Below are 53,778 nucleotides of genomic sequence, written 5' to 3' on the forward strand. Positions count from 1 at the left end.
CGGGCATCCCGGCCCAGACCCTCCCCTCCTCTGACTGGATGGTCCGCCGCTGCTTCCTCGCCGACGAGGACGAAGTCTCCGGCTCCATCGACTACCAGGCCCAAGAGCTGCGCATGGCCGCCGCGCTGTCCGGCGACGAGCGCATGCACAGGGCCTTCAAGAACGGCGAAGACCTCCACCAGATCACCGCCGACGCCGCAGGCGTCAGCCGCAAGGTCGGCAAGATGGCCAACTTCCTGGTCTGCTACGGCGGCGGCTGGAAGGCCCTTGTCGAGCAGGCCAAGGTCGATCCGGCCACCGCCAAGAAGACCATCGAGGGCTTCAACGCCGCCTACCCCGGCGTCGCCAAGCTGGCCAAGGAGATGACCCGCACCGCAGGCAAGCAGGGCTACATCGAGACCATCACCGGCCGCCGCCTGTACGTGGACCCCAACCGGGCCTACAGCGCCATTAACTACGCCATCCAGTCCGCCAGCCGCGACGTGACCGCCCGAGGGCTCATCAAGTCCGACAAGGCCGGACTTACTTCTTTCCTTCGCCTGCCCATCCATGACGAGGTCGTAGGCAGCCTGCCCAGGGCCCAGGCCAACGACCTGGCCAAGGAGATCGGCGAATGCCTCCGGACTCAGATCCGAGGCGTGGACTTCGTCACCGAACCCGAGGTGGCGAAGCGTTCCTGGGGCTCCCTGTACGGGGCCGACTACTAACCCGAGGAGAACCTTGCTCGTCGAGCTGATCGCCAGCACTCGATTCGACGCCGTCACCTTCCAGGAAGCCACCGGCTTCCAGAGCGAGCCCTGGACTCCCTCGGCTGACCTCCTGGCCGAGGCCGCCGGCCGCCAGTGCTACGAAGCCTGGGAGCGGAAGAACCCCGCCACCGCGACGAACCGCGGCTACCTCGCGAACATCATCGACCACCAGCACTTCTCGGTGCTGGAGCATGCGAGTGCGACCTTCCTCGTCCATGGTGTCAGCCGGTCCTTGCTGGCCGAGCTGACGAGGCACAGGCACCTGTCCTTCTCCGTCGAGTCCCAGCGCTACGTGGACCAGACCGGCCGAGAGCCGGCCGTCCCGCCCGCCCTGCGGGGGACCGACATGGAGGGGGACCTGCACGCCTTCCACGCCGAGGCGGTCGATCTGTACGTACAGGTCCGGAACGCACTGGCCGAGCAGGGCGTACCTCGCAAGCAGGCTCGCGAGGCAGCGCGGGCGTTCCTTCTCAACGCCCAGCCCGTGAACCTCATCGTCACCGGCAACCTGCGCGCCTGGCGCGAGGTGCTGACGAAGAGGTACCACGTCGCTGCCGACGCTGAGATCCGCGAGCTGGCGGACGAAATCCTCACGCACCTTCGCTGCATCGCCCCCAGCACTTTCCAGGACTTCGGCGACGTCATCGGCAACGAGGAGATTCGCCGTGCGGCCTGAACACCTCGACAAGCTCCGAAAGGACCCCATGGACAACTTCATCAAGATGGCCGCCAACGTCTTCGTCCTCCTGCTCATCCTCCTGGGCTACTCGCTGATGCTGGCCGGCATCGCCGCTCTCATCCGGACGGTCTTCTCATGAACTTCTACTTCTTCAGCCCCACCTGCGGCCCATGCAAGCAGATCTCCCCGAAGGTCGACGCCGCGATCAAGGCCGGGGCCCACATCCAGAAGGTCGACGCCAGCACCGACCACGGGCGTTACCTCGCCCGGCTGTTCGGCGTGAGCGCCACGCCGGCCTACGTGAAGCACGACTTCAGTGTCCTCGTCGGTAACGAGGTGGCGAAGGAGTTCGAGTGAGGCAGCTCAACGACATCATCCAGCTCCTCTACTGCGCGGTGATCGTCGCCGCCGCATGGGGCCTCGCGAAGTTCCTCGGCCTTGCCTAGCCCCGACTACTGCTACTCCTGCGGGCGGGACGAACCGGTCCCGCCCTCGGGGGTCTACATCATCTGCATCGAGTGCGGCCACGTCTACGAGACCGCCGACGATCTCCTCCACCTCTACAACGAGCAGATCATCGCCGAGAACAGGGCCCACCCCGAGTGGGCCATGCCCCTGGCGATCGACCCGGACAACATCGGCTGCTGCGCCCTCTGCCTGCACGACCTCTAGGACGGCTCATGAAGATTCGCACCATCCACCTGGACGACGAGGGACTGCCGAGCAGCCTCAAGCTGACCATGACCGTCGCCGAGGCAGCCTTCCTCACCAGGGTCATCGGCCGGATGAACGTCAACGAGATCACGCACGTCGGGATGACTCAGGAGTCGTACGGCGAGCTGGCGGGCCTGTTCAACCGCTTCTACGACGGCGGGGTCCACGACTTCCCGACCCCGGCCCCGCACGAGGGGATCTAGGTGACCTGGACCTGGCAGGACTGCATGCCGCCCTGGACCGACCTGGACGACCCGGACTACCCCGGCTCGCCCTGCATGCCAGAGGAGCTGGCCTGGGACGAGAAGCCGATCTACGGCTGCGAGGTCATGTGTCTCACCTGCGGCGCCAAGGACCGCACCCGCCCCTGGTGGATGTGGCTCGACCAACCGAAGGCCCTGTTGGCGTGAACACGCCAGCCCCGACGTCTGGAGACCCTGCTGGACGACTACATAGAGGTCTGCAAGATCAGTGACAAGTTCCCCCGACTCGTCTACACCGGCCGAGGTCGTCCCGGCTGGGACACCTACTTCCTCGGAATCACTAGAGCAGTATCTCTCCGTGGTGACTGCTCACGTCGCCGAGTTGGAGCTGTCCTGGTTCGGTGGGACAGGCGTATTGCCTCCACCGGGTACAACGGCGTCCCTCCTGGCGCCCTCGGATGCCTGGAAGGCCCGTGTGAGCGCGTATCAAGAGCGCTACAGGGCGATGTTCTCTGCCCTGGCTACAGCGATTGCCGAAGCGTCCACGCTGAGGCCAACGCCCTGCTCTACGCCTCCAAGGACGACTGCGCCGGCTCAACCCTCTACATCACCGACGAACCCTGCACGAGCTGCCTGAAGCTGATCCGCGGTGCCGGTGTGGCCCGCATCGTCACCCCGAACGGAGAGCTGTCTTGAGCGATACCAAGACCCCCACCTTCCGCCCCATCCCGGAGCTGCCCGAGCCGTCCCCGGGCTCGGTCGTGCTCGACAGCGTTGGCGATGCGTGGCAGCACCGCTGGGACGGCTGGCACTGCGCGATCGACGGGGACGAGTTCAGCGAGTTCACCTGGGAGCGCCTTCAGAGCTTCTGCGGCCCGACCACCCTCATCCACGAGGCCAGCGACGAGGAGACCGAATGAGCAACTGCCCGACCTGCGGCCAGGACGTCCTCGACCCCGAGCCGGCCGAGGGCACCGTCCTCATCGACCGGGACGACGACGCCTGGCAGCACCGCGAAGGTCTGGGATGGTACTGCGTCGAGCGCGGAACCGACCTGGAGAAGGTCACCTGGAAGTCGCTGAACGAGGAGTACGGACCCCTGAGGGTCGTTTACAGGCCCTAATGACGAGAGAAGCCCCCGCCCCCACGGCGGGGGCTTTTCGTCGTTTCAGGGGCAATGCAGAGCCCCCGGCGCGGAGACGACCGGGGGCCTTGTGCTGTGACCTATCTCTATGCCTATGAGTCACATGCCGGACTGCATCGCTCGATAGACCACCTTCTTTCTTCTAAGTCGGGGGGACGGGAGGATTTGAACCTCCGAGGCCCCCCAGCCGAACGGCTATAGGCTCCCAACTCCTCGGTCCTGAGAAGTGGTGTGAACGATGGGTGCCAGCCGACCGGCCGGAGTTGACGACCCTTCTTCCGGTTATTCGTCCCCCATGGGTGGGAAAGAGCGACGGCGCAGGTAGTGGGGAATCTCCCCCGCCCCGATGCGAGGGAAGTACATCCACGCCGCCGCCCGCTCATGGGGCCGGCCTACTGGGGCCGGCGCTGCGCGCGATCCTGCGTGACGCTCTCCCTGAGCGTCCGCCTAGCTCGCTGAACTGTCTCCCGCATGGCGCTCCCGTAGGAGAATCCAGCGTCCGGCGAGGGCCGCTGCCGAGGGCAGGCGAGCGTCCGCTGCGGGAGCCGCTTGTAGGGCACCTCGAACCAGATCGTCCGCTCAGTGCGGGCATCACAGATGCCCCACTGCTGAGCGGTGCTCCTCACGATCCTGAGCCCTCGGCCGCTCTCGGCCAGAGGGTCGTTGAACATCCGGGGAAAGTTCTCGCCGCCCGCGTCCGTGACATCCACGTGAATCAGATCTCCACAATCAGCGAGAGCGAGTGTGATCCGGCCGCCAGCGCGCGAATCGGAGTGCAGCGAAGAGTTCGTCACAAGCTCGGAAGCCAACAACGTCACATCATCCAGGGCTGGGTGGTCCTTTCCGAGCGTCGCCCTGACATAGTCACGAGCGGCCTTCGGCGCTTCTCTGGACCCGACTAGATGAGTTACGCCTAATAGGCTTCCTGTCCGCATGCGCTCGCCTTTTCGCTCGGCCGCAGGGCTGCGTGTCCCTGGGGGATTCGCCTTTCTAGATTGGCGACAGCGGTCTACCATCGGTAGCAGAATCGACGCACTACCTCACGACAGTTCGGTGAGGATCTTGTGAGGTGGGCGGAAACTCCCCTAAGGACCGGATGGTGGGGCTTTGTCCCGAAGCAACGAGATAGATCCACATGAGTCCCCACGTGCGCTTTTCGCCTTCGAGCTGCGCAGGCACCGGACCTCCGCACACCTCACACAAAGGCAGCTCGCCCAGCGAATAGGGTTCTCCGAGTCCATGGTCGCCATGGTTGAGTCCATGAAGCGCGTCCCCACCGAGCGCTTCGCCCAGCTCTGCGACGAGGCCCTTGGGCTTGACGGGGCCATGGCCCGTCTGTTCATGGCCACGAAGTGGCAGACGGCGCCGGAGTACTTCCGGCCGTGGCTGGAGGAGGAGCAGGACGCCACGGGCCTTCGCAGTTGGGAACCGAACCTCATCCCCGGCCTGCTCCAGACGGAACCGTACGCCCGAGAGATGTTCGCCACGGCACCCGGCATCACCACCGAAGAGGTCGAGGAACGACTGGCCGGCCGGATGCGGCGACAGTCCATACTCAACCGGGACAAGCCCCCCATGATCGGCATCGTCATGGATGAGGCCGTGCTTCATCGGCGGATTGGTGGGGCGGAAGTCATGCGGGCACAGCTACAGTTCATGCTCGAAGTCGCCCAGCACCCCAAAGTGACTCTTCAGATCGTTCCCTACGAGGCTGAGGCACACTGCGGGTTGATCGGCGGATTCATCATTGCGGAGAAGAACGGGGCGCCGTATGCCGCCTACGCGGACGCGCAGCCCGTTGGGCGCACGCTGGATGACCGCGAGGTAATCACGCAGCTAGCAGCCCGGTATGACGTGATCAGGGCCGAGGCCCTACCGTTCAAGCAATCGGTCAAGCTCATCAAGGAAGTGGTGAACCAACGTGACTGGTGACCTTCGGAGCGCCTGCTGGCGCAAGAGCACCTTCAGTGGTGACACAGGTAACTGTGTGGAGGTCGCGTCCAACCTGCCCGGCCTTCGCGCCGTTCGGGACAGCAAGGTCCCGGCCGGCCCCGCCCTGGCCGTCTCGCCGGCCGAGTGGTCGGCCTTCGTGACCGGCCTCAAGGACGGCACGCTCAACGCCTGATCCCAGCCCCTCCGACAGCACCACAGCCCCCGCCCCCGTGGCGGGGGCTTTTTGATCTTCCTCGAAATAGGTTGGTACGATCGAAATTCGGCTTGACCGGCTTCTTTCTTCCTGAGGCCCCGAGGGAGTGGACATGGCAACGAGAACCATTACCGTATGCGACTGGCACAAGGGAGGGAAGGTCGAGGCGGTCCACCACAACACGTGGACCAACCTCCGCGGCGAGCCGAAGCAGAACGACCTGTGCGACGAGCACCAGCAAGAGTTCGTGCGGGCCTGGGACTGCATCGAGCAGGGCTCATCCTCGCTCGCCACCGTCTCCGGGTCGTCCAGGCGTGCTGGCAACTCCCGCAAGGCGAACCCTGCCCGCACCAGTGGGCCGAGCGAGTCCGCTCTGATCCGGGCGTGGGCCCGGTCGGTGGGGGAGGAGGTGAGCGAGCACGGCCGAGTGTCCTTCACGGTGGAGCGCAAGTGGAAACAGGCCGGTCGCCCGAACGTCCTAGCGAACTCACAAGTTACGGACCAGGGAAAACGGGGACGATTGTGACAGAATCGGGGGATTGGACACAGATGGTGTAAGAGGGACACAGAGGACGCGATGGAAGTCGAGACTCGGAGAGTGGTTACGCCGTCACACGTGGGCCCCCGGGACCCGTTCCACCCCACCACGGAGGTGGAGGTGATCTTGACACACTCTTCGGGAGTTGAAGTCGTCAGACAGGGCTACGAGGGCGGCTACCTCTACGAATACAAGATCCCGGACGGGGTCCCCCTGGACAAGGAGGTGTCCTACTACCTGCTCCCGCCCTTCCGAGGGCAGTTCGCACGCTCCTGGTACGAGGAAGGAGCCAACTTTTTCTCTGTTTGGCTCCAAACGGAAGACATAGACGCCGTCGTTCGAGCCAAGAGCCTCCTGCCGGAGGTCGGAATCGCGTTTTCCGAGTGTGAGCTGGTCATCGAGGGCGACCGTTACCGGGTCGAACGTCAGAAATACCACGGCGGATGGTGCTACTACGTCACCATCGAGTTCGGCCGGCCGTGGCCGAGCCTGTACTTCTACCCCGAGATGGCTCCCACGAGGGAGGCTCCGGTCATCGGGGTAGAGGTCGACGAGACCTGGTTCACCTCGACCTTCTGGGTGACCGACGACAAGGTCCCTTGACCCCTTCATGGGGACCGTTCCACCTGTGGGCCGGCGGCCAGAGCTTCCCCCCGCCGGCCCGGACGCCGACTCAGGCGCCCAAGTTTCGGGGTCGCCGGCTAGGCCGCGCCCAACCCCCGTGAAGCAGCCCGCGGACTGGCCTCGATAGGCCGTCTGAGCGGGCATTTTGCCGTTCCGGGGACTTCTTTCTTCTCTCTGCGCCGCGGCGCAGTTGGCCGATCACAGCGAGTTCCCAGACTTGTACTTCGGCGGAGGAGGCAGGACCCTCGGGCTTGCGCGCAGGCGTATGTATGCACCCCCCCACCCCCGCCTGACCAGGCGCAACGCGCCGCCTCGCGCCGCCCGCTCAGCGAGAAGAAAGAACTCACATCTGCGCAGGTCAGCGCCTTCTTTCTTCTTTCTCGCGCCCGCCTCATCACGCCCTCACTCTCTGTAGTTCGCGCAGCTCACGCCCCCTTTCGCCCGCCTCACCTCGCCCGCTCTGCCCCGCCCTGTCCCGCTGTGCGCGCCTCGCCCCGCTGTGCGCGCTGTGCCCTGTCTTGCCCCGCTCTGTCCGCTTTGCCCCGCTCCGCCCCGCTCGCCCCCCTCGACCTGGGGGGAACGCGCGCGCGAGGGAGGCGGCGTTCCCGCAGGTCAGCCGCGAGTTTCCGCTCCCCGCTTGCCAACTGCCAACCTCCTGTGCCAAGCTACTGCCACGCCGCAGGGCGGCCCGCCCACCAGGGCGGACGCCAGCGGCACCCCGGCCCCACAGCCGGGGGGTTGCGGAAGCTGCCAACCTCCTGTACGGTGGGGACCACGCCGAACCGGGCGGCCAGCGACGAACCTGCCAGAGCGCGGGGGAGCTGGCCGAACGCCCGACCAGGCGAGGCCCCTGCCGAGACGCAAGAGCTTGGCAAGGGACGCAAGAGCTTGGTAACATCGCTCCACAAGCCCGCCCCACTGGGGGCGGCAGGGCGGGACCTCCCGCCCGGTGACTCTCCGAGCCTCCCGAGTGTGACGGGGGGCGACGGTAGGCCCGCGACTCAAGCGGGCCGCTCGGAAGCGCCACTTGAGAACTTAAGAGCCCGGACCACCGGGCGGGACGCTGCGCCCAAGGCGCGCGACGGAGCACTCCCCGTGCTAGCTGGCTCGACCAGCCGGGAAGGGAGCCAGCCGAGTCGTGCCACCTGGGAGGCGGCTAACGCACCGGGGGACGGGCCGGAGATTGAGCCTGACTCAACGGTTTGTATCGGAAGTCGGCAATCCCGGGAGCACGACACGCGCCCCCCATTGCGGGAAATGCGGTCACTCTGAGGGCTGAACTCGATTTAGGTCTGCGGCTACGTGCCACCTGCGCAGCGAGTGAAGTCCGGGCCCGGGGGCGTCTGCAACGCGGTCCGAAAGGTGGCCGCCTGCCCGCTCTGCGGACAAGAGGGGAAACGGGCCTCGCGAGGGGCCTGTGGTAACGGCAAGAGATCTCGCACCGCTTCGGCGGTGGCCACGGGGCCCGCACATGGGGTGCGGACCCTCTGGTCACAACCGGGAGGTAGACATGCTGCGCAAGCTGGCAGCGGGGATCGGCCTGGCGGCCGTCACCGTGATGGGTCTGGCAGCCACCACGGGCACCGCGAACGCGGTTCCCACCAAGCCCGCCAAGCCGAAGGTCGCCTACGCGGCCCACGGCAAGGTCAAGCAGGAAGCCTACTGGGCACTCAGCTACAACCACCCCGGCGTGATCCTCTGCGTCACGAAGGGGGACAAGGCCGAGGCCGTCTACAAGGTCCAGAAGTACGCGAAGGCCCACCGGAAGCTGGGCTACTACTGGGGCGGCCGGGCCGCGAAGAAGTACGACCGGCTCTGCAAGGGGTGAACGCCCCCCACCGCTTCGGCGGTGGCCTCGGGATCGCATCTCCGGATGCGGTCCTCAGGCCACAACCAGGAGTGACGGACTCGCCGGCCGCGGCCCCAAGGGGGGAGTGGGTCGGCAGGCAGGGAGCATCAGGTGATCGACTTCAGCTACGGCGCCTACCCCTCGGGGTTGACCGACCTGGCCATGATCGACGGCAGCGGAGAAGTCCGGGGCAGGACCGTCTGGATGGGCAGCTACCACGCTGCCTTCGCGGTCTACGGCGACAAGATGCGCTTCGTCGGCACGGCCGAGGGCAAGCACACCGCCTTCGCCAAGATCGAGCTGTGGTACGCGGCTCAGGAGAACTACCACGCGGCCTTCGCCGCCTAGGAGGATTCGATGTCCAGCTTCTACGTCACCGGGGTCAACTGGTTCCCCGAGAAGTACGTCGAGGTCGCCGGGTTTGAGTACGTGCTGAAGTGGAGCGACGGGGGAGAGCGTGGGCTTTCCCGCAAGGAGGCCGCCCGCTACTTCCGGATGGCGCGGGAGATATCCGGATACACGGACGTGTTCTCGATCGAGCGTCGCTGGGTTTCGGAAGTGCTCCCCGTCTGCACCTGGTGCGGTTCGCGTCCCCAGGTGCTCGATTGGGACATCGACGGCCCCTACTACTCGTCGAGCTGCGACTCTGACCAGTGCAGAGGTGCGTACGGGGTTTAGCCCGGCCCCTTTTTTAGCCGGATACAAGAGGTTGGTAGAAAGAAGGTTGGAAACCATGTGCAAGCAGGTCGAGCGGAAATGCGGCTGCAAGCTCAAGGTCAATGACTACAGGGATTTCCAGACCGTGGCCGAGGTCGATAAGTGGTGCTACGTCGCCACGCAAATGGTGTCCAAGCTGGCTCGGGTGCGCGGAAAGCGCAGGCTCGCAGCGGAAGTCATGGACGAGATCAACGCGCACGTTCTGTTCGCCTGAAAAGGCGGTCCCTGGCCCGCATATGCGGGGGCAGCGCTTCAAACGCGACTGGGGACACTTCTTTCTTCTCGCACACAACCCAAGGAGTGACGTTTGAAACCACGCTGTTCCGCGTGTGGCGTGATGTCCGTGAAGAACACGGGTGACATGTGCTCCGACTGTCGGAAGCAGGTTCAAAAGGGAACCGGCAACCTGCTCAAGGACCTGGGAAAGGGTCGGAAGTGAAGAACGAGGCGTTCGCGATCCTGATTGACGGCGGGATCATCACCGAGGATGTGCTGTTCAAGGCGCTCTGGGATGGCAGCACGATCGGGCTACACGGCCCTTGGGAGGGCTCGGATTACTCGGGCGACGACCTCAACGAGTCCAACCAGCGTTCACTCGCTCGGGACTACCCGGATTTGCTACGCGGGTACAGCCGGAGTTTCGGGCACTGCGAATACGGGCTCGAAATCGACCCCCGCGAGTTCGGCAAGTGGGCAAACCGTGAGGCCGCCGTGGATCTGGCGAAACTGCTCTCGGGCCTCAAGAACGACTGGCCGGTGTACGACGAGCAGGACAACTCGGCCTTGATCCAAGAGCGGGCCGAGGAGGCGTGGGGGAACTACCTGCGCATGGACCTCACGCGAGAGGTGGGGGACCAGCTCGGGGCTGGCGTCTGCCTTGATGATCTCGAAGAGAAGTTCTGGGAACTGCTCTCGGATCACGAGATCTGGCCTGAGGCCGAGGGACACCGCGACGTCATCTTTCCAGGCATCCGAGATGAGCCGTTCATTCGGGACCTAGCCAAGGCCGCGATCGAGGACGGCGGGCTAGACCCCTGGACTATCCGCGAACTGACGGATACGGGCTACGCGATCGTCGGCGAATGGATGGCTCAGGACTTCCGCGTCCCCGATAACCAGCTCGCTCTCTTCTAGCAGTCGGCCCTAGGCATGCCCGTTGAGGGCATGAGTAAGCGCTTCAAATGCGACCTAGGGCACCTACTCCGGATTCAATCCCCCGTGCAAGAAAGGCTTTGTCGTGCCCATCGACATACGGCCTGACGCGGTTAATCGCGACGGCTACGTGCGAAATGTGATGACGGTTTGGTCGCAGGCTACGCCTGACCAACTGGGTCGCGGAATGAACTGGTACCGCACCGCTAACCAGCTCGCCGAGATGATTTCCGGCGGGAATGTGGCTGCGGGTGCAGGCGTTCTCGCTGCCCTGTCCGCGAATAAGTCGTGGGGCGAGAATGTGAAACTCGCTACCCGCGCATTCACCTCCGGTGAGCCGTCCGGGCACGTCGGGGACGCGATTCGGAAGGCTGCCCGAATTATGTCGGGCGAGGCTCCGGAATCGGTTCTGCCCATGGATTCCAAGACCGGGCATTTCTACCGGTGCATTCTCGACCCCACCGACCCGCATGCAATTTGCATCGACCGGCACGCACACGACATTGCCGTGGGTGTGCGATTCGGGAATCAGGATCGCGGTCTTGGGGCCGCAGGTCGATACGCGCTTCTGGCAGGCATCTACCGCGAGGCTGCATTCCTCCTCGGGACCATTCCTCAGATTGTCCAGGCCGTGACCTGGGTCGTCTGGATCGAAAGTAAGGGGAACTGAAATGACCTGCGAGATATTCCTGTGCCAGGAAGACGCGACGCACAAGGTTCGGGTGAAAGTCCCCGGTCTGCCCATTTCGCTCTCATGTCTGCTCTGCGAGGGACACGCGACCGGCGGACTCAACGTCGAAGGACGAATCATCGAATGTGAGGCGATGGCGTGAATCCCGTCGATGTTCTGAGGATCGTCCTCGAACGGCTGAAGGACTTCGTCTTCGTGGACGTGGACTTCGGAATGCAGGCGAAGTGCGCAACCTGTGGAGCCGTGATCTACGGCCTTGAAGATGGCGACTGGCTCGAATGCGTCGTCTCTAAGGCATTCGAGCACAACTGCAAGCAATCGGAGAGCGCGTGAAGGTTTGGCGAGTAGCGCACGAGTCGGCCACGTGCGCCGGATTCCCCTCCGGACCTTATGTATCCCGAGGGCTTCCCTACGAGATTCAGGAAAGCCTCTTCAAGATGACGGTCGCCCATTCGTGGGTTGACTCGCATCCGACGCCGAGCCTTGACCCCCTGCTGAATGGGGTTGACCACGCCGAGCGCTGCGGCTTCGGCTCGCGGGAGGCGCTTTACCAGTGGTTCGACGGCTACACCAGCCTCCTACATGAATGCGGATTCCGCGAATACGTCTACGAAGTGCCCGACGCAGATGTCCGAGTTGGCCAGGTCGGGCAGGCAGTCTTCTCCTCGCTCTCGGCCTCGGAGGTTTCCGTCACCGAGCTGGCGCACGCGAACTGATCGGAAGGTTGGGCCTGGCGGCCTTCGGGCCGCCTTACCGAGCACTTCCGCTCACATCCAGAAAGGTTCGGCAATGCTTCTTACTGCTACCGCTGGCCGGTCCACCATCAGCATTCACTTCTGGAACCTGGCCGAGTACGTCGGCGGGAACCTGGTCGGCGACTGGGTTGACCTTGACGAGTGCGTGGACTTCGAGGACTTCCAGCGCAAGGTGATGGAGGCCACCAAGAACGCCGAGGAACTGATCCTCGGTGACTACGAAAGCGAGTTCGGGGTGGACCTCGGATTCGGCGAGTACCCGAATCTCGACACGGTGTGGGAGCTGCACACCAAGCTCTCTGAGATCGACGAGGACGACCGCGACGCGTTCGCTGACTATCTCGCCTACCACGGCGGCGTTTCGTACCTGGAAAGCGCTCTGAGCGAGTGGCAGGACCGCTACTGCGGCCGGTGGAACTCACTTGAGGACTACGCCCTCGACTTCGCGTCGGACGTGTACTCCGAGTTCTTCAAGAACGTCCCGCCCGGGTTCATGGTCGAGGTGGACACGGCGGCCTGGGAATGCGACCACTGGATCTCGGACAACGGCCACGTGTTCCGCTGCTTCTGAAAGGACCGGCGCATGTGCCTGCTGTGCGGTGACGACTTCTGCGACTTGTGCCGCCACCCACTTGAGGACTGGGTGCAGAAAGAGGGCGGCACGATCTGCGGGATGTGCCAGCTATTCATCCTGCTGAACTTCTCGGGCTTGCGTAGGCCCTGAGGCCATCTGGGAGTGGGGGCAGGCCCCGGCCGGCGTCTGCCCTCTCTCCGAGACTACCTCGGCTCTTACTCAACGAAAGGACTCGCCGCCATGTGCAAGAACAGCGGTGGGGAAGTGGCGTCGGACATCGATTCGGCGCTCTCCGGTCTGTGTCGCCTATTCGCCCGGCTTGGGCTGGCCTGACATGGACGGATTCGACTGCTGCGACAAGCGGAGCTGTCCCGGCACCTGCGACTACTGCGGATTCAGCCTGTGCCCCGAAGCGATGGACGTCGATCGGTGCGACTGCCCAGAGAGGAAGTACGAAATGAGCATGTCTGAGAACGAGCAGGGATTCGACGAGCACAACTTCGCCGCGATTGATCGCGGCATCCAGTTTCGCGGCCTCTACACCGCCGAGGGTCACGGAGACCCCGACTGCCAGGTCACCACGGCCACCGATCTGATCGCCGACCAGCTTCGGTCCTTGCCCGAGGACGAATGGCTTCGCATCCTCAAGTCCGCGCTGACGCACGCACACGAGGAAATCCACGGATGGGGGACGGCCGAGGGTCTGTCCCTGTACGTCGAGGGTCTGGTGACGGCCGATGTCTGAGATCCGACACGTCATCAAGCTCACGGTTCGCGAGGTCGTCGAGTACGAAATCCGCCTGGACGTGGACGACCTGGAGGACTTCCCCGAGGAAATCCTGAAGAACCGTCAGGAACTCCAGGGCTGGTTGATCGACAACGAAGACGTCTACGTGGACGAGATCTGCGATGACAACTTCGTCGGGTGCGAAGACCGGGAAATCACCGAGATCAAGGTTCTGCGGTACAAGAGGAAGAAGGCGGCGTGAAGAACCCCCACGCGAAGACTTACACCGTCACCATCTCGGGTCGAGAGCGCGAGGACGGCGAGAAGCCGTTCACGTGGGTCGTGGACGCGGGCAGCGAGTTCCTGGCCGGATGCAAGGCGCTGGGATTCCATTCGGACGACCAGGACGAGGACTTCGAGAACCTGGAGATCGAAGAGATCTTCGAGGGCGTTCCGGACCCGAATTGTGGCTACTACTGGAACGACATGCGGAATGGAGCTGTGCGGCGATGAAGGTCCACTCCTACGTCTGCGACTGGTTCGCGCCCTACGAAGACGGCACTCCGGTGATCCTCGTCATCACCCTTCCCGAGGGTGTGGCGCTGAAGGGCTTCGACAATCACCCGGAACTCTGGAAGGCGTTCTACGACGAGTACGCCGATGGTTGGGAGATCGATGAAGACGGCTACGTGAGCGACTACATCTACGAGGTCTGCTGCCTGGAAGTGGACGTCACGCCGTTCCTGGCGGAAGGCTCCGCGCATCCGGTTTACGTCACCATCGGCGAATAGCGGCTGGGCCTGGGGCCCTTCGGGGCCCCTTACCGAACCTCTATCCCCGCTTCAATCCCCATCCAACGAGAGGCGATGCATGCTGCCCATTTCCGACGAGGACCGCAAGGACTACCCCTACATCATCGGCTACTGCCACTTCATCGGATCGCTCGACACCTGGACGGCTTACCAGGTGCAGCTCGCCCGCCAGTTCGGCGCACCGCGTACGGCCTTCCGGATCTGGATTGAGCCGGTGAACGGCGCGCTGCGCGTCCGTACCCCTGACGTCTGCTCGGCCGAGTTCCGGGAGCGGCTGGCCGCGCACATGCGCAGGCACGGCCTGGACTGCCACGAGCTGGACAACGCCGCCGCGTAGCGGCTGGGGAGGGGGCATCCGGCCGGCCGCTGGGTGCCCTCTACCGAGCTTCTACGCCCCACTTTCTTCTTACTGCTCTGGAGGAGCTTGGCGTGAGCATGCCCACGAACAAGATGCCCGAGCCGGATGTGGCGATGTTCACCGGCCCGATCGGCAAGATGGTCAACGAGCTGGACCCCTACACCGAGGGATCGAAGGTCGGTGTCCTGGCCACTCTGCTGGCCGGGTTCAGCGCCGCCGTGGGCAATCTGCCCGGTGTCGGCACGGGCAAGGGGTCGATGCCCCTGAGCTTCTGGCCGGTCCTGGTCGGGCCCACGGGTGTGGGCCGCAAGGGCACGGCGACCGGCATTGCCATGAAGGTGCTGGTCGAGGGGCTGGCCACCTTCGGGGTCAACAACGTGGTCTACGGCTGCCCCGCGACGGGCCTCGGCTTCGCCGGGGAGCTGTCCGAGCGTGCGATCCGCAACGTTGCCGCCCCGGTGCTGTTCATCGAGGAGGAGATGGACACGTTCATCTCGAACTCGAAGCGGGATACGAAGGTCGGCACCTACCTGCGCAAGGCGTGGGACGGGGCCACGATCACCCACAAGACCAGCCAGTTGGACCTGGTCATCATGAAGCCCCACGTCGCGATCGTCGGCCACATCCAGCCGAAGAACTGGGGTGCGATCAGCGGGTCCAAGGACGCGACCGGTGGCACCTACAACCGGTTCTTCCCGGTCTGGGTCATGCAGAGCAAGAAGCTCCCGGTGTTCGCCACGCCGAACCCCGAGGAGCTGATCAAGAAGCTCGGGAACCGCTTCCGGTCGATGGTGAACTTCGCGCAGGAGGTCACCGAACTCACCGTCCCGGACGACGTGGCGCTCGTCTTCGAGAACAAGCACCGCGAGATCTGCGACGCGCTCACGACCGGCAACGAGGAGCTTGGCCAGTACACCGAGCGGGCCATGGCGTACATGATCCGGATCGCCGGTCTGTACTGCCTGGCCGACAAGCGCACCGAGCTGGCGCTTACGGACTTCGACGCGGCCTTGGCCCTGGTTCAGTACATGGTCGAGACGGTCACGTACACGCTGCCCGAGGCCGAGGCGGACGGGAACGACATCCCGGCTCGGATCGTGGCCTTCATCCGCGAGGCCGGGGAGCAGGGTGTGACCTCCACCGAGGTTGCCCGCAAGTTCCAGCGGGTCCGTGCGGCCGAGATCCGCGCGATCGTGGACGGCTCCGAGCGGATCAAGACGACCAAGCTGCGGTCCGAGGGCGGACGTCCCGCAACCCTCTTCACCTGGCTTGAGGACTCGGAACAGACCGCTGACGGGCTGGCCGTCGTCGCCTGAGGTACCCGAACACCCCTGATCGTGCGCGGGCCTGCGGGCTCGTGCGCGGTCAAGGCCGTTCGGCCGCCTACTCACACCGCTGGCGTGGACACGCCAAGAGAGGAGACAGCCATGCCCGACGCCGGGAGCCGGATCATCGCGGCTCTGGAGGCCATGTGGAAGGACGTCCAGGCACGGCATGACGAAGTGCCGAACGTCGTCCTCATCACCGGCACGGCCACCCAGGGCAAGCGGATGCGCTGGGGCCACCACTGGCCCGAGCGTTGGCAGCTCGCCGAGAGCACGGGTGCGACCGCTGAGATGTTCATCGCCGGGGAACTGCTGGCGCAGGGCGCGGCCCGGGTGCTCCAGACGATGCTCCACGAGGGCTCGCATTCGCTGGCGGACATCCGGGGGATCAAGGACACCTCCCGCTCGGGCAACCGGTACCACAACGCGAAGTTCGCGGCCCTGGCCAGGGAGATGGGCCTGGAGCCCCCGGAGACGCCGTCCTCGGCGCTCGGGTACTCGGCTTGCACCATCACCGAGGCGACGGTCCAGGAGTACGCCGAGACCATCCGGGCCCTGGACGAGGCCAAGGTTGGCCACCTCCGGGCGGTGCTCCCGGAGCCCGCAGTGAAGGGGGCCGCCCGCGCCGGCCAGCGGGTGCCGGTGGCATGCGGCTGTGTCCCCGCTCGGAAGATCCAGATCACTCCCAAGCAGATCGAGCAAGGCGCGCTCATGTGCGGCGTGTGCGGCGACGTTTTCTCGCCGGTCAACCAGTAAGAGGAGGAAGTAGATGGGTGGCTGCGGCACGTCCCTTGAGGGGACGGCGATCTTCGAGGTGTACGAGAACGGCGTCCAGGTCCACGAGTACGACTGGTGGGTCCGGAACTACATCACGGTCCAGCAGGGTGTGGCCGAGAGGCGGTACACGCCTGAGCAGGCCGACTGGTCCGGGGCGAACTTCCACATCAAGCGGGCCGGGGCCCCGTTCCTGGATCAGGTCGAGATGGAGCGGGAGGAGTTGGCGGACGGCAAGGTCCGCGTGTCCTGGACCACGTGGGACTACTACGAGGACGGGGAGGTGGCCTACACGATCGAGGGCAAGCCGCTGGAGTTCACCTACGACCCGTACGGGGGTCTGACCCGCTACACGCTCACGCTCGTCCATCGCGAGTCCGCTGACGACCCGATTCCGGAGAGCTGGAACGGGGTGTTTTTCGGCCTTCCGGATTGCCCGCTGGGATGGCGAGAGCTGACCAATGAGCTGGTGGACTGGATCAACAAGCACACCCTAGACGCGGGGGTCAGTGGGGATCTGCTGGTGACGCCGTACGGCGCGGACCCTGGCGTGTCGGACCCCATCGCCACGCGAGAGTTCGCGGTTCGGAAGACCAGCTAGTGCCGGTTCTAGTGGCCGCGACAGGCTTGCGTCCTGCCGCGGCCCTGCTAGATCAAATGAGAGGGCGGGCCCTCCCACTCACCGGCCCGATTCGTCGTTCAACGAGTCGGCCCCTTCGGCAACGAAGCATAGCCGTTAGGCGCTGATCAAAATGCTGATCCGGAAAGATAGCTCGGCTCACACCTACGAGGCAGACGGGCTCGCCTGGAAGCGGGACATCCCCGTCGATCGCAAGGGGGCCCGGGTTCGCTTCTTCGAGAGCGAAGACCGGGACATCGAGGGGGCCGGGACGGTCACCTTCACCCTTGCCGGAGGCTCGGGCCGCTGGTTCGTCCAGCGGTCCCACTTCGGCAACAGCCCGGACCCGCACCGCACCCGCTACTTCCAGAATCGGAAGCTCGCCATGAAGTGCTTCGAGCACCTGGCGTACGATTAATCCCCAAGGCCGGGTTGCGGCCGGTATGAGTTCTTCATTCCGCCTGCGCACCTAATGCGAGGGTTGTAACCTCGTGTCGCACTTAGCGACACGGAGGAAACGTCTTGAAGCTGCTCACCAAAGTCCTCATCGTCACGCAAACCGTGACCCTCGCCGTCCTCGTCTTCGCTCTGATGAAGGCGTATGGGCCGCCCAGCGAGGAGGAGATGAAAAAGAGCAGGTTCTACGCAGAGGGCAAGAGCTACGGACTCCTGATTCGCAACCCGGCCAACAGCGCCGCCTTCAAGACCTGCACGGAAGCGCTGGAGTACGCGCCCAAGCACGACTGGAAGGGGGATCTGACGAACGTCACCGACGACGACAAGGAAGCCTTCCTCGCAGGTTGTAAGGCCCAGTTGGTGGGCTCATAGCCCCCACTGCACGACAAGCCCCGAGCCAGCCGGCCGGCCGGGGCTTTTTCATGCCCAGAAGGAGGACTCATTCTCTGTGACTTCTGCGGGCTGAAGGGCCACCCGCCCGTGTGGTCCTTCGCCCAGCGAAGAGGGTTCACCGTCATCACCCCGTTGGGTGCCCACCGCTTCGAGGAGCCCTGGGCCTGCTGCGAGGTGTGCAAGCCGATGGTGGTCAAGCGGCAGCTCCACATGCTCCTCCAGCGCGCCCAGCGGCGGCTGGTCCACGAGGAGCTGCTGAACGGGCCCGAGCTGAGGTACCAGCGGGCCTTCCTCAAGAAGGTGTTCAAGACCGCGTTCGAGGCGGGTCTGAAGCCCCCCGTGCCCCTCAACGACAGCAAGCAGGAGGAGACCGCTGATGGTGAGTAAGAAGGCCGAGGAGCTGGCCCCGGGCGACGACATCGTTCTGTGGGCCAGCCTCGGGGGTGAGATCACCGCCGTGGTGAAGGAGGTCCACGTCTACGACAAGCTCGGCGTGGTCGAGTTCACGGTGGAAGAGATCGAGTGGGCCGACCTGTCGGCGCCCATCGGCACGGAAGTCGATCTGGCGAGCGAGTGACCCTCTGAAACGACGAAAGGCCCCCGGTCCGAAGACCGGGGGCTCGTTGTTCAGCCGGGCACAGCGCCCGTGATGGATTCGGCCTCCCAGTAGAAGGGGTAGGCCGCCTCGGAGAAGATGGTGCCAGCGGTGGCTCCGGCGCAGACGATGACGAAACGCACCCTGCCGTTGTCGAGGTCTCCCGCCGTCACCCAGAAGCCCTTGCTGTAGCCCGTGGTCCGGAAGGTGCCGGCCGATGGGTACAACGTCGGGTCGCCTTCGGCGGCCGGGGTCGGTTCCCCGTTGGACAGGTAGCGGACAGGCGTCGACCCGACGATGACGGCCAGGTCGAGGTAGGTTCCGCCGCTGGCCAGGTTCAGCATCGCCGAGAGGTCGATGGACACCCAGTCGCCCTCTTGGGCGGCGATGGAGATCTCGTAGTTCGGGACGACGGTCCAGTTCCCCGCGCCCGCCCCTGGGATAGGGCTGGCACTACCGGAAGTGATGTAGGCGCTCGTCTTGCGAACGACGACGCTGCCGCCACCTCCGCTGCCCGGATCGCCCGGGTCGCCCTTGGGTCCCTGCGGGCCGACGAGGGAGGCCAGCCACTCGGTCTCGGTGCCCTCGAAGCCGTGGGCCACGGCCAGCTCATACGCGGTTGCGCCGTCAACGCCGTCCACGCCGTCAGCCCCGGTGAAGCCCCGAGGCCCCTGCTCTCCGGGCTCGCCGAGGTCTCCCTTCGGGCCCTGAGCGCCATCGGCCCCGGGCGGTCCCTGGATTCCCTGGGCTCCCGGCTCTCCGGGGTCGCCCTTCGGACCCTGGATGCCTTGCGGGCCGGGGTCTCCGTCCGCGCCGGGCTGCCCAGGTGCCCCATCAGCTCCAGCCGGACCGGGCAGCCCATCGGCGCCTGCGGGGCCCTGCGGTCCTTCGGGTCCCCGGGGGCCTTCGGGTCCACGCTCCCCGGCTGGACCGCGCTCGCCAGCGGGCCCGGGTTCACCGGGTGCGCCGGCCGGGCCCTTGAGGGACGCGAGCCATTGAGCTTCGGTCCCGGTGAAGCCTCCCTGCACGGCGACCTCGTAGGCGCTGTAGCCTCGGTCGCCCTTCGGGCCGGCACCTACGCCCACGGGCAGGTATCCGACCTCCACGGTCTCGATGTCGTCGGCGAACTCGAAGCTCAGCGCTCCATCGCTGGCGATCTCGATGACGTCACTCACCGGTCGTCACCTCCGCAGAGACGGAGAAGTTGCCCTGGAGGAGCCGGGTGACGTCCTCGTTGGGGAAGACCACTTCGAGGTCGTAGACACCCTGGAGGACCGTCCAGGCCGAGGAGACGGCAGCGGGTATGTAGATCAGAATCGTCCCGGCCGTACCGCCGAGCGTGATGCCGCCGTTGGTGGTGTCGAGCCGGTGCAGTAGCGCGCCTCCGGCAGCCGTGCGGATCTCCATGCGGGCCGTGGCCCCGGTGAGGTCCATAGGTTCGCCGTTGCGGAGCCAGCGCAGGGGCCGACGCACGGTCGAGCCCTGGTCCATCTTGAAGCGGTAGGTTCCCGCCACTCTCAACCCTTCCTATGAATGAAGAAAGACCCTCGCCCCGAAGGGCGAGGGTCGAGTTCTTTCTTCTTGCTGCGGGTCACTCGGCGGTGTTGGACTCCGCGGTCTTGTCGTTGTGGAGGAACGAGATGACGGCGGTGAGGACGGCCTGGCCGAGGGCCAGGGCCAGAAGCTTCCAGTCGATCTCGGCGTTGAGCTGGACGGCGGCGAGCACCGTGCCGACCGAGACCAGGACAGAGGCCAGGAGCCCCTGGAAACCGGTCCGCTTGGCCCGGTAGATGGCGTTCGCAACGTTGGTGATCTTCACGTCTCCTGCTTCCTCGTTCTCTTCGAGAAGGTGGTCGTCGAACTCGTATGGCTGGTAGGCGGGCTGGTTGGCGGTGGTGTCCGCAGGCGCGTACAGGTGGTCGTAGGGGCCGGGGGTCGCGCTGGCGACCAGCACGTCCGCCGGTACGGGGACCGGCTCTGGGGCGGGCCCGGCCTTCTGCCGGTCCATGAGGGCCTGCAAGCTGGCCTGAAGCTCGTTCACATCCACGAGGGGATCTCCTTACAGGCTGAGGGCCTTGCGGGTCTGGGGTCCGATCTGGCCGGTGAGGTCGAGCTGGCGCCGGGCCTGGAGGTCCATGACCGCCACCTGCGTGGGGGCGTCGAAGTACGTGCCGGGCGTGATGTAGGTGTAGCCAGCGGCGATGAGCTTGGCCTTGGCCGCCTTCACGTCGTCGCCGACGTCCTTGAGCTTGAGGGTGCGAGGCTCGGGAGCCTTCGCCGGAGGCTTGGCGGGAGCCTTGGCGGGCTCCTTCTTCAGGGGGCCTGCCGCGAGCGCCTTCCAGGTGTCGGGGCCCACGACGCCGTCAGGCATGAGCTTGTGATTGCTCTGGAAGACCTGCACCGCGTGCTCGGTGGAGGGGCCGAAGTCGGCATCGACGTCGAGCTTCCAGTCGAAGGCGTTCAGCATGTTCTGGACGGCCTTGACCTCGGCTCCGCGGTCGCCTCGGCGCACCAGGTGTCCCGGGTAGGACTTGCCGTCCCAGGGCTTTTCAGGGGCCTCTGAGGCGTCCGCGTAGCGGGGTCGGACGTAGCCGATGATCCGGGCGTTGCCTCGGGTGATGGTCTTGCGGTAGCAGCCGTCCCCATTGCCCTCGATGCCGTCGCCGGCCGATCCGGAGGTGTTGCCTCCGATGGTCGTGATCGAGGAGGTCGAGACCTTCTCCACCAGCTCGACGTGGTAGATGCCGGCCCGCGTGCCGTTGGACGAGTACAGCACCAGGTCTCCGACCTTCGGGGTGGAGTACCAGCGCTTGTTCGTCTTGGCCCAGTCGTACTGAGCGAGGGTCGACGGGGTGTGCGGGTAGTCGGTGCCTGCCTTCAGCCCGGCGGCCTTGCACCATATCGAGGTCGCGGCGGCGCACCACGGGTAGCCGTAGCCCCCGCCCGGGTAGCCGGGGATCTTCCCGAACTCGCGGGTGATGGGCACGAGGTTGGAGCCGGCCGGGTTCTCCCGCATGCCCAGGTCCGCCCGAGCTTCCGCGATCACCTTGGCTGCGGTGGTCATTGAGCCTCCAAACGAAGAGGCCCCGCCGAGTGGCAGGGCCCTTCTTCTTTCTTCTCTCTCACCGGTCTATGGGCCGGACTTGCGGAGCTGGCCGCGATCAGGAGGTGAACAGTTGGATGGCGCCGAAGATCGCGCCGACGATGCTGACCAGGACGGTCACGAAGGTGAGGATCAGCCGGGTACGGTCCTTGAGCTGGTCGTTGGTCACGGCGTTCTTGTCCACCTCGACGAGCCGGCCTTCCAGCTCGTCCACCCGGCCGACGAGCTTGACGTGCTCGCCGTCCTGCTGGTCGAGACGCAGCAGGATCAAGGCGTTCTGGCCGTTGGTCTTCTCGAACCCCACCTCGACTAACCGCTGAAGCTTCTCCAGGGAGAGCGCGAGGTAGGGATCGGTGTTGTCGCTCATGGGATCTCGTCCTCAGAACAGGGGGACGGGGCCCCAGCCGTTGACCTTGGTGGGGATCGTGAACACGATGTTGTCCACCCAGACCAGGTTTCGCCCGGCGTCCTGCGAGACGTCCTTGCGGTAGACGATGCGGAGCTGGGTTTGCCCCGTCACATCGATCGCGGGTGACTGGGCCCAGGGGGTGAATCCGCTTCGAGTGAAGCTGGAGGAGCTGCTGGAGCCCACGAAGACCATCAGGTTGTCTGCTGTCTCGCAGTCGGTCATGCCCCAGAGCCGGACGGATGTGGCACCCGGCGGGATGGTGATGGTGCAGGTGAAGTCCTGGTTGTTGATGCCAGAGGTGTTCGGAGCCTGCAACGAGTAGTTCCCGCTCTGGCTCTCCGTCGTCGAGCGGAACCAGGTCTTGCCCGAGGCTCCGAAGTTGATGGGGAAGGCGTAGTTGCTGTCCTCGAAGTCCTCGACGATGTCTGCCATCAGCGGACCACCACCTGGACGACGAGGTTGGAGCCCGAGACGGTCGCGCCGATGGTGTCCACATCGACCGTCAGGTATTCGCCATCCGCGACCGTGGACGTGGCGAACGTGGTCGTCTTGATGGTGTTGGTGCTCACCGCGATGGCGGGCTGGGCGCCCGAGCTGGCGAAGATGGACGTGCCGTTCTTATTCACGTCGATCCGGATGCCGTTGGTCCCGCCCGTGGGCGCGGTGCCCACCGTGGCGCGTACGGCCAAGACCGTCCAGGCGTTGCCCGAGTCGTTGTAGATGCGGAACGTCCCGGCCCCGACCGTCACCGAACCCGAGATCGAGTAGGTCAGCGTGATGGGCCCGGCGGCCGGCTCAGCCTCGATGTCGGTCACACGGGTCTGGAGGTCGGCCACGGCGGCGGCTAGCGCCCCGTCGTTGTTGAAGACCTGCGAGGCGGGCACCCACTCACCGGCCTGGCCCACGACGATGAAGTTGTTTGTCGTGTCCACGCCAAGTTCCCCGTCTCGGGGAGCCGGGTCCAGGAACGGGACATCGCCCCGGATCGGACGGACGTGCATACCGGCGAACCAGCGGCGGTCGATCGGGGCGGCCGTCAGGCCGGTGCCGTTGGTGATGCCGAGCTGGACGAGCGGGATCTCCTCGCCCGGGGTCTCCAGGGCGAGGGTCTGGCCCGTCATGTCGATGGCGTTCTTGAGCTGGACGAACTGGAAGCCGGCCCCGTTGCGGTCCAGGCGCAGCGTCACCACGTCCTGGCGGGTGTTGTCCCCGGCCCAGACCGAACCGGTGATGTCCAGGTCGAACGTCTTGGGGAACTTCAGCTCGTAGAAGTGACCGGCGATGCTCGCGACGCCGGGCTGGATCTCGATCTGAGTTGCGCTGATCCGCGTGGCGTACAGGCCGCGGTTGCCCGTGGACGGGACAGAGCCCGTCTCGGGGTAGCCGACGACGCCGGAGACCTGCCACGTGCTGGCCATCGTCTCCCAGGAGTGCTCATCGACGACCTGGCCTGGACCGGTGGCGAAGGGCCAGCCGTGCTCGGTGGTGGAGGGGATAGGCGTGGTCAAGGGGACTCCTTAGCGAAGGGGGCGGTGCCAGGTGACTTCACGGGGTTCAGACCACTCGGAGGTCTGGCCGTTGAGACTGCTCCGGGCCCGATAGGAGATCACCTTGTAGTCGTGCTCCGGGTCCTGCTGCTTGTCGTAGACGCGGGTGTGCCACTGCCCGGTGGGGCCGGTCGAGACGGCCAAGGGCAGGTAGTAGGTGGTTCCCCACTCGGTGACGTGTTCGACGTCGAAGTGCATGACGCTGCCTGGCCAGCCGGTGCCCCACAGGTCCATCCAGGACGAGCCGGGCTGGTTGTGGTTGACCGGGCCGGTGATGACGGGCGGTTCGTAGGTGCCCGGCACGGGCGGCACAGGGCCGGCCACCATGTCGAAGTACGCCAGCTTGGCCAGCGACTCCTGGTAGTTGCGGAATCGCCGGACCCGGATGGCCCACTGCGATCCCACGGGGAAGTCCTGGGCGTTGGTCTCGATGGAGACGTACCAGGCGCCGTCATCGTCGGGGCTGATCAGGCCGCCCTCGACACCCGCCGGCTCCCACTGGTCTGTGGTCCCTCGGGGAGAGATCTCCACCAGCACCCACTCGCTGCCATCGGTGGCAAGCGGGGTGCTGAGCGTGTTGCTCTGGACGTACACGGTCTCGCCGGGGACGAACTGGGAAGCCGGTCCAGTGGGCGGAATCCCTCCACCGCCGCCGGGCGACATGGCCTGCACCACGTACCAGAGGAACGGGACCTCCGACGCCCAGTACCCCGCCCACAGCTCGGCCTTGATGAGGTGCTTGCTGCCGTCGCCGGGGATGGTGATGCGCCGGGTCAGCGTCTCACCCGAGTTCACCACGATGTCGGCACCGGCCGGCTTGCCGTCCACCACCAGGCGGCAGGTGTACGGCGAGGACGCCGTGTTGCCCCGGGTGATCTCCACGTCCACGAACGTCTCGCGGCTCTGGCTGTTCTGTGTCTGCCCGAGCACGCGGGCCTTGAGCACCCCTGGGCAGTTGGAGGCCAGCTCGACCGGAACGGTCGATCCCTCAGGCGTTCCGAGGAGGCCGCGGTCCACGTACTGGACCTCATGGGAACGGCCATCATTGGGGATGTGGACCCACGACTCGGGGAAGCTGTCGTCGCCCTGCGGCCATACCCCCAGGGTCGCGGCGGTGTAGCCGTCGATCAGGATCTCGACGTTGTGCCGGCTCTCCACCCCGGCGAACGTCCAATACCTGGTGGAGGCGATGGCGTAGGCGCCTGCGACGTCGCACGTCGTCTCAGGTACGACAGTGATGTGGCCGAAGCTCACGAGCTACACCGCCTTCCGGATGTCGAAGTCAGAGATCGGGACGTCGGTCAAGGTGTGCTTGAGGTCTTCTCGGCCCTCCACGTTGTGGACCCGGTCCCACAGGGCGCGGATCGCGCCGTACAGGTAGGGGGTCTCACCTGAGCCGAAGGTGCCGAGTGTCGGCTTGACCCGGGGCCCGTCCTGGGCGCTGGAGCTGAGACGCGCTTCACGCACGATCTCGTCTCGGACCTCGCCGTCGATGACGACCCGGATGAGGTCGCCCAGGCCGTAGTGGACGCCGAACATGGTCGAGTCGGTCTCCAGCGGGTCGATGGAGATCGAGGCGGTAGGACCGGAGTCGAGGTAGAAGGACTCTGCTTCGTCCTGGATGGCCCGGTACTGCGAGGACCAGGGGGGAGGGTCTTGTGCCCAGCCGGTCGGCTTGGTGGGGTCCTGGACCCACTGCCAGGGGATGTCTCGCCGGTCCTTGTAGCGCTCGGCCGTGATGCCCCACTCGGTTTCGGTGGCGGTGAAACCGGCCTCGGCCCATGCGAGGGTGTGCTGCTTGTCGGCCGGCGTGGCGTCGGGGTTGCCCCACCACTCGGGGTCGTACACGTCGTTGGCGAAGTATCCGTGCCACCGCTCGGGGCCCGACTTCTCCACCGAGACCTCGGTGTATCCGGTCGCGACGTCGTTGCCGTCGTAGGTCGGGGTCTGGGTGACCTCGCGCCAGGTCCGGTTCTGGGTGGCGATGACCAGGCGGGTCGCCTTGGGGGCCTTGGTCAGGTACTTGAAGCCCCGCAGGTTCCCCAGCTCGGCTCCGAAGCGGATGTCGTTGGTGAGGTTGGAGATGGGTTCGAGCTTGAGCAGGATGCCCGGACCGGTGGCCTCGGGGTCGCCGTTGGAGGCGACCGTAGAAGGGTTGGGGTGCCAGATGAAGCGGATACGGAATCCGTAGATGGCGCTCAGCAGCGACACGAGCTGGTCGGGCTGGTCGAACCTGATCCGCGCGGCTCGGGCGGTGTCGTCGTTGAAGAAGGCGGCGGTGGACCCCGGGCCGGGGATGAACACCCGATCCAGGCGGCGCTGCGCAAGGCCCTGGGTGTTGGCCAGGAACAGTTGGCGCAGCAGCTCTCCCGTGTTGGGCCAGTCCTTGTTGACCTGCCAGTACTGGAAGGCCGAGGCCATGTGGATGTCGGCGGCCGGGTTGGTCCAGGCGAGCCGTTCGGCCATCAGGTAGTTGTCGTCCACTCCGGTGGCGACCACCGAGCCGGCGCCCGCGTTGTCGCTGTCCCAGACCTTCTCGATCTGCGTGATGGGCCCGGAGAACAGGGGCTCGCTCTCGCCCTCCTGGAAGACGACGATCCCTCGGCCGGGCTGGATCATCCGGGACTGCGGATGCCCGGCGGGGATGGTCAGGCTCCACGAGCCGACCGCGTTGTGCCGGGGGATGGCGTCGAAGGTGGTGTAGGCGTCGGCGAGGCCGACGATGGCAAGGGGGGCCAGGCCGTCGCCGCCCTCCGCCTTGGTGCGGGGGAACAGCGACTCCCTGACGTAGATCCGGAAGTTGCGCATCAGATTCCCATGAAGGAGGGCAGGAAGGACACCGAGGCGTTGGGCTGGTTGCCCGCCATCCAGATGGCTTCCTGCTCGGGGGTCATGTCGGCCGGCTTGTCGATGACGAGGGAGACGTGGTTCACACCGGGCTCGATCGGCCACATCGTGGATGCGGCGTCCAAGGCCCACCACATCGAGTCGCCCCCGGCCGGGTCGAACTCGCTGCCGGTGTCAGCGGCCTGGTAGCGGCGCACGAACTGTGAGCCCTTGGTGGTCTCGATGACCAGCACCTCGGTAGGGGAGATGGTGACGGCCTGGTCCAGGCGCAGCTCGGACACGATGTTGCCTTCGTCGTCCTTGCGGACGATCGACATGCGCGAGTTCAGGGGGCCGCGGATCTCCCAGCGGGGCTGGGACTCCACATCGCCCGGGTTGTCCAGGTCCAGGGAGTCCACCCACACTGCGTTGGAGGACAACTGGAGCCCCTTGCCCGGGGTGTCGCCGTCCACGCTGAGGAACGGGTTGGCGCCCTCGGGCGGGTCGATGAAGGGCCGCAGCAGCGGGTAGGTGAGGAAGCTGGCGAAGCTGCGGGTCGGGTGCTGGAAGTAGGGGTTGGTCGCCCGCAGCACCACGCCGTACTTGGCCCAGTGAACGCCGTCGTCACTACCTTCCCCGCCCTCCATGCCGCTGGCGTAGAAGCAGGTGAGAACGCGCGGAGTCTCGGCGACCAGGAGCCCTCCCACCTCGGCGTACTCGGTGGTCTGGAGGGTGACCAGCCCCCGCTTGGGGTTGAGGCTGGCGATGAAGCGGCGCTTGAGCGCCATCATCTGGGCCCGGGTGGAGCCGGTGATGGTGAGCGGCAGGAAGATCTCGCGGATGCCGGCTCGGGCGAAGCGCAGGAAGCCGCCGTCGATCGCCGGGTACTCGTCGGCCTTCACATCGAAACTCGGAGCGTCCAGGCCCTTGGCCCCGCGCCGGAGCATGATGGTGGCCCCGGAGGACTTCTCGTCGGTGAGGGTGTAGAGCGCCCCGTCCACTCCTCGTACTTGCACGACGGTGGGCTTGAACAGCACGGGCTGACCTCCTGAGCAAGAAGAAAGAAGGGCCCCGGCCGGGAGGGTGGCCAGGGCCCTGCTGAGGGGTGGGGTTACTCGTAGAGCGCGTCGGCGTAGGAGAGCTGCTTGCGCAGCGACTCCTCGGTGGGGATGTCCGGGGCGGCGTAGATCTTGATGTCGTAGACCTTCGTCACTCCTGCTGCCTGCTGCTGCTGGCCGGCCGAGTTGAGCGAACCGACGTAGGAGGCGACCCCGGCCGCCAGCGAACCGAGGGGATCACTGTTCGGCGTCGGGGCGGTCTTCAGCGCCAGCGGCTCGAAGGCGGCCATCTTCAGCAGCGGCGGGTCATCGCCGCCGGAGAAGGACGACCGCTCGGTGTCGCCACCGCCGCCCTCCTGCTTGGGGGCTTCGATGGTCGGGCCCTTGAAGGTGCGGTTCAGGCTCTCCAGCTCGGCGACGATCGCCGCCACAGCATCGGCGACGACCTTCTTGGCGGTGTTCATCGCGTTGGTGATCGCCGAGACGAAGGAGGTCAGCTTGCCCTGCTCGGCTGCCTGGGTGGCCAGGCTCTTGAACTGCGCCACCGAGTCCGAGACGGCCTTGGTGATGTAGTCGACAACCTTCTTCATGTTCGCCTGGACCGTGGCCGGCGTCTGGTCGGCCGCCGTGGCGGTGTTCATCTGGACCGGTAGCGTGCGCCAGACGGCGATCGTGTCCGAGACACCCTTGGTGATCGCGGCCCGGACCATGTTCATCTGGCCTGCCATCGCGACCACCACCGAGGCGTCGGCCACGACCGTGTTGGACATCGCCTTGGGCAGCTCGGCGAAGGCCGCCATGGCTTCGGAGACGCCCTTGTTCACAGCGGCCGTGACCTTGGCCATAACCCCGGTGACCTGCGTGGTCACGGTGTCGTTGGCGACGGCCTTGGCCATGCCCTCCGGGAGCTTGGCGAACTGCTGGGCCCCTGCGGTGGCCTTCTCGCCGATGACGGCGTTCATCGCGTCGAGCTTGGCCGCCAGCTCCTCCGGGGTCTTGGAGGAGTTGATCAGCTCTCGCATGACCTCGGGGAGCTTGGAGAAGTTCTGCTGCGCCTGGGTGACCCCGTCCTGGACCTTCTTGGCCGCGCCGTCCATCTCGATGCCCATAAGCTCGGCGATCTGGCTGGCCTGGGTCTGGTCTTCCATCCCCTTGAGCATGGCCTTGACCTGCTCGACGGCCTGCGGCCCGGCGGTCTGGAGGACCGTCAAGATCTTCTGCATGTTCTGGCCCATGGACACGGCCAGCGGGTCCCCGGACTTCTGCGTCTCGGTGATCAACGCCTGCATCTTCTGGGCCCAGGTGGTGCTGAGCTGGGTGCCGGTGAACTCGACGTGTTCGAGCAGTTCGCGGAAGCGCTGCCGGAACCCCTCGTTGAGCTGGGCCGAGCCGGTGTTCCCCTTCTCCACCAGGTCGGCGATGGCCTCGTCCCAGCTCTTGCGCAGCTCACGCATCTTGTTGACCGAATCGGCAACGACCAGGCCGAAGGACAGGTTGATCTGCTTGGCCAGGTTGGAGGCTGCCTCGTTGGTCGAGTCGGCCTGCGTCACGAGGTTCTTGAGATCTTGGATGCTGACCGAGGTCGTGTTCTTGATGACCCCGGAGATGGTGTCCCAGGAGGTGGCGACGTCGCTCATCACCGTGCCCACGTTGGCGGCCACGGTGGTGGCGGCCTCGGCCGCTGCCGCCCCGATGTTGATCAGGGTCGTGGCCAGGGTGGTGAGGCCCTGGATGGTGTTGGGGTCTGATATCGCCTGGGCCAGGGTGTTGACCGCTACGGCCAGGGCGGCGAGCACGGCGGGGGCCATCTTGGCGAAGGCCGCGGCGACGGCCTCCAGCCCGGGAGCCATGTCCCGCAGCGCTCGGGCGAAGGCTACGGCGGCCACGCCGTAGACGTCCTTGTTGGCGCTGAAGGCGTCGAACAGCCGAGTGAAGGCGTCAGTCAGACCTTCCAGGACGGCAGGCGCAAAAGAGGCGAAAGCACCCGCGAGGTTCGCAATCGACGGCAGCAGTTCGGCCATCGAGTCGCCGATCGCGTTGAACCCCTCGGCGAACTGCGGCCCGTAGTCGGCCAGGACGCTGAAGAAGTTCCCGAACGCCTCGCCGAGGGTGGCGAACCCGGTCTGGATCTGCTCGTAGAAGCCGCTCTGGTTGAGCTTGGCCAGAGCGTCTGCCATGCCCTGTAGCGCGCCAGTGGCAAACTCGGCCATGCCCTTGGCCAGGGGCTCGATCGCCTTCATGGCCTCGCCCAGGGCCTTGACCCAGGCGTCGTAGAAGGGCTGGCCCTTCTGCATCGCGTCGGCGGCCCGGTCCGCCAGGTCGGTGAAGGTCTCCAGAGCTGGAGTGATCGACTCCTTGAACGCGGCGGAGAAGTTCTCCAGGACCCCGGCCCACTCCTCCTCCAAGTCCTTGGAGGACTGCATGAAGCTGTAGACCACGCCCGCCAGCAGCAAGGGCAGCGCCACCAGGGCGGCAGCACCGATCAGCACCCCGCCGATGGCCAGGGCGGCAGCGCCGGCCGCTACGACGATTGACCCGAGCAGGCCCACAACGGCACCAAGCAGGACGGTCGCCCCGCCGAGCTGGGCCAGGCCGGTGACGATGCTGAGCACCGCCCCCTGCACGTTGCCCAGCGACTCCATGGACAGGCTTCCGCCCGTGATCAGGGACTTGAAGGCGGTGGCCGCTGTCGAGCCGAGTTCCTTGAGCCCGCTGAGGATGCCGCTGACGGCGTCGGTCAGGCCGGAGAACATGCCGCTGGAGTTCTTGACGGTGGTGTTGATGACGTTGGCGGCCCGGTTGAGGGAGTCGCCGTCAACATCGACCTGGACCTTCTTGGTCTCGGTCCGGGTGATCTGCTTGATCTTCACCTCGGCCGCGAGCGCGTCCACGTCGATGTTGATCGTCTTGGATTCGGCCTTGGTGAGGTCCGCCAGCCGGGCGCTCGCCGCTGAGGTGTTCAGGTTGAGGTCGATGCTGATGTTGCGGTCGCGCAGGAACGTCTGAAGCTCTGCCTCGGCCTTGGCCGTCTGAAGCTCGATCTCCACCTGGACCTTGCGGTCGGTGATCGCCTTCTTCAGCTCGGCCTCGAACTGGGCGAGGTCGGCCTCAACCTCGATTTCGATCTTCTCGTTGGACCAGCGGGCAAGCTCGGCCTTCAGCTCCTTACCGAAGTCCGAAGTGTCCGGGACGACCTTGACCCCGACGCGCGCGACTTCCTTGCGCGCAGGACTCCCTGCCATGTGTCTCCTCCATCCGGCTCACGGGCGAGGAGGAGGAAGGGGCACCTTCGAGCCGGGCCCGATCACGGGCGCAGGGGCGTCCTCGCCCCGCAAACGGGCAAGCAGTGGGTTGGGCTTGGTGGGCTTCTCCGCTTCCTGCGCGCCGGGGCGCGGGTACGGCGGGAAGGGCTTGACCTTCTTCGGCTTGTCGCTGTGCGCGGCCTGGTAGAGCCAGGTCAGAGCGTTGAAGGCGTCATAAACGTCGGCCAGCATGTAGGCGTGCCGGTCCCAGCCGGCGTACTCCGGGCCGCGCAACGCGGAGACGTATGCGGAGTCGAGGGGGAGATGCCTGATGAGTGCCAGAACGAGCACGGGGGAGAGCAGTCCGCGGCGAAGGTCCCGCAGGTCCATTCGGTAGAACCGCAGGAAGTCGGCGAACAGCTCGTCCCCGTGGCTGTCCAGTAGCTCGATCAGGCTGAGGCTTCCCCCGACTTGGCCGCCTTCATCCAGTCGTCGAAGATGCGGGTGTGGAAGTGCGGCGGCAGGTCGGCCAGTGACTTCTTCAGCGAGTCCTTCTTGTCGGAGGCGGCCACGAGAATCCGGCCGATCGCGTCGATCCGGTCGAAGGGGTCGGCCTCGTTGTTGGTGACGGTCGGCAGGAGGCCCCGCACGACGGCCAGCTCGTCCTTGCTCAGCAGCAGGATCGGGCGCAGCAGGACGGTCTTGCCGTCCTTGGCGACGAACTCCAGGCCCTTCTCGACCTGCTCACGCTCGACATCGGCAACCAGGTCTTCGTACTTCAGAACAGCCACGATGGCTCCTTGGGACATGGGGATGCGGGGATGGCGAAGCCCCGCTGCGCGGCCATCCCCAGCGCACGCAACGGGGCTTGGTGCCCGGACGGGTTGTGAGGCCCGGCCGGGCTGGGATCAGGACTGGTCGATGGTGAAAGAGGTGCCGGCCGACTCGCCGAAGTTGGTCTCGACCTTGAGCTGAACCGGCAGGTCGCCGGTTTCCACCGGGTCGGGAACCGTGACGGTGAGCTGGGTGCCGGTCGGCGTGTAGACGGGGTTGACGCCCTCGTAGACGCCGAACCAGACGGTCGCCGGGGCCGTCAGGTTGGTGCCGGTGATGACCACCTGCGAACCGGGGGCGCCGGTGGCCGGGGTCACCTCGGTCACGGTCGGCGGGTTGATCTCGACCGCCTTGCCCCACATGACCGGGGAGATCTGGCCCAGGCCGTTGGCGCCGCTCAGGATGGTCGCGACGACCTGCATCTCCGTCAGGGCGGCCGGGTCGTAGGTGACGCCCTCAGCGCCGATCAGGCTGACCCGCTCGTAGTACTCGACCACGTGGCGGTCACCGTCCACCGCGACCACCAGCAGCGCCTTGGTCTGCGCGGCCGGCACCGAGGGGATGACGAACGAGCCGTCAGCGGCCACATCGCCGCCGCCGTAGTACAGGCGGTAGGTGTCGATGGTGAAGTCGGCCAGGGCCAGCGTCACCGTGAAGACCTTGGGCGGGTTGGTGGTGCGCAGGGCGGGCTTCTGCCAGGTGCCCAGCACCTCGGGGTCATCGCCCTCGGAGTCGTGCGTCAGGCCGTTCTCCAGCGAGGTGTTGCCGATGGAGGCCCAGGAGGTGCCCACGCTGTCGCGCAGGGTGCGCTCGGTGCGGATGTCGTACGGCAGGACCGGCTTCGGGGTGCCCTCAGGGGCGACGAAGATGTAGCCGGTGTTCGGAACGAGGACCGGGTCCTTCGTCAGGTAGGTGGGTGCCATTACTACCAATCTCCTGTATGCAGGCATGGAGGAAGAAGAAAGAAGAGGAGGGGGTTACCGCAGCGGCCGGATGGAGATCTGGTAGGTCCCCTGGAACATGAAGGTGTCGCCGTGCTTGCTGCTCAGGCCGTCGTAGATCAGCGACGGAGCGTTGACCTCGCGGAAGCCGAACAGGTAGCCGGCCGTCTCGGGGGTGGCGTAGCGGAACCCCTCCCGGCTGGCCTGAGACATCGAAGCCCCGGCCCGGCGAGCCAGCAGCGAGGCGTTACCGCGCTGGCTGGCGAACGCCTCGATCTCGAAGTAGCAGACCGCCCACAGGTGAGGGTGCCGGGAGGCCCCGCCGCCCGTGGCGCGCACCACGAGGAAGTCCTGCCTGTCCCAGTTCTTCTGGGCCTGACTGAAGACGCGGGAGACGCCCTGGGTGACCAGGTCGGGCATGTAGTGCTCAAGCGCTGCGATGATCGTCTTCTCGGGGTCAGGGATCATCACATCTCCGAGATAGTTCTTTCAATCACGTGAGAGCCAGGGACCTCGCGGTCGGCCCAGTTGTTGAAGTGGCCGAAGTTGTAGCCGATCGCGCCCTCGTCCTTGACGCCGAAGAAGGCGTCCTTGTCGCCCAGGGCCTCGGCCCGGACGCTGCGCGCCATCGCTCCGGTGCGCCTGGCGATGTTCGCCTTGAGGATCTTGGCTCCGCGCTGCGCGGTCGCGATGACCTCGGCGTGGACGCCGGGCAGTCCCGCTATGACCTCGGCGATCTTGGGGTTGACCCACACGCTCATTCGACGTCCCCCTTCAGCTCGCACAGCACGGTCACGTAGTTCACGCGCCTGGTCGACCACCGCCGGGGCGCCTGGACCACTGTCCAGATCTGGCCCTGAGCCTCGACCTGGGACCACTGGTCCAGCTCCACCAGCTCCTTGGACCACTTGATGACGATCGAGACGCGGGCGGTGTCGGCCCAGCCCTGGGAGGCGAAACGCATGTTGGCCGCCCAGCCGGCCCCGGCGAAGCCGGTCGGCAGGATGAACGCCTTGACCGAGAGGAAGGAGCTGGAGGGCACGGGGTTTCGCCCGCCGCCGTATCCGTCCTCCACCCACTCGGTCTTGAAGATCTTGATGTTCTCCGGGGCCCGGTCGAGGATCACGGGGTCTCCTCGACAGGGTCAGGGATGTACCGGCTGACGAGCTGGATCGAGCCCAGGCCGGTGCGCGACCGGAACGGCCTCAGCGCGTCCTTGGCCTCCTTGGACAGCACGACCACGGCCCCGGCGTATGCGTAGCTCGTGGACAGGTCGCCGACTCGGTCGGCTGCAACACCGGGGTCGGTGTTGAGATACCGGATCACCTCCAGGCAGGCGACCGCCTTCACAGCGGCCGGCGGGGCGGATGTGGCGAAGCTGCGCCGCAGGAAGGTCTCCACCAGCGCTGTCACGTCGGTGATGAAGGCGTTGACCTGATCGACTCGCTCGTCCTCGAACACCTGCCCCATGCGGGCCTCGATGTCGGCGAGCGACATCAGCATGGGATCTCCAATCGGGCATGCCGGAAGGGCCCCCGGCGCCAGGCCGGGGGCTCAACCAAGGGGAGGTCAGGGAGTGGCCGGCTTGCCGACGACGATCGCGTGCGGAGCGATGACCTTGGAGTCGTAGTGCATCCGGGTCTTGATCGCGTGGGTGAACTTGGCCTCGGGCTCATACGCCTTCATCTCGACGTTCGGGATGACAGCGGCGACCGAACCGCGCACGCCCATCAGCATGTCCACGCCTCGGGCGGCGTCGTGGCTCTGGCCGACGAGGGCCTGCTTGCCCTTGCGGGCGATGCGGGGACCCACCGTGTTGGACACGATGACCGGGATGCCCAGGACGCTGCCCATGAAGCCGCTCACCATGATCGGAGTGCCGCCCCAGTGGCTCGCGTCGATGAACTCCTTCATCTTCAGGATCTCTGCCTTCACGGCGGTCCCGATGACCAGGAACTTCTCGTCCTCGACATTGGCGTCATCCAGCAGGGCCGCCATGTCCACGATCTGGTTGTAGCGGGCCGCGGTGCCGGTGCCCAGCTCGACGGTCTCGACCAGGCCGTGCAGGGCCACCGCGCCGCCGTCGCTGTTCAGGTCCTTGCCCAGGCCGGAGTTGGTGGCGGTCTCCTGCGCGGCGGTGACGATGGTGTTGGCCACCAGGGAGTCCAGGGCCAGGGCCGCCTTGCGGGCACGCTGGCGGACCAGCTCGGACATCAGGTCGATGCCGGCCTTGGTCTGGAGCTGGTGCAGCGAGTCCACCTCGAAGTGGAAGCTGGAGCCCTTCGCGACCTGCATCTTGATGTAGTCCAGCTCAGCCCGGTCGGCCGAGCCGATCGAGGCGTAGGCCGGGACGTTGCCCTTGTCCTGGACGGTGTCGATGAAGTGGGGGATGCGGAGGACGTCGCCTTCCTTGCGGAACTCGCCCTCGTAGGTGTTGGTGGCGAACAGGTTGCCGAGAACCAGCCGGTCCTCGGTCTCGGTGAGGAGCTGCGCGCTCCAGACCTCGGGGATGAAGACGCCCTGCACCCCGGCGTTGAGGTGGGCGCCGGTGTCCTTGTAGAGGCCATCGGTGAATGCCAACGTAGATCCTTAGAATGTGGCATACGAAAGGCCCCCGGCGTGCTGCCGAGGGCCCGGTATGCGGGGGTCAGATTTCGCCGCGCATGAGCGCGTCAAGGCGGCCCTCTTTCTGGGCCTGGGCGACCTCCCGAGGACTCATCCCCTTCAGGTCAGCCCTGCTGAGCTGGCCAGCCGTGCGCTGGTCGCCCTGCGGACCGATGCCAAGGCCCTGGGCGAACCGGGGGCCCTTCGGCGCGGTCTCGGAGAAACGGGCGACGAACTCGCTGATCGCGGTCTCGTTGACTGCTCCGTCAGCGATGAACTTGTTGACGTCGAGCAGTTCCTTCACAGGCGTGAGATCCACGCCGGCCTTGGACGCGGCGACGTCGAGCCGATCCTGCGCACGCTGCTGCACGACGGACTCCAGGGCCTCCCGTGCGCCCTGCGCACGAGCGTCTGCGACCGCGCGCTCGGCGTCGGTCATGTGCGCCTTGCGCAGCTCCTCGACCTCACCAGAAGCCTTCTTCCAGTTGGTCTCGTGAGTGCGCGCGAAGTGCTTCCACTTCTCGGCCTCGGCCTTCCAGTCCGTGACCTCGCTACCAACCTCCTGGTTGGGGGCGGGGGTCGGCGGGGTGGCCGGGTCGTTGGCCGGGGGAGTGTTCTGGGGGTTGTCCATCGCGGTGCTGGGTCCTCTCCATGTCGGATTGAGGCATGAAAAAGGCCCTGGCCATGTCGGCTAGGGCTTCGGTGGTGGGGTGTTACGCGGCCTTCTTCAGCTCGACCGAAGCGACCTTGTCTTGGGGCGTCTTCGGCTTGGCTTCGCCGCGAGTAGATGACTGCGGCTGTCCGGGCTTGCCGGGCTGGCCCGGCTGCTGCTGACCGTTGGGTCCGAGCATGTCGCTCAGGCCGTACTTGTCGGCAAGCTCCTTCGCCCGCTTCATCTCCTCTTCGCGCATCGCGTCGAAGCGGAGAATCTGGGTCGGCGTGTAGCCGTACTCCTCCTGGAGCTGCTTCTCGGGAACCCCGAGTTCCTTCATCTTCAGGAGAGCATCGGCGAGCTGCGCCTTGCTGCGGTACTCCGGGTCATCCCAGATGACCTCTGCGCTGTATGCCTTGGCCCTGGACGTGTCGCCCTTGACCAGGAATGCCAGGCGCATGGCCTCTTCCCAGGACTCGCCGAAGTGCAGCATCCGCTCACGGGCCTTGGCCACCAGGCCGGCCTCGGCGGCGGTGATCGACTCACCGCTCGGAGCCTGGCCACCGTTGAGCAGGAAGTAGTGGAACGGAACCCTGGACTGGCTCGCCATGTGCTGGACGAGCATGTCGATCAGGACCACGTAGTTCTTCAGGTCCGCGGCCTCGAACTGGCCCCACTTGGCGTCGGGGTTGTCCAGCGTCAGGATGCGGTCGATGTAGGCCCGGATCGCCTCCTGGCGAGCAGCCTCGATGTCGTCTGTGGAGGGGTTCTCGGGGAGCGGTTCGACTCCGCTCAGAATCCGCTGCGGGAACGCGGCGAACTCCGAGGCAACCAAGGCGTCGGCCGCCACCTTGTTGATGGCGTCCTGGACCGGGATGATCGCCGCCAGCTCCGAGAACGGGGTGATCTTGAGTCGGGTGCGGTTGAGCAGCGGGATGACCGGGACCTGCTTGAGCGGGTTGGACGTCTCCTGAGGCTCAGACCAGCGGCGCTCGGAGTCGGTGCCGGTGAAGGGCCGGTCGGTGGTGAAGACCCTGGTCGGCGTCCACAAGGTGGCGTGCTCGATACCCCAGTCATCCACGTACTGCTTCAGGGCCGCGGCGCGCTTGCGCCGGCTGCCCGGCTCGTACTGCACCACGACGTCCTCGGCGGACTCAGGCACCATGAGCGGCTGGTCGTCCTCATCGCCCCACACCGTCACGAAGGAGGCCCCGCCCATCAGGGCGTCGATGTGGGCCGCGTTGGATTCGGCGTCCAGCTTGTTGAACTGCCAGATGTCAGTGGCGTCCTTGTCCGCGGGTTCGTCCGGGCCCATGCGGAAGCCCTGCACCCGCAGGCGCTCAGACACCGAGTCCACGATCAGGGGACAGAAGTTGTCCCTCCACCCGACGAACAGGTCCCCGAAGATCTCGGTGAACTTCTGCTGGGCGTAGTTGAGGATCTTGTTCTCGGAGTCGTAGTAGGTCGCGTACTTGCGGACCTCGGCTCGCTGCATGCTGAGCTTGGCTTCAAGCCAGCCGATCCACTCCACTGGCGTTTGGGGGCGGCCCCCGAGACCTGGCAAGGGCCCTCCTCAGTAAGTGCGTAGACGTGCGCGACGGCGCACCTTCATGCGCCCATCGGCGATGGCCTCGGCTCGCGCCTCGTAGGCCAGGACCGCCGCAATGGCGGCGTCGATCTTCTTGCGGGACTTCTTGGACTCCTTGCGGATCAAGGTCCCTTGGGGGACCTCGTAGGTCACCGCGTTGCCGATGTGGCGGGCCAGGTCGGGGTTGCCGTCGTGCTTGATGCCCTCGACCAGGTGAGCGGCGGTGTGGAAGCGCTCGATGGCCTCGCACATCTGCTTGGCTCGGGCCGGGGAGAACTCGAAGACGATGTCCCGGCCGTCCCGGTCCTTCTCCTTGAAGTCCAGGGCCCAGGTCCCGACGACGTTCTGCCAGTAGGACGGGTCGGCGTAGACCCACTCGACCTGGTAGGTCGCGTGCGCCTCGCGCATCCTCTTGTCCACAAGCAGGGTGTCCACCTGCCATTCCCGGTTCGGGATGCCCGGGTCCTCGTCCAGGTGGATCATGAACGTCTTGCCGTCGCGGAGACGGCAGCCCACGATCGCCGTGCTGTCGCTGTAGAGCGAGCCGTCGAACCCGATGGCGATCTGGTCACCGGCCTTGATCGGGTCGGTGTCATCGGCCAGGCCGTCCCAGATGGGACGTGCCATCCAGGCGTCAGCGGACTCCTGGATCTTGTTCAGGTAGAAGCGGTACGCCTGTGCCTGGCTCGTACGTGGGTCCTGGATCGCGTCGATGAGGCCCTGGATGTCCACCCAGTGCGAGTCGCCGTACGCCTGCCTCAGGCCCAGCTCGACGGCCTCGACGTCCTTGAGGTCGATCTCGTCGGAGTCGGCCTCCACGCAGTCGTAGAGCAGCTTGCCGTTGGGCTTCTTCTGGAACGCCTCGTAGGTGCGCTGAGCTACTGAGTCCTCGTTCGGGTTGAAGGCGTTGGTCGACTCCACGTATCGCGAGCCCGAACCGGCCGTCTTGCGGACGTTACGGTCCAACACCTCGAACACGGCGATGCCGCCGTTGGACGGCACCCAGTGGTGGGTCTCATCGCCCACCACGAAGGTGGGCCGGGCGCCTTCCAGGCCCCGTGAGGAACTGGTGACGGGCTCGATACGACCGGGCCGGCCGGAGCGGAACTGGATGCGCTCCTTGCCGATCTCGACGTCGTACTCGTCCTCGGCCGGCGAGTTCGCCAGCATGCCGCGGATCATGTCGCGGGTGTTGGCGGTCTGGTCGATCGAGGTAGCCGCGATCTGGATCAGCGGCAGGCCCACACGCTTCCCGACCGGGAAGCCGTTCTCATCGAAGTGCGAGAACCGGCAGGGGCCGATGAACTCGATGATGGCCAGCGCAGCCAAGACGGGGGTCTTGCCCCATCCCTTGGATCGGCGAAGGCAGGCGGTGCTGTAGAGCCACTTGCCGCGCTCGTCGATCGCGTAGAGCCAGAGGATGAAGCGCTTCTGCTCGATGGTGAACTGCCACGGCTGGCCGGCGTTCTCGCCGTCCGGCTGGACGATGTACTTCTCAGCCCAGCGGAGGATCTGGTAGCCCAGAGACCTTGTGGGGTGGGGGACCCCCTCGGGGAGGTTGCCCGTTTGCACAGGCATCACCTCCACGTGCCGATGGCACTACGATTTGCAGTTTGTGACAGATGTTTCGGTGGGCAGGCGCACCCACGCAGGCGGTCGGCTCGAAGTGACCCTTCCGGGGACCTCTACGCTTCTCCAGGAGGTTTCGGACAACCTGAGATCAGTATTCGAGTTCATTCGGTCGGTTCACATCAGCCAGGAGATCAGCCGAGTGTTTCCGCCTGATCTCGGTGTGGACCTGCCGACCGACTGGCGCAGGGCTGAGCCCGCGCTGACCGTCTGGCAGCAGGACATCATCCGAAGCGCGCGGGATTTCTTTGAGGACGAGCAGTCCTACGAGTTCGTGACGGTGAACCGCATCTCGATGAACTCGCCGCTCTGGATGGATCTGACCGTGGGGGGATTCACTGGCGGAAGTGTTGTGAGCACGGTCGTCTTCCTCTTCAAGAACCCCGACAAGATCGGCGCATGGTTCCCGAAGCTCCGGGCGTCCTGGTACAACGGCCAGGCCGAGGCTGAGAAGGCACGGCAGAAGGTCGAGAAACTACGCAAGGCTCGTACGGAGATACGTGAGCTTGAGCCCTGATCAGGCCCCACCGAGCGATCGGTACAGCTCGAAGTCGGCGACGTTCTCGGGAAGCGAATCGGGCCGCTCGGGGCCCTGCTTGTCTTGGTCCTTGCGATTCATCCGCAGGCGCATCCGGTCGGTGACCGTCGCGCCGAGCAGCGATTCGTTCTGCCGGATCTCGGCCAGGGCGTTGTGGCCCGGCCGCCGGTAGTACGCCTCCACCAGAGGCGCGAGCATCTGGAGTCGCTGCCAGTCGGTCGTCTTGAACGACTCGGCCTGGTCGGACTCGACCCAGGTGTCCCACCAGCGCTGGGTGGCCACCGAGTAGCCGTCGCGCTTGAACAGCTTCTTGAGCCGGTCGGGAACGTCCTCGTCGCCCTCCAGGTGGGAGAGGTCCACGACGTTGCGCCGGACGGCGTTCTCCTTGGGGGCCGGTCCGCGGCCTGCCACAGCTACTCCTTACGGCCGAACCGGGCGCGGATCGAGCGGTGCTCTAACCCCTCGGCCGGCTGATCCCGGTCGGCGACCTCGTCCACGATCACGTGGGTTGCCCTCGCGCCCTTGACGCTCTGCGTCTTCGCCTTGTCCTTGGTGCTCTCCGGCTTCGTCTGCCGCGCCATGCTCACCAGCCCTCAGATAGAAGAAAGAAGTCCGGGTGCGCGGAACCCGCCCTCGCGCGCACCATGCCAGCACCCACCGGCCTAAGGCCCGGTTGTTGTGTGCTGGCTGCCCTTGTAGTGATCAAGCCCAGTAGCCGAAGCCCACGATGCTGCTGGAGCGGTGGACCCGCTGAACGCGACCGGAGGAGTTGCCCTCGATCGAGGAGATCGAGCCGTCGCTGTAGACCTTCTCGACGATTCCCGCGTGGTCGATGCCGGCCCGGCTCTTGCCGCCGGCCCAGTCGTAGAACACGATCGCCCCGCGCCGGGGCTTGATGCCCCAGCGGCCCTTGGCGGCGAACCAGGCGGCCCAGGTGGGCGTGTAGGCGTAGGTGCCTACCGTGGCCCGCACGCCGGCCTCCTGGGCGGCCCAGGCCACGAAGATGGCGCACCAGGGCGCGGTGAGGAAGACGCTGCCCTTCAGCCGGGCGTACCAGCGTGTGTACTCGTTGGGGACGCCTGAGGTCCCGATCTCGCCTCCGGCGGCCTTCAGCAGGGCGCTGACCCTGCTGGCCGCTGTGGGCGGCTTAGGACTCGCGGAGCGAGTAGTCGGTCCAGCAGAAGAAGTTGCCCGCACAGGTGTCGGTGGGGCAGTGGGCCTCGGGGTCGTCCCAGCGCGCACAGCCGAGGGTGTCGGTGTCGGTGGCGTCGAGGGCTTCGGCCAGGCCGTCGAACTCGGGGCCGTATCCGGTGTCGTAGTCGTCGTCCGGTTCTTGCTCAACGAGGGAGTCGAAGGACTCCTGATCGCGAAGGAAGCAAGGAGTGGGACAAGTGCCGCAGAACCCGCCAGGGCCGCAGCCCTGGATGTGATCTTCATCGCTCATCGGTTACGCGCCCTCCCTCGCGCGGCCTCCTTCCGAGACTTGATTTCGTGGCATGCCTCGCAGATGCAGGCGAGGTTCTTCAGGTCCCAGGTGCCGCCTTCGGCGATGGGGATGACGTGGTCCACGATCCGACCGGGGCCGCCACAGACGTAGCAGCGCTCTCGGTCTCTGTGTCGGGCTCGTCGTATCAAGGTCGCGGCGTTCTTGGGCCGCGCCAGGTTCCGGGCGCTGGTCACTGACCAGGGCACGTAGTGCGTCTCGCACTTGGACTTGCCAGGTTTGGCCGGCTGGCGACAGCCGGTCTCCAGGCACTTCTGGGGTGCTCGGGGCATCCTCACCTCCGAGAGTCGGAGACGTACGGAGGTGGTGAGGGAGAAGTAAGAACCCCTTGTTGGATCGGCCTAAGGGCCGATCCTTAGTAGTTAGTAACTAACTCTCTAAGGGGTTTCACTTGGGGTGAAACCCTACGAAGTAGGGTTGAACAAGTACCCCCCTTACCCCCCACGAGGGGAGGAGGGGAACCTGCTCGGGGGTCGAGGCGAGAGTGCGCTGAATCGGTGCGCCACTCCACAGCCCCTTCCCACCAAGCTATGGGGCGGACTTTTCAGGAAGGTCCGGATGCGTCGAGGGAGGCGGGCCGTAGCCTCACCTCCCCCTCGCACCAACCTATAGAGCGGACTTTTCGGGATGGTCCGGGCTCCAGTCTGGGAAGATCACCGCGCGCACCATGGCGAGGCCCTGGCGGATCTCCTCGGCGTTGCTGCGGGTGTAGCGCTCGGTCATCGAGTCCCCGGAGTGGCCCAGGATGTCGCGGCGAACCTTGCGGGGAACTCCGATGTCTTCGGCGATGGTGGCCCAGGTGCGGCGCAGCCCGTGCGGGCCGATGACGGGGAAGCCGTGTTTCTTACTTCCGTAGCCGACGCGGCTGGTGATGGTGGTTGGCATCATGTGGATGCCGGGCTTCCAGTCGGTGCTTTTGTGGTGCTTGCGCCGGGTGAATATCCACCCGTTGTCGTCCCATTCGGAGTACTGGGCCTTCTCCGCTTCCTGCATCTCTCGATGCTGGAGAAGTAGATCGAGGACCATATCGTCCAGGACGACCCAGCGGCGCTTGCCGCCCTTGGGGGTGTTCTCGAACACCACTTCGTTGGTCCAGGTGATGTTGTCCGCCACCCGGATTATCCGTTCCTTCTGATTGAACCTGGACCAGCGCAGGCCGATCGTTTCTCCGCGTCGGGTGGCCTGGAGAGCGACGAATGCGGCCAGGGCTCGATACGGGTAGGCGTCCTCGTTGAGGACGAAGTGGCGGACCTGTTCGGGGGTCCACACAGGCCCGCGGCCGAACTGGTGGGTAAACCACTCGTCGTAGTCGTCCTCGTCGTCGGGGGCGTACAGCCGGATCAAGCGGCTGGCACCGCACGCCTTGACCGGGTTGCCGATGGTCTCGATGTTGTTGTCCCGGGCCCAGGTGAAGACTCCGGACAGGTAGGCCGATGTGGTCAGCATCGTGTTGGCCTTGTAGTCGCGTTTGACCAGGTCTGTGGTGACCCACTCGACGATCATCTCGGGGGTGATGCGGCGGATTTCGGTGTCGAGGAGCTTGTCGGGCATCCGCCGTAGGGCCCGCTGCATGTCGGCCTTGGTGGTCTGCTTCAGGCCGGCCCGGTCGAGTCGGCGGGTATAGACCTCCCGCAGGGTGATGCGGGAGGCGGGGACGATGGACTGCAAACGGGCGTTCTGCTGGAGCCTCCAGGCGACGGCCTCCTCGTGTGTGTCGAAGGTCTCACCCGGCCTAACCTTTTCGCCTGTCAGCGGGTCAACCATGGGAGGCATCTGTACTCTGAAGGCAACAGACCCATCCCGTCGCTTACGCTCGGATATCGTCCCTTTTAGTCGATCCATGCGGTGCGGTACTTCCTGTTAGGTGGTGACCATACGTGACAACAGTGCGGCCTCGTCTTACAACCTCTGCACCACGTCTGCACCATGGGGGAGTGCGCGCCCTCGTGAAGTCGCAGTTCAACCTCGACATAGAAGGCGTTTAAGTACATTATGTCTGCCATGTCGGAAGTTGTCCCACTGCCATCGTTCGGTGAGGTGTTCTTCGACGCCCGGGGCCAGGAGCGTGTCCTCCGGGTCACCTGGCACGACGGCACGCTGGTTCTCAGCCTCTGGCGGGGCGAGATGTGCACCGCCAGTTTCCGCATGCCCATGGAGGACGTCGGCCGCCTGCTCGACACCCTGGAGGAGGGGTACGCCGAGGCGGGCGCCGAGTACGCCGACGGGGGCCACGGGCACGAGGGCGACGACGGCGAGTACGCCGACGAGGGCGAGTACGCCGAGTACCCCGAATATCCGGGCACCGGGCAGTACGCCAGCCCCGCGCGCGGCGAGGACGAGCACGGCGAGTACACCCAGGCCCTGCAGTACCCCGACGACCCCGACCACGCCGACGACCGGTACTCCGAGCACTACGCCGGCGAGGACGACCACGGCCACGACCCTGCGTACGCGCAGGTCCCCGCGCACGGCCCCAAGGACGTCCTGGTGGCCCGGGGCTCCGCGCCCGCCGGCGACAAGCTCGTCGCCTCCGGCTCGCGCCCCGCCGACGCCGCTCCCCGCGAGGAGCGCACGCCCGAGCCGGCCGCCGACGGCATGGGGCCGTCGCGGGCCGCCGCGCACGTGGCGCCGCAGGCGCCGCCCGCCCCGGCCGACTACCCGGGCTCCATGCCGATGCCCAGCACCGGCGCGCAGGCCGTTCCGCCCGGCGCCGCCGAGTACGCCGCCCGCGCCGAGTACGGCGAGCGCCCCGGCCGCCGCGCGTCCACCGACTACCAGCCGTCTTCCGACTACGCCGCCGGGACCCCCGACTACGCCGCCGGGACCCCCGACTACGCCGCCGCGTCCCCTGACTACGACCGCTCCTCCGACTACGAACGAGCCCCCGAGTACGACCGGACCTCCGAATACGACCGGGGCCTCGACTACGACCGCGCCCCTGAGTACGACCGGCCGTCCGGATACGACCGCGCCCCCGAATACGACCCGGCCCTCGGACGCGGCGCCGCGCCCGACTACGACGCGGTCTCCGAGTACGGCCGCTCCCCGGAGTACGGCCGCGCGGCCGGCCCCGTCCAGGAGGACTACGGCCCGCGCCCGGTCTACGGCTCCCCGGCCGAGCCGCCGGTCGGCGCCCCCGAGTACGGCGCAGACCCCCGGACCGGTGCCGAGCACGGCGCCGACGCCCGCACCGGTGCCGAGTACGGCGCCGAGCAGCGGGGCGGGCCCGGGTACGGCGCCGGGTATCAGGGGGTCTCCGAGCCGGGTGGCGGTGAGTACGGACGGTCGCCGCAGTACGGCGGCGGCACCGACTACCGTGGCGCGGCCGACGTTCCGTCCGACCCGGCGCAGTACGGCGGTTCGCCGGCCCCGGCGTACGGCGCCGGGCCCGACTACCCGGCGCCCTCGCAGTACGGCGCCCCCCGCTCCGAGCACGGCGGCACCGCCGACCCCGGCGTCAACCCCGACTACACGCCCCCCACCGGGTACAGCTTCGACGCCGAACGGCTGGCCGCGCCGGCGGACGGCGCCCGCGGCGACTTCTCCGCTCCCGGCGGGTACGCCCCGCGGGACGACGCCGCCGGATACCCTCCACGTGACGACGGCGCCGGATACGCCCCCCGCGAGGAGCACGCCCCCGGCGGGTACGCGCCCCGGGAGGACCCCGCCGGGAGGTACACCCCGCGCGAGGAGCACGGCTCCGGCGGGTACGGACCCGGCGACCATGGCGCGACGGGCGAGTACGGGGGCACGAGTGAGTACGGCTACGGCCGCGCGCCGGCCGACCCGCAGGACCCGTTCGCGGCCACGCCGCCGCTGGACTATTCGGCCCGTCCCGGCTACGGCGGCACGGCCGAGTACCCTCCGCCGTCCGAGTACGGCGGCGCGCGGTACGGGGCCGACCCGGGGGACGTCGTGCCCCGGGAGAACCTGATCGTCAACGACTCCCTGCCCTTCGGCGCCCCGCCCGCCGGCCACCCGCAGGCCGGGGACGCCGACGAGTACGGCTGGGGCGGCCGGCGGCAGGGCCAGGCCGCCGTGGACCCCGCCGACCCCCTCGGTCTGCGGTCGATCACCCCGCAGCCGATCGACTCCACCGACCCGCGCCTGTCGCGCCCGTACGTGCCGGACGCGGTGAACACGACCGGTGAGCGCGCGCGCCCTGAGGGCCGTCCGCACCCGGACGAGGGCGGCCACGGCTACCCGGAGGAAAAGGGCCGCGAGTGGTGACGCGCACGCCCTGACGACACGTCGCGATGACGCGCACGGCCTGACGCCGCGCCGTGGGGTGATGACGTAGTACGCCCTGACGGTACGTCGCGAGGCCGTCGCGTCTCTGTGGCGGCCTCGGAAATGGTCGTGTAACGGCCGGTTACGGGCGTTCGGCTGTGCGAAGGCGTGCGGGGATTGGGCGGTGTACCTGCCCGTACGAGGGCGTCGCCTCGATGACAAGCTGCTTCACCGCTGTTGACCACTTATTCTACGGATCATGGATCTCACGACGGTGTTGCAGCTCGTGCTGCTGCCCGCCGGCGCGGTGGCGGTGGCCGGATTCGCTCGGTGGCGAGGCTGGTCGGTCCCGTTGCTGCTCGTCTCCGCCGGCCTGGTGGTCGGCCTGATCGCGGCACAGGTGCCCGGCGCCCCCGAGTACGAGCTGGACCCCGAGCTCGTGCTGTTCGGCTTCCTGCCGCCCCTGCTCTACTCGGCCGCCCTGGACAGCTCCTACCTGAGGCTGCGCGAGGTGCGCCGCCCGGTGGTGCTGCTGTCGGTCGGGCTCGTGCTGTTCAGCGCCGCCGTCATCGGCCTGCTGACCCACCTGTTGGTGCCCGGCCTGCCGCTGGCCGCGGCCTTCGCCCTGGGCGCGATCGTGGCGCCGCCCGACGCGGTGGCCGCCGTCGCGGTGGCGCGCAAGCTGGGCCTCCCTCGCAAGGTCATCACGATCCTGGTGGGGGAGAGCCTGTTCAACGACGCCACCGCGCTGACGGCCTTCCGGGTCGCGGCGGGGGCGGCGGGCGGGGCCGGTCTGGTCGCGGGCGGGGTGGGCTTCACGCTGGTGACCGCTGCGGGCCAGCTCCTGTACGCGGCGGGGGTGGGGCTGGCCATCGGCCTGGTGCTGGCGCTCGCCTTCGGCCGGCTGATGAACTTCGTCCGCGACCCGCTGATCACGAACGCGATCTCACTGCTGATCCCGTTCGGGTCGTATCTCGCGGCGGAGGCGGTGCACGCGTCCGGGGTGCTGTCGGTCGTGGTGGTGGGCGTCTACCTGGGCCATCGCATGAACCGTACGACGTACGGCACCCGGGTGGTGTCGTACTCGGTGTGGAAGGTGGTCGACTTCCTGCTGGAGAACGTCGTCTTCCTGCTCATCGGCCTCCAGCTTCCCCTGATCCTGCGCGGCCTCGCCGGGCAGGATCCCGTGCGCGTGGCGGGCTACGCGGTGGCGGTGTTCGCCGCGGTGATCGTGGCCCGCGTGATCTGGGTGTTCGCCGGCACCTACCTGCCCCGCGTGCTGTCCCGCAAGATCCGCGAGCGGGAGCCGCGGCCGCCCGTCTCGAACATCATGGTGATCGGCTGGGCGGGCATGCGCGGGGTGGTGTCCCTGGCGGCGGCGTTCACGCTCCCGGCCGACTTCCCCGGCCGGGACCTGATCCTGTTCCTGACCTTCATCGTCGTCATCGGCACGCTGCTGGTGCAGGGCCTGTCGTTCCCGTGGCTGATCAGGAGGCTCGGCGTCTCCAGCGAGGGGGAGGCCTTCCGTGACAACCTTTCGGAGGCGGCGGCGCAGCAGGCGGCGGCCGGGGCGGCGCTGGCCCGGCTGGACGAGCTGACCAGGGAGGGCGTGCAGGAGACGCACGCCGACGTGGTGCACCGTCTGCGCACACACGCCGAGCGCCGCGCGATGGGCGCCTGGGAGCGGCTCGGCGGCGGTACGGGCCCGGAGGGGGAGGAGACCCCCAGCGCGCTGTACCGCAGGCTGCGGCGGGCCATGCTGGAGGCCGAGCGCTCGGTGCTGGTGCGCCTGCGCGACGAGCGGCGCATCGACGACGAGGTGCTGCGCCGGGTCACCCGGGAGCTGGACTACGAGGAGGCGACGCTGGCCCGCGAATAGCCATGATCTGCCCTAAAGTGCTTATTTGTGGCGAGAAACCGGCACAAGTAGGCAGGAGGGATCATGGCCCGGGAAGCGTTGGAAGGCGAGGACCTGCGGATCGGCGTCGCGGGGTTCGGCCTGCGCGGGCCGGTGGCCGTCGAGGCGCACCGGCCCGGCCGCGGCAGCCGGGTCGTGACCGTCTGCGACACCGGCGAGGCCGGCCGGGAGGCCGCGCGGCGCGCGCTCGGCCCGCGGGTCCGGCTCACCGGCGACTTCGCCGACCTGCTCCACCCCGACATCGACGCGGTCATGATCCTCACCCCCGACCACACGCACGCCGCGCTCGCCGTGCGGTCGCTGGAGGCGGGCAAGGCGACCTTCGTCGAGAAGCCGCTCGCCGTCACCCTGGACGACTGCGACCGCGTGCTGCGCACCGCCTACGAGCGGCGGGCCCGGCTGTACGTGGGCCACAACATGCGGCACATGCCGGTCGTGCGCGTGATGCGACGGCTCATCACCGAGGGCGCGATCGGCGAGGTGAAGGCCGTCTGGTGCCGCCACTTCGTCGGGGACGGCGGCGACTACTACTTCAAGGACTGGCACGCCGACCGGCGCAACACCGGGGGCCTGCTGGTGCAGAAGGGCGCCCACGACATCGACGTGATCCACTGGCTGGCCGGGTCCCGTACGGCGCGGGTGACCGGCATGGGCGGCCTCACCGTCTACGGCGGGATCACCGACCGCGCCCCGGGCCTGCCGGAGGACTGGTACGACCGGGCGCGCAACTGGCCCCCGCTCGCGCAGAAGGGCCTGAACCCGGTGGTGGACGTCGAGGACCTGTCGATGATGCACATGCTCCTGGAGAACGGCGTCTACGCCGGCTACCAGCAGTGCCACTACACCCCCGACTACTGGCGCAACTACACCGTCATCGGCACCGAGGGCAGGCTGGAGAACTTCGGCGACCTCGGGGCGGGCGCGGTCGTGCGCGTGTGGAACGCGGGCCGCCGCGCCTACGATCCCGAGGGCGACCTGACCGTGCCGGTCGTCACGGGGGAGAGCGGCCACGGCGGGGCCGACGCGGAACTGGTCGACGAGTTCGTCCGGTTCGCACGGGAGGGCGGCGCGACGGACACCTCGCCGGTGGCGGCGAGGGACAGCGTCGCCGCCGGGCTGCGCGCGACCGAGTCCCTGCGCGACGGCTCGGTGCCGCTGGACGTGCCGCCCCTGGCCGGTGATCTGGCGGAGTATTTCGCGAACGGCCAGTTCTGAGGGAATTCGGTTAGGGTCGATCGCATGCGACTCCTCCCCCTGGCCGCGGCCGCGGCCGTCGGATTCACCGTGCTGACGACCGGGTGCAGCACCGTCGACAAGGCCCAGGCCTGCATCGAGGCCAACCGGGTGCTCGCGGACACCGCCACCAAGATCAGCGGTCTGGTGGACGACCCCAAGGCGATGGAGCAGGCCCTGCGGGACGGCGCCACCAAGCTGGAGGGCGTGGCGGACAAGGCGGGCAACACCACGCTCAACGAGGCCCTCCAGGACCTGGCGGACACCTTCAAGAAGCTCAACATCGACGACGCCAACGCGGCCGTGGACGCGGCCCAGAAGGTGGCGACCGACACTGCGCGGACGGTGAACACGATCGCCCAGGAATGCACCTGATATCGGCTAAAACCCAACTACTCTAGGGGAAAAGGGCATAAACTACGCTTTTTTCTATGGACGTGGAAGGAAAGGAGCCGGACCCCAGGTTCACGCTCGCCAACGAGCGTACGTTCCTGGCCTGGCTCAGCACCTCGCTCGCGCTCAGCGCCGGCGGCCTGGCCATGGCGGTCGTCCCCAAGGACGTCTTCGTGCCCTGGGTGCGGGTCGGGCTCGCGGTCGTGCTGGTGGTGCTGGCCGCGCTGGCGGCGGCCCTGGCCTATCCGCGCTGGCGTGACGTGCAGCGCGCGCTGCGGCGTGACGCGCCGCTGCCCGGCTTCACGCTGGCCCCCGTGTTCGGGTACGGGGTCGCGGCGGTGGCCGTGCTGGCGCTCGTGCTCATCCTCGTCGCCGGGTGAGCGCGGTGCCCGGCGAGGGCGGCCAGGAGGACCGTCCCGGCCTGTACGTCGTGCGCACGCTGCTGGCATGGATGCGCACGGCCATGGCGCTCGCGGCGGGCGGGCTCGCCGCGGCGGGCGCCGCGGCACGGCACTCCGGCGACGGCGCCGGGGCGCTCCCGTTCGTGATCACCGCGCTATGCGGGGCGATCCTGCTCGTGCGCAGCGGCGTGCGCTACTGGCGCGCCGAGCGGGCGCTCCAGGAGGGCGCCCCTCAGGACGTCCATGTGGACGTGATCATCGCCTGGCTGGGCACGCTCGGCCTGGCCGCGGGGACGGCCGTCTTCGTGATCATCACGGTCTGACCCCACGGCGGACGGGCACGACGGGGGGAGGTCAGCCGGAGGCGCCGAGCTCGACCGTGGCGGCGACCTCGGCCGCCCGCTCGGCCTCCTCGGCGGCGAACCGCTCGGCGTCGATCCGGTCGGCGATCTCCTCGTCCTGCCGCATCAGCGCGTCCAGGTTCTGGCCCGCCATGTCCAGCACGCCCATGTCGGCATACGCCTTCCGCAGCCGCTCGCTCCACAGGCCGATGTCCTTGACGCAGGGCACGATGCGGCTGAACAGCAGGGAACGGAACAGCTGGAGGTACTGCGACTCGTCCACGGCCTTCATCGCGTCCTTGACCTCCTGCGGCGACAGGCCCAGGTTCTCCCACTGCTCGACGCCGCGCAGCCGGTCGCGCATGAGGTAGCAGCCCTCGATGACGAAGTCCTCGCGCTCGCGCAGCTCGGCGTCGGAGAGCTGCTTGTAGTAGTCGCGCAGGGCCATGCGGCCGAAGGCGACGTGCCGGGCCTCGTCCTGCATGACGTAGGCGAGGATCTGCTTGGGCAGCGGCTTGGTGGTGATGTCGCGCATCACGCCGAACGCGGCCAGGGCCAGGCCCTCGATCAGCACCTGCATGCCGAGGTAGGGCATGTCCCAGCGCGCGTCGCTCAGCGTGTCGTCCAGCAGCGCCTTGAGGTGCTTGTTGATCGGGTAGGCGATGCCGACCTTCTCCTGCAGGAAGCGGGCGTAGGTCTCGGCGTGCCGGGCCTCGTCCATGGTCTGGGTGGCGGCGTAGAACTTGGAGTCCAGGTCGGGCACCGACTCCACGATGCGGGCGGAGCAGATCATCGCGCCCTGCTCGCCGTGCAGGAACTGGGAGAACTGCCACGACGCGCCGTGCCGCCTGACCTCCCTGCGGTTGTTCTCGTCCATCTTGTGCCACAACGGGGTGTCATAGATGGCGATCGACTGGTCGGGGAGTCCCAGCACGTCGTAGGGGTCGACCTCAAGGCCCCAGTCGATGCGCTTGACCGAGTCCCACTGCTTGTCCTTGCCCTTCTGGTACAGGGCCAGCATCCGATCGCGGCCTTCATCGTATTCCCAGGTGAAACGGGAAGAACCGGCCATCGTCACATCCCAGGTCGAAAGCTCCGCAGGGATGGTGTAGATCTCGTGCGTCGACACAGATCCTCCAGAGGGGGACGTACACCGTACGTGCTCTTGGAGAGTGACACGTACGCTGTACGTACGTCAATGCGCGAGGAGACGACGCACCCATGCCCGAACCCCTCACCCGAGCCCGCATCGTCGCCGCGGCCATCGACCTCATCGAGCGGGAGGGCGCCGACGCGATCTCGATGCGGCGCATCGCGGCCGATCTCGGGGCGGGCGTCATGTCCCTCTACAACCACGTGCCCAACAAGGCCGCGCTGCTCGACGCCGTGGCCGAGAGCGTGTACTCGCGGATCGAGTTCACCGACGACCCCTCGGCCGAGTGGACCGAACGCGTCCGCGCCCAGGCCAGGGCGTTCCGCCAGATCGCGCACCACTACCCGCGCTCCACCATGGTCGTGATCAGCCGCCAGCTCAGGTCGCCGGCGGGCATCCTGCCGGTGGAGCACGCCCTGGTCACGCTGCGCGAGGCCGGCTTCGGCGGCGAGGACGCCGTGCGGCTGCTGCGCACGTTCATCGCCTACATCATCGGCTCGCTGCTGCGCGAGGTCGGCGTCACGCCCACCTTCGCTCCCGCGCAGGGCCAGGACAAGACCCCCGTGGCCGACCCCGCGCTGTTCCCCGAGGTCGGCAGGCTGGCGCCGCTGCTCGGCTCCTGCGACCACGAGGATTCGTTCGAGTTCGGGCTCGACATGCTCATCCGGGCCGCCGCCGACCGCCTGCAGGAGGTGAGGGCGGCCGCCCGGGACGCGGAGACGGGGGACGGCTCCGCCGGGGAGGACGCCCGGGGCGGCGGTGAGAACGCCGGGGCCGCGTTCAAGGGAAGCGCCCGGGGGTGATCCCCCGGGCGCCGGAGTGCTCCCTTCCCCTGGGCACTCACGCGCGCGGCGCCGGTGTCAGTACCAGTTGTGCGACCGGAAGTGGCCCCACGCGCCGCAGGGGGAGCCGTAGCGCCCCCGGATGTACTTCAGACCCCACCGAATCTGGGTCGCCGGGTTGACACGCCAGTCGTGCCCCACGCCGACCATTTTGTTCCCCGGCAGCGCCTGCGGGATCCCGTAGGCGCCGGACGAGGGGTTCTGCGCCCGGTGGTTCCAGTTGCTCTCCCTGGTCCACAGGCTGTCCAGGCAGTGGAACTGCGTCACCGGCCAGGCCCGCCGGGTGACCATGCGGTAGGCGATCGCCTTGTTCCTGCCCTTGGGCGTCCGCGGCGCCCACACCTTCACGGCCGGGCGCGCCCTGGTCGTCCACACGCGGCGATGCACCCGGTAGGGCGCCTGCCACGCGGCCGTCGCGGGCGCCTTGGCGGTGGTGACCCCGGCCGCGGCGGACGCCTTGGCCGCCGGGCGCGGCTGGGCTGCGGTCGCGGCCGTCGCGGGCGCCTGGGCGGCGGTCTTGGTGGCGCTCCGGACCGCGGGCGCCTTGGCGGTGGTTCTGGCGGTGGTCCTGGTGGCGGTCCTGGTGGCGGTCCTGGTCCTGACCTTGGCCGGGGCGGTCCTGGTGGTGACCTTGGCCGCGGGCCCCGTCGCCTTGGCCGCTTTGGCGGCTCTGACGGCTCTGGCGGACCTGCCTGGTGCCGCCGCCCGGCCCGCCCTGGCGGCCTTGGCCGCCTTGACGGTCTTCGGGGCGGCCTTCGCGCCGGGACCCGCGGCCTTTCCCGCCGCCTTCGCCGGGATCCTCGCCGGCGTGGTCACCGGCAGCCGCACCGCGCCCGCGCGGGTCCACATCGGGCGGGCCGGTGGTTCGGCGCCCGTCTGCGCCGCGCCCGTCGCCGGGCTCTCCGCCGGGACGGCCGCCGTCTCCCGCGCGGCCTTGTCCAGCTGCGCGGCGTACGCGGCGTAGGCCTGATGGGCCGCCTCGTACTCCGTCCCGGGGACCGTGGCCTGGACGGCCTCGGCGGGCTGAGCCGCTTCGACCGGCTGGGCGGCCTCGGTGGGCCGGGCGGTCGCGGGCCCGGATTCGGCGGCGGGAACCCCTTCGGGGGTCCGGGCCGCCTGAGCCGTCTCCGTGACGGTGCTCGCCGGGCCGTCGGCTCCGGCGGTGGCCTGGGCCGCGCCCGCCACCGCCGCGTTGACGGCGGTCGCGGCGATGAGCGCGGCGACGGCGCCATGAATAGCGCGTTTACTGTCCAACTCTGTCCTATTCATCGGGTCGCGTGCGGAGGAGGCCGCCAGGGGCGGCCGCTCTCGATGCACACCGGTGGCTCCAGGCGTGCGACGTCCGCGCGGCCGTTCCGGAGTCGGTTGAAGACAGGGCGAAGCTGTCTCCCGGAAGGCGCCGCGACGTGTTCTAGGGCGGTTTCTAATCGGTGCCCCGCGCGTCGTCCGCGTTCCGCGACACGCTCCGGGCGGATGTTTGCCAGAGGGGCATGACATCTCTGCCGTCTCGCGGGGCCTGCTTGGCGCGCGCCGTGCGGGAGATGGGCCGCGCGTGGCCGGGAAATGCCGCCGCGTTGAGGTTTGGCGCGGGCCACGCCCGTGACGCAGGCACTGTGGTGAAATGGCTCACGGCGAGCCGCGCCCCGAGCCGGTGCCCCTTTAAGGTGGCTTCATGAGTCTTCGGGATATTCCGGTGCGCACGCTGGACGGCGCGCCGACGACGCTCGGCCGGCTGGCCGGCGACAAGGTCGTCCTGCTGGTCAACGTGGCGTCCAAGTGCGGTCTGACCCCCCAGTACACCGGGCTGGTCGAGCTCCAGGGACGCTACGGGCCGCGTGGGTTCACGGTCGTCGGCGTGCCGTGCAACCAGTTCGCGGGCCAGGAGCCCGGGACGGCCGAGGAGATCCAGGAGTTCTGCGCCGTCACCTACGGCGTGGACTTCCCGCTGCTGGAGAAGACCGACGTCAACGGCGAGGACCGTCACCCGCTGTACACCGCGCTGGTGGAGCTGCCCGACGCCGAGGGCGCCGCGGGCGACGTCCAGTGGAACTTCGAGAAGTTCCTGATCGGCAGGGACGGCGAGGCGGTCGCCCGCTTCCGCCCGCGCACCGAGCCGGGGGACCCGGCGGTGACCGGGGCCGTGGAGAAGGCGCTCGGCTAGCGCCGCGCCGCGCAGCTGCCCCTGACGATCAGCTCGG

General features: G+C 67.2%; 76 protein-coding genes (2 of these 76 cut by a window edge). 44 read left to right on the forward strand and 32 right to left on the reverse strand.

Annotated elements, in window-relative coordinates:
- From BJ982_RS22110 to BJ982_RS22155, 10 genes are all read left to right on the forward strand, one after another.
- A protein-coding gene (locus BJ982_RS22110; protein ID WP_203958910.1) for a DNA polymerase crosses the window boundary here: on the forward strand, positions 1-707 show its end. It extends 1,102 nt beyond the left edge of the window; the window shows 707 of its 1,809 coding nt (coding positions 1,103-1,809); its start codon lies beyond the left edge, outside the window; it ends in the stop codon at positions 705-707.
- Positions 708-720: 13 nt separating this feature from the next.
- Positions 721-1,425, forward strand: coding sequence for an FAD-dependent thymidylate synthase (gene thyX, locus BJ982_RS22115; protein WP_184882973.1), 705 nt, complete (start codon positions 721-723; stop codon positions 1,423-1,425).
- Entirely contained in the window at positions 1,415-1,567 is a 153-nt protein-coding gene (locus BJ982_RS22120; protein WP_184882975.1) for a hypothetical protein, read from the forward strand. The genes thyX and BJ982_RS22120 overlap by 11 nt, the downstream gene beginning before the upstream one ends.
- Complete coding sequence (locus BJ982_RS22125) at positions 1,564-1,785, forward strand: thioredoxin family protein (RefSeq protein WP_184882978.1); 222 nt, start codon at positions 1,564-1,566, stop codon at positions 1,783-1,785. Before BJ982_RS22120 ends, BJ982_RS22125 begins: the two co-directional genes overlap by 4 nt.
- 81 nt (positions 1,786-1,866) lie before the next feature.
- Positions 1,867-2,100: a hypothetical protein gene (locus BJ982_RS22130; protein ID WP_184882980.1), complete on the forward strand. Its 234-nt coding sequence runs from the start codon at positions 1,867-1,869 to the stop codon at positions 2,098-2,100.
- A gap of 8 nt (positions 2,101-2,108) precedes the next feature.
- Complete coding sequence (locus BJ982_RS22135) at positions 2,109-2,345, forward strand: hypothetical protein (RefSeq protein ID WP_184882982.1); 237 nt, start codon at positions 2,109-2,111, stop codon at positions 2,343-2,345.
- Entirely contained in the window at positions 2,346-2,552 is a 207-nt protein-coding gene (locus BJ982_RS22140) for a hypothetical protein (RefSeq protein ID WP_184882984.1), read from the forward strand. It begins immediately after the preceding gene.
- 57 nt (positions 2,553-2,609) lie between these two features.
- A complete protein-coding gene (locus BJ982_RS40955; protein ID WP_184889152.1) occupies positions 2,610-3,041 on the forward strand; it encodes a deoxycytidylate deaminase in 432 nt (143 codons plus the stop codon).
- Entirely contained in the window at positions 3,038-3,265 is a 228-nt protein-coding gene (locus tag BJ982_RS22150) for a hypothetical protein (RefSeq protein ID WP_184882986.1), read from the forward strand. Before BJ982_RS40955 ends, BJ982_RS22150 begins: the two co-directional genes overlap by 4 nt.
- A complete protein-coding gene (locus tag BJ982_RS22155) occupies positions 3,262-3,468 on the forward strand; it encodes a hypothetical protein (RefSeq protein WP_184882988.1) in 207 nt (68 codons plus the stop codon). Before BJ982_RS22150 ends, BJ982_RS22155 begins: the two co-directional genes overlap by 4 nt.
- 413 nt (positions 3,469-3,881) lie before the next feature.
- Here the strand turns inward: BJ982_RS22155 and BJ982_RS40960 are convergent, their stop codons facing one another.
- A complete protein-coding gene (locus BJ982_RS40960) occupies positions 3,882-4,505 on the reverse strand; it encodes an ATP-binding protein (RefSeq protein ID WP_376697700.1) in 624 nt (207 codons plus the stop codon).
- A gap of 91 nt (positions 4,506-4,596) precedes the next feature.
- Here BJ982_RS40960 and BJ982_RS22160 point away from each other — a divergent pair, with 91 nt between their 5' ends.
- The 25 genes from BJ982_RS22160 to BJ982_RS22280 all read left to right on the forward strand — a co-directional run bounded on the left by BJ982_RS22160 (position 4,597) and on the right by BJ982_RS22280 (position 18,576).
- On the forward strand, positions 4,597-5,421 hold the full coding sequence (locus tag BJ982_RS22160; protein WP_184882990.1) for a helix-turn-helix domain-containing protein: 825 nt from the start codon (positions 4,597-4,599) through the stop codon (positions 5,419-5,421).
- On the forward strand, positions 5,411-5,614 hold the full coding sequence (locus tag BJ982_RS22165) for a DUF397 domain-containing protein (RefSeq protein WP_184882992.1): 204 nt from the start codon (positions 5,411-5,413) through the stop codon (positions 5,612-5,614). The genes BJ982_RS22160 and BJ982_RS22165 overlap by 11 nt, the downstream gene beginning before the upstream one ends.
- 133 nt (positions 5,615-5,747) lie before the next feature.
- Positions 5,748-6,161: an Lsr2 family DNA-binding protein gene (locus BJ982_RS22170; RefSeq protein ID WP_184882994.1), complete on the forward strand. Its 414-nt coding sequence runs from the start codon at positions 5,748-5,750 to the stop codon at positions 6,159-6,161.
- A 51-nt stretch (positions 6,162-6,212) separates the two neighbouring features.
- Positions 6,213-6,776 (forward strand): hypothetical protein, encoded by a 564-nt coding sequence (locus BJ982_RS22175; RefSeq protein ID WP_184882996.1) that lies wholly within the window; start codon positions 6,213-6,215, stop codon positions 6,774-6,776.
- Positions 6,777-8,307: 1,531 nt separating this feature from the next.
- On the forward strand, positions 8,308-8,625 hold the full coding sequence (locus tag BJ982_RS22180; RefSeq protein WP_184882998.1) for a hypothetical protein: 318 nt from the start codon (positions 8,308-8,310) through the stop codon (positions 8,623-8,625).
- A 132-nt stretch (positions 8,626-8,757) separates the two neighbouring features.
- Complete coding sequence (locus BJ982_RS22185) at positions 8,758-8,994, forward strand: hypothetical protein (protein ID WP_184883000.1); 237 nt, start codon at positions 8,758-8,760, stop codon at positions 8,992-8,994.
- 9 nt (positions 8,995-9,003) lie between these two features.
- A complete protein-coding gene (locus BJ982_RS22190) occupies positions 9,004-9,324 on the forward strand; it encodes a hypothetical protein (protein WP_184883002.1) in 321 nt (106 codons plus the stop codon).
- A gap of 55 nt (positions 9,325-9,379) precedes the next feature.
- On the forward strand, positions 9,380-9,577 hold the full coding sequence (locus BJ982_RS22195; protein WP_184883004.1) for a hypothetical protein: 198 nt from the start codon (positions 9,380-9,382) through the stop codon (positions 9,575-9,577).
- A gap of 221 nt (positions 9,578-9,798) precedes the next feature.
- Positions 9,799-10,497: a hypothetical protein gene (locus tag BJ982_RS22200; protein WP_184883006.1), complete on the forward strand. Its 699-nt coding sequence runs from the start codon at positions 9,799-9,801 to the stop codon at positions 10,495-10,497.
- A 103-nt stretch (positions 10,498-10,600) separates the two neighbouring features.
- Entirely contained in the window at positions 10,601-11,185 is a 585-nt protein-coding gene (locus BJ982_RS38580) for a DUF7178 family protein (RefSeq protein WP_203958908.1), read from the forward strand.
- A 159-nt stretch (positions 11,186-11,344) separates the two neighbouring features.
- Positions 11,345-11,539 carry a hypothetical protein gene (locus BJ982_RS22210; RefSeq protein ID WP_184883008.1) on the forward strand — a complete coding sequence of 65 codons (195 nt, stop codon included), beginning with the start codon at positions 11,345-11,347 and terminating at the stop codon, positions 11,537-11,539.
- Complete coding sequence (locus BJ982_RS22215) at positions 11,536-11,922, forward strand: hypothetical protein (protein ID WP_184883011.1); 387 nt, start codon at positions 11,536-11,538, stop codon at positions 11,920-11,922. The genes BJ982_RS22210 and BJ982_RS22215 overlap by 4 nt, the downstream gene beginning before the upstream one ends.
- 73 nt (positions 11,923-11,995) lie before the next feature.
- Complete coding sequence (locus tag BJ982_RS22220) at positions 11,996-12,532, forward strand: antirestriction protein ArdA (protein WP_184883013.1); 537 nt, start codon at positions 11,996-11,998, stop codon at positions 12,530-12,532.
- 337 nt (positions 12,533-12,869) lie between these two features.
- A complete protein-coding gene (locus tag BJ982_RS22225; RefSeq protein ID WP_184883015.1) occupies positions 12,870-13,280 on the forward strand; it encodes a hypothetical protein in 411 nt (136 codons plus the stop codon).
- Positions 13,273-13,524: a hypothetical protein gene (locus BJ982_RS22230; protein WP_184883017.1), complete on the forward strand. Its 252-nt coding sequence runs from the start codon at positions 13,273-13,275 to the stop codon at positions 13,522-13,524. The genes BJ982_RS22225 and BJ982_RS22230 overlap by 8 nt, the downstream gene beginning before the upstream one ends.
- A complete protein-coding gene (locus BJ982_RS22235; RefSeq protein WP_184883019.1) occupies positions 13,521-13,775 on the forward strand; it encodes a hypothetical protein in 255 nt (84 codons plus the stop codon). Before BJ982_RS22230 ends, BJ982_RS22235 begins: the two co-directional genes overlap by 4 nt.
- The gene (locus BJ982_RS22240; protein ID WP_184883021.1) at positions 13,772-14,053 is read left to right on the forward strand and encodes a hypothetical protein; all 282 of its coding nucleotides are present in this window, start codon (positions 13,772-13,774) and stop codon (positions 14,051-14,053) included. Before BJ982_RS22235 ends, BJ982_RS22240 begins: the two co-directional genes overlap by 4 nt.
- 79 nt (positions 14,054-14,132) lie before the next feature.
- Entirely contained in the window at positions 14,133-14,411 is a 279-nt protein-coding gene (locus BJ982_RS22245) for a hypothetical protein (protein ID WP_184883023.1), read from the forward strand.
- Positions 14,412-14,509: 98 nt separating this feature from the next.
- A complete protein-coding gene (locus BJ982_RS22250; protein ID WP_239122829.1) occupies positions 14,510-15,748 on the forward strand; it encodes a DUF3987 domain-containing protein in 1,239 nt (412 codons plus the stop codon).
- A 111-nt stretch (positions 15,749-15,859) separates the two neighbouring features.
- Positions 15,860-16,513 (forward strand): hypothetical protein, encoded by a 654-nt coding sequence (locus tag BJ982_RS22255; RefSeq protein ID WP_184883027.1) that lies wholly within the window; start codon positions 15,860-15,862, stop codon positions 16,511-16,513.
- Between the two features lie 13 nt (positions 16,514-16,526).
- Positions 16,527-17,132 carry a hypothetical protein gene (locus tag BJ982_RS22260; protein ID WP_184883029.1) on the forward strand — a complete coding sequence of 202 codons (606 nt, stop codon included), beginning with the start codon at positions 16,527-16,529 and terminating at the stop codon, positions 17,130-17,132.
- Between the two features lie 151 nt (positions 17,133-17,283).
- Positions 17,284-17,568: a hypothetical protein gene (locus BJ982_RS22265; protein WP_184883031.1), complete on the forward strand. Its 285-nt coding sequence runs from the start codon at positions 17,284-17,286 to the stop codon at positions 17,566-17,568.
- Positions 17,569-17,672: 104 nt separating this feature from the next.
- On the forward strand, positions 17,673-17,978 hold the full coding sequence (locus BJ982_RS22270) for a hypothetical protein (protein ID WP_184883033.1): 306 nt from the start codon (positions 17,673-17,675) through the stop codon (positions 17,976-17,978).
- Positions 17,979-18,086: 108 nt separating this feature from the next.
- Positions 18,087-18,386: a hypothetical protein gene (locus tag BJ982_RS22275; RefSeq protein WP_184883035.1), complete on the forward strand. Its 300-nt coding sequence runs from the start codon at positions 18,087-18,089 to the stop codon at positions 18,384-18,386.
- Complete coding sequence (locus BJ982_RS22280) at positions 18,376-18,576, forward strand: hypothetical protein (protein WP_184883038.1); 201 nt, start codon at positions 18,376-18,378, stop codon at positions 18,574-18,576. The genes BJ982_RS22275 and BJ982_RS22280 overlap by 11 nt, the downstream gene beginning before the upstream one ends.
- Positions 18,577-18,626: 50 nt before the next feature.
- Here BJ982_RS22280 and BJ982_RS22285 read toward each other — a convergent pair whose 3' ends face one another.
- The 22 genes from BJ982_RS22285 to BJ982_RS22390 all read right to left on the reverse strand — a co-directional run bounded on the left by BJ982_RS22285 (position 18,627) and on the right by BJ982_RS22390 (position 38,970).
- The gene (locus tag BJ982_RS22285; RefSeq protein ID WP_184883040.1) at positions 18,627-19,769 is read right to left on the reverse strand and encodes a collagen-like domain-containing protein; all 1,143 of its coding nucleotides are present in this window, start codon (positions 19,767-19,769) and stop codon (positions 18,627-18,629) included.
- The gene (locus BJ982_RS22290; protein WP_203958906.1) at positions 19,762-20,109 is read right to left on the reverse strand and encodes a hypothetical protein; all 348 of its coding nucleotides are present in this window, start codon (positions 20,107-20,109) and stop codon (positions 19,762-19,764) included. The genes BJ982_RS22285 and BJ982_RS22290 overlap by 8 nt, the downstream gene beginning before the upstream one ends.
- Positions 20,110-20,185: 76 nt before the next feature.
- Complete coding sequence (locus tag BJ982_RS22295; RefSeq protein WP_184883042.1) at positions 20,186-20,641, reverse strand: hypothetical protein; 456 nt, start codon at positions 20,639-20,641, stop codon at positions 20,186-20,188.
- Positions 20,642-20,653: 12 nt separating this feature from the next.
- Positions 20,654-21,658: a peptidoglycan-binding protein gene (locus BJ982_RS22300; RefSeq protein ID WP_184883044.1), complete on the reverse strand. Its 1,005-nt coding sequence runs from the start codon at positions 21,656-21,658 to the stop codon at positions 20,654-20,656.
- Between the two features lie 97 nt (positions 21,659-21,755).
- Positions 21,756-22,064, reverse strand: a complete 309-nt coding sequence (locus tag BJ982_RS22305; RefSeq protein WP_184883046.1) for a hypothetical protein — start codon at positions 22,062-22,064, stop codon at positions 21,756-21,758.
- A gap of 12 nt (positions 22,065-22,076) precedes the next feature.
- Positions 22,077-22,538, reverse strand: a complete 462-nt coding sequence (locus BJ982_RS22310) for a hypothetical protein (protein WP_184883048.1) — start codon at positions 22,536-22,538, stop codon at positions 22,077-22,079.
- Positions 22,538-23,614, reverse strand: a complete 1,077-nt coding sequence (locus tag BJ982_RS22315) for a hypothetical protein (protein WP_184883051.1) — start codon at positions 23,612-23,614, stop codon at positions 22,538-22,540. Before BJ982_RS22315 ends, BJ982_RS22310 begins: the two co-directional genes overlap by 1 nt.
- Before the next feature lie 9 nt (positions 23,615-23,623).
- The gene (locus BJ982_RS22320; RefSeq protein ID WP_184883053.1) at positions 23,624-24,907 is read right to left on the reverse strand and encodes a hypothetical protein; all 1,284 of its coding nucleotides are present in this window, start codon (positions 24,905-24,907) and stop codon (positions 23,624-23,626) included.
- Positions 24,908-24,910: 3 nt separating this feature from the next.
- Positions 24,911-26,461 (reverse strand): Gp37-like protein, encoded by a 1,551-nt coding sequence (locus BJ982_RS22325; protein ID WP_184883055.1) that lies wholly within the window; start codon positions 26,459-26,461, stop codon positions 24,911-24,913.
- A complete protein-coding gene (locus tag BJ982_RS22330) occupies positions 26,461-27,516 on the reverse strand; it encodes a hypothetical protein (RefSeq protein ID WP_184883056.1) in 1,056 nt (351 codons plus the stop codon). Before BJ982_RS22330 ends, BJ982_RS22325 begins: the two co-directional genes overlap by 1 nt.
- A gap of 74 nt (positions 27,517-27,590) precedes the next feature.
- Positions 27,591-30,779 carry a hypothetical protein gene (locus tag BJ982_RS22335; RefSeq protein WP_184883058.1) on the reverse strand — a complete coding sequence of 1,063 codons (3,189 nt, stop codon included), beginning with the start codon at positions 30,777-30,779 and terminating at the stop codon, positions 27,591-27,593.
- Between the two features lie 18 nt (positions 30,780-30,797).
- Entirely contained in the window at positions 30,798-31,130 is a 333-nt protein-coding gene (locus tag BJ982_RS22340; protein WP_184883060.1) for a hypothetical protein, read from the reverse strand.
- Between the two features lie 98 nt (positions 31,131-31,228).
- A complete protein-coding gene (locus tag BJ982_RS22345; RefSeq protein WP_184883062.1) occupies positions 31,229-31,570 on the reverse strand; it encodes a hypothetical protein in 342 nt (113 codons plus the stop codon).
- A gap of 117 nt (positions 31,571-31,687) precedes the next feature.
- Entirely contained in the window at positions 31,688-32,536 is an 849-nt protein-coding gene (locus tag BJ982_RS22350) for an IPT/TIG domain-containing protein (RefSeq protein ID WP_184883064.1), read from the reverse strand.
- Positions 32,537-32,590: 54 nt separating this feature from the next.
- A complete protein-coding gene (locus BJ982_RS22355) occupies positions 32,591-33,022 on the reverse strand; it encodes a hypothetical protein (protein ID WP_184883066.1) in 432 nt (143 codons plus the stop codon).
- On the reverse strand, positions 33,022-33,315 hold the full coding sequence (locus BJ982_RS22360) for a DUF5403 family protein (RefSeq protein ID WP_184883068.1): 294 nt from the start codon (positions 33,313-33,315) through the stop codon (positions 33,022-33,024). Before BJ982_RS22360 ends, BJ982_RS22355 begins: the two co-directional genes overlap by 1 nt.
- Complete coding sequence (locus BJ982_RS22365; protein WP_184883070.1) at positions 33,312-33,680, reverse strand: hypothetical protein; 369 nt, start codon at positions 33,678-33,680, stop codon at positions 33,312-33,314. The genes BJ982_RS22360 and BJ982_RS22365 overlap by 4 nt, the downstream gene beginning before the upstream one ends.
- Positions 33,677-34,057, reverse strand: a complete 381-nt coding sequence (locus BJ982_RS22370) for a hypothetical protein (protein WP_184883073.1) — start codon at positions 34,055-34,057, stop codon at positions 33,677-33,679. The genes BJ982_RS22365 and BJ982_RS22370 overlap by 4 nt, the downstream gene beginning before the upstream one ends.
- Before the next feature lie 66 nt (positions 34,058-34,123).
- Positions 34,124-35,134, reverse strand: coding sequence for a phage major capsid protein (locus tag BJ982_RS22375; protein ID WP_184883075.1), 1,011 nt, complete (start codon positions 35,132-35,134; stop codon positions 34,124-34,126).
- Positions 35,135-35,201: 67 nt separating this feature from the next.
- Positions 35,202-35,789 carry a hypothetical protein gene (locus BJ982_RS22380; protein WP_184883077.1) on the reverse strand — a complete coding sequence of 196 codons (588 nt, stop codon included), beginning with the start codon at positions 35,787-35,789 and terminating at the stop codon, positions 35,202-35,204.
- Between the two features lie 82 nt (positions 35,790-35,871).
- Entirely contained in the window at positions 35,872-37,341 is a 1,470-nt protein-coding gene (locus BJ982_RS22385; protein ID WP_275411667.1) for a phage portal protein, read from the reverse strand.
- A gap of 42 nt (positions 37,342-37,383) precedes the next feature.
- Positions 37,384-38,970, reverse strand: coding sequence for a terminase TerL endonuclease subunit (locus BJ982_RS22390; RefSeq protein ID WP_203958905.1), 1,587 nt, complete (start codon positions 38,968-38,970; stop codon positions 37,384-37,386).
- Positions 38,971-39,190: 220 nt separating this feature from the next.
- Between BJ982_RS22390 and BJ982_RS22395 the strand changes: the two genes are divergently transcribed.
- Entirely contained in the window at positions 39,191-39,544 is a 354-nt protein-coding gene (locus BJ982_RS22395) for a hypothetical protein (protein ID WP_184883081.1), read from the forward strand.
- Here BJ982_RS22395 and BJ982_RS22400 read toward each other — a convergent pair whose 3' ends face one another.
- The 6 genes from BJ982_RS22400 to BJ982_RS22425 all read right to left on the reverse strand — a co-directional run bounded on the left by BJ982_RS22400 (position 39,545) and on the right by BJ982_RS22425 (position 42,833).
- The gene (locus BJ982_RS22400) at positions 39,545-39,976 is read right to left on the reverse strand and encodes a phage terminase small subunit (protein ID WP_184883083.1); all 432 of its coding nucleotides are present in this window, start codon (positions 39,974-39,976) and stop codon (positions 39,545-39,547) included.
- Positions 39,977-39,978: 2 nt separating this feature from the next.
- Entirely contained in the window at positions 39,979-40,146 is a 168-nt protein-coding gene (locus tag BJ982_RS22405) for a hypothetical protein (protein ID WP_184883085.1), read from the reverse strand.
- 121 nt (positions 40,147-40,267) lie between these two features.
- Positions 40,268-40,762: a CHAP domain-containing protein gene (locus BJ982_RS22410; RefSeq protein WP_184883087.1), complete on the reverse strand. Its 495-nt coding sequence runs from the start codon at positions 40,760-40,762 to the stop codon at positions 40,268-40,270.
- A complete protein-coding gene (locus tag BJ982_RS22415; RefSeq protein ID WP_184883089.1) occupies positions 40,713-41,009 on the reverse strand; it encodes a hypothetical protein in 297 nt (98 codons plus the stop codon). The genes BJ982_RS22410 and BJ982_RS22415 overlap by 50 nt, the downstream gene beginning before the upstream one ends.
- Positions 41,006-41,341 carry an HNH endonuclease gene (locus tag BJ982_RS40965; RefSeq protein WP_184883091.1) on the reverse strand — a complete coding sequence of 112 codons (336 nt, stop codon included), beginning with the start codon at positions 41,339-41,341 and terminating at the stop codon, positions 41,006-41,008. The genes BJ982_RS22415 and BJ982_RS40965 overlap by 4 nt, the downstream gene beginning before the upstream one ends.
- A 334-nt stretch (positions 41,342-41,675) precedes the next feature.
- Positions 41,676-42,833 (reverse strand): site-specific integrase, encoded by a 1,158-nt coding sequence (locus tag BJ982_RS22425; protein WP_184883093.1) that lies wholly within the window; start codon positions 42,831-42,833, stop codon positions 41,676-41,678.
- Positions 42,834-43,070: 237 nt separating this feature from the next.
- On the opposite strand from BJ982_RS22425, the gene BJ982_RS22430 reads away from it, so the two are divergent.
- The 6 genes from BJ982_RS22430 to BJ982_RS22455 all read left to right on the forward strand — a co-directional run bounded on the left by BJ982_RS22430 (position 43,071) and on the right by BJ982_RS22455 (position 49,567).
- Positions 43,071-45,299 (forward strand): hypothetical protein, encoded by a 2,229-nt coding sequence (locus tag BJ982_RS22430; RefSeq protein WP_184883095.1) that lies wholly within the window; start codon positions 43,071-43,073, stop codon positions 45,297-45,299.
- Between the two features lie 259 nt (positions 45,300-45,558).
- Positions 45,559-47,178 carry a Na+/H+ antiporter gene (locus BJ982_RS22435; protein WP_184883097.1) on the forward strand — a complete coding sequence of 540 codons (1,620 nt, stop codon included), beginning with the start codon at positions 45,559-45,561 and terminating at the stop codon, positions 47,176-47,178.
- Between the two features lie 63 nt (positions 47,179-47,241).
- Complete coding sequence (locus tag BJ982_RS22440; protein ID WP_184883099.1) at positions 47,242-48,432, forward strand: Gfo/Idh/MocA family protein; 1,191 nt, start codon at positions 47,242-47,244, stop codon at positions 48,430-48,432.
- A gap of 24 nt (positions 48,433-48,456) precedes the next feature.
- Positions 48,457-48,825, forward strand: a complete 369-nt coding sequence (locus tag BJ982_RS22445) for a DUF8711 family protein (protein ID WP_184883101.1) — start codon at positions 48,457-48,459, stop codon at positions 48,823-48,825.
- A 56-nt stretch (positions 48,826-48,881) separates the two neighbouring features.
- Positions 48,882-49,223, forward strand: a complete 342-nt coding sequence (locus BJ982_RS22450; RefSeq protein ID WP_184883104.1) for a YidH family protein — start codon at positions 48,882-48,884, stop codon at positions 49,221-49,223.
- Complete coding sequence (locus BJ982_RS22455) at positions 49,220-49,567, forward strand: DUF202 domain-containing protein (protein WP_184883106.1); 348 nt, start codon at positions 49,220-49,222, stop codon at positions 49,565-49,567. The genes BJ982_RS22450 and BJ982_RS22455 overlap by 4 nt, the downstream gene beginning before the upstream one ends.
- A gap of 31 nt (positions 49,568-49,598) precedes the next feature.
- Here BJ982_RS22455 and BJ982_RS22460 read toward each other — a convergent pair whose 3' ends face one another.
- Positions 49,599-50,714 (reverse strand): ferritin-like domain-containing protein, encoded by a 1,116-nt coding sequence (locus tag BJ982_RS22460; RefSeq protein ID WP_184883108.1) that lies wholly within the window; start codon positions 50,712-50,714, stop codon positions 49,599-49,601.
- Between the two features lie 92 nt (positions 50,715-50,806).
- Between BJ982_RS22460 and BJ982_RS22465 the strand changes: the two genes are divergently transcribed.
- Entirely contained in the window at positions 50,807-51,541 is a 735-nt protein-coding gene (locus BJ982_RS22465) for a TetR/AcrR family transcriptional regulator (protein ID WP_184883110.1), read from the forward strand.
- A gap of 57 nt (positions 51,542-51,598) precedes the next feature.
- Here the strand turns inward: BJ982_RS22465 and BJ982_RS40970 are convergent, their stop codons facing one another.
- Positions 51,599-52,834 carry an aggregation-promoting factor C-terminal-like domain-containing protein gene (locus BJ982_RS40970; RefSeq protein WP_373869601.1) on the reverse strand — a complete coding sequence of 412 codons (1,236 nt, stop codon included), beginning with the start codon at positions 52,832-52,834 and terminating at the stop codon, positions 51,599-51,601.
- Positions 52,835-53,252: 418 nt separating this feature from the next.
- On the opposite strand from BJ982_RS40970, the gene BJ982_RS22475 reads away from it, so the two are divergent.
- Positions 53,253-53,741, forward strand: coding sequence for a glutathione peroxidase (locus tag BJ982_RS22475; RefSeq protein ID WP_184883112.1), 489 nt, complete (start codon positions 53,253-53,255; stop codon positions 53,739-53,741).
- On the opposite strand, the gene BJ982_RS22480 is transcribed toward BJ982_RS22475, so the two are convergent.
- Positions 53,738-53,778, reverse strand: the end of a protein-coding gene (locus BJ982_RS22480) for a LacI family DNA-binding transcriptional regulator (RefSeq protein WP_184883115.1). Its footprint extends 949 nt past the window's final position; only the last 41 of its 990 coding nucleotides appear in the window; its start codon lies off the right edge, out of view — the gene reads right to left on this strand; its stop codon occupies positions 53,738-53,740. The genes BJ982_RS22475 and BJ982_RS22480 overlap by 4 nt on opposite strands.

The organism is Sphaerisporangium siamense (assembly GCF_014205275.1).
GTDB lineage: Bacteria > Actinomycetota > Actinomycetes > Streptosporangiales > Streptosporangiaceae > Sphaerisporangium > Sphaerisporangium siamense.

Coding starts and splice junctions, on each gene's coding strand:
- BJ982_RS22335 (WP_184883058.1), bottom strand. CDS start 30,779: ATGGCAGGGAGTCCTGCGCGCAAGGAAGTCGCGCGCGTCGGGGTCAAG.
- BJ982_RS40965 (WP_184883091.1), bottom strand. CDS start 41,341: ATGCCCCGAGCACCCCAGAAGTGCCTGGAGACCGGCTGTCGCCAGCCG.
- BJ982_RS22245 (WP_184883023.1), top strand. CDS start 14,133: ATGCTGCCCATTTCCGACGAGGACCGCAAGGACTACCCCTACATCATC.
- BJ982_RS22170 (WP_184882994.1), top strand. CDS start 5,748: ATGGCAACGAGAACCATTACCGTATGCGACTGGCACAAGGGAGGGAAG.
- BJ982_RS22155 (WP_184882988.1), top strand. CDS start 3,262: ATGAGCAACTGCCCGACCTGCGGCCAGGACGTCCTCGACCCCGAGCCG.
- BJ982_RS22305 (WP_184883046.1), bottom strand. CDS start 22,064: ATGAGCGACAACACCGATCCCTACCTCGCGCTCTCCCTGGAGAAGCTT.
- BJ982_RS22380 (WP_184883077.1), bottom strand. CDS start 35,789: ATGGACAACCCCCAGAACACTCCCCCGGCCAACGACCCGGCCACCCCG.
- BJ982_RS22240 (WP_184883021.1), top strand. CDS start 13,772: ATGAAGGTCCACTCCTACGTCTGCGACTGGTTCGCGCCCTACGAAGAC.
- BJ982_RS22220 (WP_184883013.1), top strand. CDS start 11,996: ATGCTTCTTACTGCTACCGCTGGCCGGTCCACCATCAGCATTCACTTC.
- BJ982_RS22350 (WP_184883064.1), bottom strand. CDS start 32,536: ATGGCACCCACCTACCTGACGAAGGACCCGGTCCTCGTTCCGAACACC.
- BJ982_RS22310 (WP_184883048.1), bottom strand. CDS start 22,538: ATGGCAGACATCGTCGAGGACTTCGAGGACAGCAACTACGCCTTCCCC.
- BJ982_RS22225 (WP_184883015.1), top strand. CDS start 12,870: ATGGACGGATTCGACTGCTGCGACAAGCGGAGCTGTCCCGGCACCTGC.
- BJ982_RS22230 (WP_184883017.1), top strand. CDS start 13,273: ATGTCTGAGATCCGACACGTCATCAAGCTCACGGTTCGCGAGGTCGTC.
- BJ982_RS22280 (WP_184883038.1), top strand. CDS start 18,376: ATGGTGAGTAAGAAGGCCGAGGAGCTGGCCCCGGGCGACGACATCGTT.
- BJ982_RS22415 (WP_184883089.1), bottom strand. CDS start 41,009: ATGAGCGATGAAGATCACATCCAGGGCTGCGGCCCTGGCGGGTTCTGC.
- BJ982_RS22300 (WP_184883044.1), bottom strand. CDS start 21,658: ATGACCACCGCAGCCAAGGTGATCGCGGAAGCTCGGGCGGACCTGGGC.
- BJ982_RS40960 (WP_376697700.1), bottom strand. CDS start 4,505: ATGGTAGACCGCTGTCGCCAATCTAGAAAGGCGAATCCCCCAGGGACA.
- BJ982_RS22430 (WP_184883095.1), top strand. CDS start 43,071: ATGTCGGAAGTTGTCCCACTGCCATCGTTCGGTGAGGTGTTCTTCGAC.
- BJ982_RS22135 (WP_184882982.1), top strand. CDS start 2,109: ATGAAGATTCGCACCATCCACCTGGACGACGAGGGACTGCCGAGCAGC.
- BJ982_RS22440 (WP_184883099.1), top strand. CDS start 47,242: ATGGCCCGGGAAGCGTTGGAAGGCGAGGACCTGCGGATCGGCGTCGCG.
- BJ982_RS22125 (WP_184882978.1), top strand. CDS start 1,564: ATGAACTTCTACTTCTTCAGCCCCACCTGCGGCCCATGCAAGCAGATC.
- BJ982_RS22255 (WP_184883027.1), top strand. CDS start 15,860: ATGCCCGACGCCGGGAGCCGGATCATCGCGGCTCTGGAGGCCATGTGG.
- BJ982_RS22465 (WP_184883110.1), top strand. CDS start 50,807: ATGCCCGAACCCCTCACCCGAGCCCGCATCGTCGCCGCGGCCATCGAC.
- BJ982_RS22195 (WP_184883004.1), top strand. CDS start 9,380: ATGTGCAAGCAGGTCGAGCGGAAATGCGGCTGCAAGCTCAAGGTCAAT.
- BJ982_RS22435 (WP_184883097.1), top strand. CDS start 45,559: ATGGATCTCACGACGGTGTTGCAGCTCGTGCTGCTGCCCGCCGGCGCG.
- BJ982_RS22265 (WP_184883031.1), top strand. CDS start 17,284: ATGCTGATCCGGAAAGATAGCTCGGCTCACACCTACGAGGCAGACGGG.
- BJ982_RS22445 (WP_184883101.1), top strand. CDS start 48,457: ATGCGACTCCTCCCCCTGGCCGCGGCCGCGGCCGTCGGATTCACCGTG.
- BJ982_RS22355 (WP_184883066.1), bottom strand. CDS start 33,022: ATGATCCCTGACCCCGAGAAGACGATCATCGCAGCGCTTGAGCACTAC.
- BJ982_RS22260 (WP_184883029.1), top strand. CDS start 16,527: ATGGGTGGCTGCGGCACGTCCCTTGAGGGGACGGCGATCTTCGAGGTG.
- BJ982_RS22450 (WP_184883104.1), top strand. CDS start 48,882: ATGGACGTGGAAGGAAAGGAGCCGGACCCCAGGTTCACGCTCGCCAAC.
- BJ982_RS22250 (WP_239122829.1), top strand. CDS start 14,510: ATGCCCACGAACAAGATGCCCGAGCCGGATGTGGCGATGTTCACCGGC.
- BJ982_RS22405 (WP_184883085.1), bottom strand. CDS start 40,146: ATGGCGCGGCAGACGAAGCCGGAGAGCACCAAGGACAAGGCGAAGACG.
- BJ982_RS22425 (WP_184883093.1), bottom strand. CDS start 42,833: ATGGTTGACCCGCTGACAGGCGAAAAGGTTAGGCCGGGTGAGACCTTC.
- BJ982_RS22360 (WP_184883068.1), bottom strand. CDS start 33,315: ATGAGCGTGTGGGTCAACCCCAAGATCGCCGAGGTCATAGCGGGACTG.
- BJ982_RS22180 (WP_184882998.1), top strand. CDS start 8,308: ATGCTGCGCAAGCTGGCAGCGGGGATCGGCCTGGCGGCCGTCACCGTG.
- BJ982_RS22370 (WP_184883073.1), bottom strand. CDS start 34,057: ATGCTGATGTCGCTCGCCGACATCGAGGCCCGCATGGGGCAGGTGTTC.
- BJ982_RS22325 (WP_184883055.1), bottom strand. CDS start 26,461: ATGCGCAACTTCCGGATCTACGTCAGGGAGTCGCTGTTCCCCCGCACC.
- BJ982_RS22475 (WP_184883112.1), top strand. CDS start 53,253: ATGAGTCTTCGGGATATTCCGGTGCGCACGCTGGACGGCGCGCCGACG.
- BJ982_RS22190 (WP_184883002.1), top strand. CDS start 9,004: ATGTCCAGCTTCTACGTCACCGGGGTCAACTGGTTCCCCGAGAAGTAC.
- BJ982_RS22175 (WP_184882996.1), top strand. CDS start 6,213: ATGGAAGTCGAGACTCGGAGAGTGGTTACGCCGTCACACGTGGGCCCC.